Below are 55,369 nucleotides of genomic sequence, written 5' to 3'. Positions count from 1 at the left end.
TCTCTTCTCGTTCGACTTGCATGTGTTAAGCACGCCGCCAGCGTTCGTCCTGAGCCAGGATCAAACTCTCCATGATATATGGAAGAGCGTTTGGCTCTTGTTTATTGATTGGTATTACTCATTGTTTGACGTTCTATAAATAGAACCTCGCACGTTGGCGTTCATTCAGTTCATTGTTCAGTTTTCAAAGGTCATCGTTGCCATCGCTTCATCGCGACGACTTGTATATCTTACCAAACTCCGAGAAGTCTGTCAAGCCCTGATTTGAACTTTTTTCAACTCAATCAGTGCCGGTCCGCTAAGCGAACTCATACAGACACAACAAAACAAACCTATCGTTTCTTTCGTCGCAGTCTCAGTACAGCTGGTTCCTATATAATAGCATTTAGCTTGCAAAATGTCAACACTATTTTTCTAACAGGGAAAAATAACGGTGGATATGGCAGGCCAGGAAGACCGTGAACCGCTGTTCCCAGTCAGCCAGATCATAGGGAATGAGTTTCTCCGCCTTGTGGATGCGATAGGCTACGGTATTGCGATGGGTGTAGAGCTGGGCCGCTGTTCCCTTCAGGCTGCCATCGTGGCAGAGATAGGCTTCCAGCGTTTCGTACAAACTGGACCGGTGGCTTTCATCATAAGCCAGCAAGGCTCCCAGGGCCCGGTCGTGTAGGACGCGCAGCACCCGGTCATCGGGCTGAGAAAAGAAGAGGGCATAGGCGCCGAGGGCTCCGAAATAGCACCAGGACTGCTGATGGAGACGGGCCCATACCAAAGCCTGCTGCCCCTGGCGGCAGCTGTCTGGCAGTGTTTTCAAGTCAGGCGCCGTCAGGCCCTGGCCCGTCACCAGGCGGTCATGGCCTTTGAGCCAGGCGACGAGTGCTGCCGGCAGCGTTCCCTGCAGGAGCAGGACGATCGTGTCCTTATAAGGAAATATAAAGTATGGCTGGTCCAGTCCGTTGAGGAAGGATTTGCTGTCAGCCAAAAAATCGGCATCGCCATCGGCGCCGGCCAGGACCAGTGCCGTATACGGCCCCTCTTCCTGCCAGCCCGTCAGAGCCAGTTCAGTCTGGACCGACGACCCCTGGACGCCGAAGAGGAATTCCTTCCACGCCGTAATGGCCCGGTATTCTTCACGGTTGGTCAAAAAGAGGGCCGACAAAAAGGACTGGGTAATGTCGGCCAGGCGCACTTCCCAAGGCATGGTGAATATCGGGAAGGCCGCTTCCTCACAGCGTTCTTTCAAGGCTTCCGTAATATCCGACGGCAAGAGGTACTTTCCCGTATTGACGACCAGGCCGGCCGCATCGGCTGCCAGCAGGGCATCGACGAAGTTTTCCAGCCAATGCGGGTCGCCGGGGCTGGCCAGGCCCGTCGTGAAGATGAAGGCATGAGGCCGCAAAAAAGTGCCATAGTCTGCATCTTCCATGACCTGCACCCAGGCCACGTCGCGGCTCAGTCCCTGCCGTCCGGCCAGGAGGTCCAGTTTATATTTGTTTTCATCCTGCCTGTAAAGTTGAGCGATGGATAGAGACATGGGACTCCCTCCTTTGTGTCGTCAGCACAACATCATATTTTTAACTTTGGTTTCCCAGCTTCTTGTTGTTTTTAATAGTAAAACGTATAATAAGCGTATCATTTAAGATTATCCATGCAAAGTCTTTCATAGAGCACTCACCAAGGCTTTGTATCTTGCATTGATAAGGGGGAGACATTATGTTAAAAGATGAATTACCGAAAATCGTTACCCAGACCGTTCCCGGTCCGAAAGCCGCTGCCGTCCTGGCCCGCCGCCGTCAGGCCATCCCGGATGCCATCGGCACCATCTATCCGACAGTCATCCAGCGCGGCGAAGGCGCCATGTTTGAAGACATAGACGGCAACTATTTCCTCGACTGGGTCGGCGGCGTCGGCGTCCTGAACATCGGCTATTCCCAGCCGGAAGTCGTCAAAGCCGTCCAGGACCAGGCCGGGAAGTATTTCCACGCCATGGCCAACATCGTCACCCATGAAGGCTACGTCGCCCTGGCGGAAAAACTCAACGCCATCGCGCCGGTCAAGGGCGACAAGAAGCGCTCCTTCTTCATCAACAGCGGCGCTGAAGCCGATGAAAATGCCGTCAAAGTCGCCAAGGCCTATACGAAACGGCCGAACATCATCGTCTTCTCCGGCGCCTTCCACGGCCGCACGCTCATGACCATGGCCATGACGGCCAAGAAAGCCTACGCCCGCGGCATGGGCCCCTTCCCGGACGGCGTCTATCGGGCCGAATTCCCTTATCTCTACCGCAAACCGGCTGGCATGAGCGATGACGAAGCCCTGGAATTCTACCTGAATTCCCTGAAAGAAGTCTTCATGTACGCTTCGCCGGCGGAATACGTCGCCGCCATCGTCGTCGAACCGCTCCAGGGCGAAGGCGGCTTCATCCCGGCTCCTATCCCCTGGATCAAGGCCCTGCGCAAAGTCTGCGACGACAACGGCATCCTGCTCATCGCCGACGAAGTCCAGACCGGCTGGTGCCGCACAGGCCGCATGCTGGCGACGGAATACTGGAAAGAAGCCGGCTGCCCGCCGGATATCATCGCCACGGCTAAATCCATCGGCGGCGGCGTGCCCCTCGGTGCCGTCGTAGCCCGCGAAGAAATCATGGAATCCGTCCCGGCCGGCGTCATCGGCGGTACCTTTGGCGGCAACGCCCTGGCCTGCGCTTCGGCCCTGAAAGTCATCGAAATCATGGAACGGGACCATTTGGCCGACCGGGCCCTGGAAATCGGCCAGAAAGTCTGCGCCCGCTATGAACAGTGGAAACAGAAATACGACGTCATCGGCGACTACCGCGGCTTAGGCGCTATGCTCGGCCTGGAATTCGTCCACGACAAAGCCAGCAAGAAGCCCTATCCGGAACTGGTCACAGCCGTCATCAAAGAAGCGGCCCAACACGGCCTGATCATGGAAAACTGCGGCATTTACGACAACGTCATCCGCTTCCTCTGCCCGCTCGTCGTCACCGACGCCCAGCTCGATGCCGGCCTGGACATCCTGGAACAGGCCATCATTACCTGCACGAAATAATCAGTATTTCTCTCCCATGACATCGAGGGCGACCATGGCCATGGCCTTGGCGCCCGTCAATGCCTGCATCTTGCCCAGGTCGCTGCCAGCGGCTTGGGCAAATTCTTTCGTATGGGCATTGATGTCGTAGCCGATGCAGATTTCCGGCTGGCTGACCCGCGTAATTTGGCTGACATTGCCTACGTCCGTCGAGCCTTCGGCATAGTCGTCGTCGCGGATGCCGAATTCTTCGTAGAGCTGGTTGAAGGCGTCGGCAAAGTAAACGTCCATCCTGGGGTCATTGATCATATTCTTATAGAGCGGTTCATAATGGACCATTTCCACTTTCGCTCCGTGTGCGTCGGCGACGTCACGGGCGATTTTTTTTATGTCCGGCAGCATCTTGTCTTCCAGGTATTCCACTTTCAGGGCCCGGATAGTCGCCTTGAGGACAGCCCGGTCAGGCACGATGTTCGGCGCCGTACCGCCTTCGGTGATGATGGCGCCGATGATATGGCGTTCGGTCAAGGTCTTTTCATAGGCCTTCAGGCGGCCATAGAAATCGACGAGGGCATCGAGGGCATTGACGCCGTGGTAGGTCGCATCGGCGACGTGGGCCGCCTTGCCTAGGAAGGTGAACTGCATGGGGTGCGTCGCATAGGACGTGCCGCCGATATAGGTCTTATCCGTACCGGGATGGACGATGACCACCGCGTCCAGGCCGTCGAAGACGCCGTGTTCGCTCATATAGACTTTGCTGCCCACCGTTTCTTCGGCCGGACAGCCGTAGACGTGGACCGTCGCCTTGTCGCCGGCCGCTTTGGCAAAGGCCAGGGCCGCGCCGACGCTCATGGCGGCGATGAGGTTATGGCCGCAGCCGTGGCCGATTTCCGGCAGGGCATCGTATTCGGCCAAAAAGCCCATCTGAAAAGGACCGTGGCCGCAGACAGCGTGAAAGGCCGTCGGGAAAGCGTCGGCGACGGGATTGTCGATGGCAAAGCCGCGGTCCTGCAGGATTTTTTTCAGCGTCGCCGATGCGAAGACTTCGTTCATGCCCGTTTCCGGGTGGTCGTGAAGGCTTTCGGCAATGCCGTAGATGACCGGTTTCAGTTCATCTACATAGCGGCAGGCCTGGTCTTTCAAATCTTTATATTCCATGAGAATCTCTCCTATCCAAATTACAGCAGCGTAAAGCGTACACCGTCCAGGCGGGCTTCGAGACCGGCCATCTGGCCCAGGGGCAGCCAGGCGTTGTCGGCACCGTGGCCGAAGGGCAGGCCCATGACGGCCGGTTTGCCCCACTTGCGGGCATAAGCCTGGAGGACTTCTTTCACCGTCCATTCATAACGGGCGCCTTCGTCAGGGCCGCAGTGGTGGAATTCGCCGAAGGCGATGGCCCGGACGCGGTCGATGAGGCCCGATTCCTCGAACTGGCAGAGCATGCGGTCCAGGGCATAGGCCTCTTCCCCGACTTCTTCCAGGCAGAGGATGGCGCCGTCTGGCGGATCGATGGCATAAGGCGTGCCCATGAGGACCGACAGGAGCATCATATTGCCCCCGGCCAGCGGGCCCGTGACGGCACCGGGGACGAGGGTTTCCGGCTGGCAGCCCGGCGGCAGCGGCAGTTCCCGCGCTTCATAGGGATGCTGCAGGCCGTAGGCGAACTGCTCTTTCGTATATTCCGAGGCATTGCGGCCCAGGGACATGACCATAGTCCCGTGGATGGGACAGAAGCCGCAGCGCTGGAGGAAGGCCGTATGCAGGGCCGTAATATCGCTGAAGCCGACGAACAATTTGGGATGGGCCGCAATGAGCTCATAGTCCAAGAGCGGCAGGATGCGCGTCGCCCCATAGCCGCCACGCAGGCAGACGATGGCCTTGACGGCGTCGTCGGCAAAGGCTTCGTTGATATCCCTTGCCCGCAGCCGGTCGGGGCCGGCCAGATAGCCGTCAAAGGCAGATACGGATTTCCCGATTTTCACTTCATAGCCGAGGGACCGCAAGAAGGTGAGGCCCTTGATCACGTCGTCACCGGCCAGGGCTGACGACGGGGCGACGACGGCGATGGTGTCGCCAGCTTGCAAAGGTTCTGCATAGGTATACTCCATAAGGCTACTTCCTTTCTGATTCATCGATATAGGCTTTCTTGAAATCGACCAGTCCCAGCGGCGACCAGTGGTAGCCCTTGATATAGGGCTGGGCCACGTAGGGCTGGGTCGTGTAGTACAAGGGGATGATGACGCAGTCGTCGAAGAGTATCTGTTCCGCTTCGTGGAGATAGGCCATGCGCTGTCTTTCGTCGTTGCTGGCCTTGGCTTTGGCAATCAATGCATTATACGCCGGGTTGTGGTACTGGGCGTCATTTTCGTCATCGGCAAAGACGTCGAGGAAGGTCATGGGGTCGATGTAATCGGCGATCCACGACGCCCGGGCCAGCTGGTAGTCGCCTTGGGCGCGGGTGGCCATGAAGACTTTCGATTCCTGGTTGGTAATATTGACGTCGACGCCGAGGTTTTCTTTCCACATGGCCTGCAGGGCTTCGGCTACAGCCTTGTGCATTTCATTGGTATTGAAGAGGAGCGTCACTTCCGGCAGCGGGTGCTGGTCATCGTAACCGGCTTCCTTCAGGAGCTGGCGGGCTTTGGCCGGGTCTTCGGCGATGAGGTTCCCCCCTTCCTTACGGAAATCACGGCCTGTGGCCTTGTCCTTCAGTCCCGGCGGGACCCAGGCGTAGGCCGCTTCCTTTTCACCGCGGACGATGTACTTCATCAGTCCCTGGCGCTGGACGGCCAGGGCAAAGGCCTTGCGGACGCGGACGTCGTCAAAGGGCTTCTTCTGGACGTTGAAGACGTAGTAATAGGCGCCGAGATAAGGAGCAATCTTGTAGAGGCCCATCTGTTCCAGCCGTTCCTGGTCGGCCGGCGGCGGTTCGACGGTCATGTTGGCCTGATTGCTTTCGACCAGGGTCAGGCGCGTCGCCTGGGAATCGCTGATGGGGAAATCGAGGTGGTCCAGGATGACCGAACCGGCATCCCAGTAGCGGTCGTTCTTGACGACTTCGATTTCACTGGAATGGTTCCAGGAAACGATTTTATAGGGGCCGCTGCAGACCATGCCGTCCGCATCGGCAGCCCACGTATCGGGCTTGGCTTCGACGAGCTTCCTGGGGACGGGATAATAGCAGTGGAACGCCGTCAGGTTGAGGAAATACGGTGTCGGTTCCTTCAGGCGGACGACCAGGGTCCGGTCATCGACGGCTTTGACGCCGACGGCATCGGCCGAGGCCTTCTTATTGAAATAGTCTTCGGCCTTGTCGATGCAAAAGAGCATATAGGCATTTTCCGAAGCTACGTCGGGATCGACGACGCGCTTCCAGGAATATTCGATGTCGTCTGCCGTAATCGGCGTGCCGTCGCTCCATTCGATGCCCGGCCGCAGGTGGAAGGTATACGTCTTGCCATCCGGTGAGATATCCCAGCTTTCGGCCAGGGCCGGCTGGGGTACATCGTCATCGTCGAGGCGGGTCAGGCCTTCAAATATCTGCAGTTCCACATTGCTTTCGACGAGGGCCGTCGTCATGGCCGGGTCCAGCCGCGACGGTTCCGCTTCCAGGACGTAGCTGACCGTATCGGGGTGCTGAATGCCGCAGCCGCTGAAGAGGACGGCCGTCAGCAGGCAGCTCAGGAGTAAGAGTAATTTCTTCATCGTCTGCCTCCTCTCGCATGATGGCAGGCGACGAAGCGGTCGTCTGCGACCTGCCGGAAATGAGGCACGTCGATGCGGCAGACTTCATCGGCGTAGGGACAGCGGGGATGGAAGACGCAGCCCTTGGGCAAGTCGAGGGGACTCGGCACTTCGCCGCAGACGATGGTCCGGCGCCGGTAGTGCGGGTCCGGCCGGGGCACGGAGGCGATGAGCATCTGCGTATAGGGGTGGAGCGGGTCGTGGAAGACGGCGTCTCCCGGCCCCAATTCGACGAGGCGGCCTAAATACATGACGCCCATGCGGCGGCTCATGTGATGGACCATGGCCAGGTCATGGGCGATGAACAGATAGGACAGGCCCCGTTCCTGCTGCAGGCGCTGCATCATGTTGACAATCTGGACCTGGACGGACACGTCGAGGGCCGAAATAGGTTCATCGCAGAAGACACATTCCGGGTCGACGGCCAGGGCCCGGGCGATGCCGATGCGCTGGCGCTGGCCGCCGCTGAATTCATGGGGATAGCGCTGGGCCGCTTCAGGCCGCATGTCGACCTGTTCCAATAAGGACGCCACGCGCTGGCGCCGCTGGCTGTCGTCCTGACAGAGATGGTAGTTGCGTAAGGGCTCGCTGATGATGTCTTCGACGGTCATGCGCGGGTCCAGCGAGGCATAAGGGTCCTGGAAAATCATCTGGACGTGGCGGCGATAGTCGCGGCCTACAGCGCGGTCGGCAATGTCCCTGCCCTTATAGGTAATGGACCCGCCGGTCTTGGCATATAAGCCCAGCAGGGTCCGGGCAAAAGTCGATTTGCCGCAGCCCGATTCGCCGACGAGGCCGACCGTCTCGCCCTGGCCGATGGTCAGGGACAAGTCGTCGACGGCGGTCAGGGTCTTCTTGGGCCGTCCCAGCCAGTCCCGCTGGACGACGAATTGTTTACTGATATGTTTGGCTTCGATGAGGTTCATGGCAATGCCTCCTTGGCCGCGGCGGCCTGGGCCAGCCAGCACGTGTAATGATGGCCCGGTCCGGCTTCTTCCCGCGGCGGCGCCGCCGTCATGCAGGCCTTCATGGCCTGGGGGCAGCGCGGATAGAAACGGCAGCCCTCGGGCATGTGGAAGAGGTCCGGCGCCTGGCCGGGGATCCCGGTCAGGGCTTTATCCTTCTGGGCCGGGTCCGGCAGTGAGGCCAGGAGGCCCTGGGTATAGGGATGGGCCGGGCGGTAGAAAATATCATCGGCCGTCCCCTCTTCGACGATGGCGCCGGCATACATGACGTAAATGCGGCGGCACATCTGGGCGATGACGCCGAGATTATGGGAAATGAGGACGACGGCCATGCCCAATTCCGCCTGGAGGCGCTTGAGGACATCCAGGACCTGGGCTTCTGTCGTCACGTCGAGGGCCGTCGTCGGTTCGTCGGCAAAGAGGAGCCGCGGCGAACAGGACAGGGCCATGGCGATGAGACAGCGCTGGCGCATGCCGCCCGATAATTCATGGGGATATTGATGGAGCCGCTTTTCCGGCGACGTCAGTCCGACGGCTCTGAGCAGTTCCAGGGCCTTGGCTTCACAGGCTTTACGGCCCAGGTGCTGGTGCAGGGCGATGCCCTCGCAGAGCTGGTTGCCGATGGTCAGGACGGGATTGAGCGACGTCATGGGGTCCTGGAAAATCATGGCCATGTCGCGGCCGCGCAGGCGGTTCATCTGCGTTTCCGACAAGGGGATGACATCGCGGCCGTCCCAGAGGATCTGGCCGCCAGTATATTCCGTCGCTTCGGCCGGCAGCAGCTTCATGGCCGCCTGGGACGTGACGGATTTACCGCAGCCCGATTCGCCGACGATGCCGACGGTCTCACCTGGATTGACGGTCAGCGACACGTCGTGGACGGCTTCCAGCAGTCCCCGGTAAGTATGGAAAGAAATGGTCAGATGGCGTACATCTAATAAGGCTTGCATCAGCGTCCCTCCTTCTGGTTCTGCGGGTCCAGGGCGTCGCGCAGGCCGTCGCCGAGGAACATGAAGCCCAGCATGGTGATGCACAGGGCCAGGGCCGGGAAGACGAGCTGGAACGGGAAGGAGCGCATACTATTGATACCTTCTGAAGCCAGGACACCCCAGCTGGCCATAGGCGCCGATACGCCGAGGCCGATGAAACTCAGGAAGGCTTCTGTAAAAATCGCGTCGGGAATGGACAAGGTCAGGGTGACGATAATCGGCCCGACGCAGTTGGGAATCATATGGCGGCAGAGGATATGCCACGTCGACGTCCCGCAGGAGCGGGCAGCCATGACGTATTCCTGCTGTTTCAGGCTGAGGATCTGGCCGCGGACGATGCGGGCCATGTTGAGCCAGTAGGCAATGCCCAGGGCCAGGTAGATGTTGAGCAGGCCCGGCTTGAAGACGACCATGAGCAAAATGACGTAGAGCAGCATGGGAATGGAATAGAGGATGTCGACGATATGCATCATGATCTGGTCCGTCCGGCCGCCGACGAGGCCGGCAATGCCGCCGTAGATGACGCCGATGAAGACGTTGATCAGGCTGGCGACGAGGCCGATGGACAGGGAAATGCGGGCGCCGTAGAGGACGCGGACGAAGAGGTCACGGCCCAGGGAATCCGTACCGAACCAGTGCGCAGCCGACGGCCAGGCATTGGCTGCCGTCAAATCCTGGTCGGCATAAGTATAGGGCGCCAGCCAGGGGCCGGCAATGGCCAGGAGGCTCATGACGACGACGATGGCCAGGCCCCATAAGGCCAGGCGGTTCTTCTTCATCTGCCGCCAGCCCCGGTCGCGCAGGGTCTGGGGCGGTACATAGGGTTCCGTCCGGTCAGCAGCCGTAAGCGGTGTAAAATCCATCATCAGCCCTCCTTCTTTCCATCCATGGTGATCCGCGGGTCCAAGAGCGGATAAATGACATCGATGAGTAAATTCATCATCATGATGAGGAAACTGTAAAAAATCGTAATGCCCAAGATGACCGTATAGTCGCGGTTATAAATGCTGGTGACGAAGTGGCGTCCCAGGCCGGGGATGGCAAAAATCGTCTCGACGATGAAGCTCCCCGTCATGAGGGCCGCCGCCAAAGGGCCGATATAACTGACGACAGGCAGCAGGGCGTTGCGAAGGGCATGGTGGCAGATGAGGGACCGCGTGCCGATGCCCCGCGACCGGGCCGTGCGGATATAGTCCTGCCCCAGGGCATCGAGCAGGCTCGACCGGGTCAGGCGCATGATGAAGGCCGTCGGCTGGGCCGCCAGGGCCAGGGCCGGCAGGACAACGTAAGCCGGCCCCTTCCACAGGGCCGCCGGCAGGATGGGCCAGGTAAAGGCGAAGAGCTGGATGAGGACCGCTGCCAGGATGAAACTGGGCACGGAGACGCCCAGGGTGGCGCCGACCATCATGGTGTAGTCGATCCAGGTATTCTTATACCAGGCCGCGGCCATGCCGGCCAGGACGCCGGCACCGATGGCCAAAAAGAGGCTGATGAGCCCCAGCTGGGCCGATACGGGAAAGGTTTCGGCAATGATATCGTTGACGGTCTTGCCGGGATACTTATAAGAAGGCCCCAAGTCGAGGACCGCTGCATGGCGGACGTAATCGACGTACTGGGACCATAAGGGTTCGTCGAGGTGATATCGGGCTTCGACGGTTGCCATGACGGCCGGCGGCAGTTTCTTTTCCTGCGTAAACGGGCCGCCTGGGATGGCATGCATGAGGCCAAAAGTAATGGTGATGATCGCCCATAAGACGACACAAGCGCCGGCCAGGCGCTTTGCAAGGTACATGGCCAATTCAGGTTCCTTCCTTTCCAACATAGATATTATTCATTATAAGGCTGTGTTCCCATCGTGACAAGTTGTAATCCCCGAAAAGGCGGCGTATAATAAGAAGTTAGTACGTTAACAATCCATACGAGAAAGGTGATCGCCGTGAACTGGAAATTCTGTCTGGCCATTCTGACCTGCAACGTCGTCTTCATGTCTTCAAGCTATACCATGCTCATCCCCTTCCTGCCCATGTACCTGACGCGGGAACTGGGCGTCGATGCGGCCTCGGTCAACATCTGGTCCGGTGTCGTCTTTTCGTCGACCTTCCTCATCAGCGCCATCATGGCGCCTATCTGGGGACGCATGGCCGACCGGCGGGGCAAGCGGCTCATGGCCATCCGCGCCAGCCTGCTCTTATCGATCAGCTATTTTCTCGGCGGCATCGTCACGTCGCCGCTGCAGCTGACGTTCATGCGCATGTTCCAGGGCTTCGCATCGGGCCTGTGGCCGATGGAACTGGCCATCATGACCATCTATGCACCGCCGAAGAAACTGGGCATCTGCCTGGGCATCATGCAGGGCGCCCTGACGGCAGGCGGCATCATCGGCCCCCTCTTCGGCGGCATCCTGGCCGAAGCCTTCGGCATGCGCATGTCCTTCTTCCTGGCAGCCGGCGCCCTGTTCCTCAACTTCGTCGTCCTGGTCTTCTTCATCAAAGAACCGCCGACGGATACAGCCGCAGCGGATACGGCCGCAGCCGGGGCAGAAGGCGAAAAGGTCAGCCTCTGGAAGATTCCCGTCATCCGCCTGATGCTGGTCAGTGCCGCCCTGGTCCAGGTCGTCATCCTCATCGTCCAGCCCATATTGACGACATACATCTCCCACCTGGCCGGCGAGCTGGACAACCTGGTCTTCATTTCAGGCCTCATCTTCTCCATGAGCGGCTTTTCCAGCGCCATTACGGCTCCGCTCTGGGGACGCTTCGGCCAGCATCACGGCTTCGTCAAGGCCCTGCGCCTGTCCCTGGTCCTGGCGGGGATTTTCTTCTTCATCCAGGCCATCCCGGACACGCTGTATACCTTTGCGGCCAGTCAGTTCGCCATCGGCCTCTTCTTCTCCGGCATCTATCCGTCGATCAACGCCATCCTGGCTGAAAAGACCAGTGCCAATATCAAAGGCCGTGTCTTCGGCCTGATGTTCTCGGCCCAGCAGGTCGGGGCCATGGGCGGCCCTATCCTGGGCGGCGTCATCGCCACCTTTCTGGGCATGAAATGCGTCTTCCTGGCAGCCGGCGCCCTGCTGCTCGTCATCAGTATCGCCGTCCAGCGCAAAGCCCGCCAGCTCCACGAAGCCTAGCCCCGCGTGCCGCGGTTGTGGGTGTAATTGGGCAGGAGCTTCGGCGACAGGATATCGTCGTCTACGCCATACTGTTCCCGTTCTTCATCGAAACGGCGGACGTGGTCCAGCGTCCCTTTCCCAGGATGGGCCGTCTGGCTGTAGCCAGCCGCTTCCGTCCCGGCAATGCGGCCGAAGACGATGATATCCAGGAGGCTGTTGCCCATGAGGCGGTTCGTCCCGTGGATACCGCCGACGTCTTCACCGGCGGCATAGAGGCCGGGTATCTTCGTTTTACTCTTAGCGCCGATACAGATGCCGCCATTCTGGTAATGCAGGGTCGGATAGACCAGGATGGGCTGCTTGCGGATATTGATGCCAAATTTTTCATACATGTGGATCATGGCCGGCAGGCGCTTTTCCATGGTCCCTTCGCCGTTGATGAGGTCGACCATGGGCGTGTCGAGCCAGACAGCCGGTCCGTGGAGGGCATAGACCCCTTTGTCCCGTTCCTGACATTCGCGGATGATGGCCGCTGCGACGACGTCACGCGTTTCCAGGGGATGGAGGAAGGCTTCGCCGTTCTTATTGACCAGCATGGCCCCGAGAGAGCGGACCTTTTCCGTCACCAGGGCGCCGTAGATCTGCGGCGGATAGGCAGCGCCCGTCGGATGGTACTGGATGGCGTCGGCATAGATGAGGGGCACGCCGGCGCGGTAGGCCATGACCAGGCCGTCGGCCGTCGAGCCGTAGTGATTGGACGTTGGGAAGCCCTGGTAGTGGAGGCGGCCGGCACCGCCTGTGGCGATGATGACGCTCTTGGCCCGGACGACGTGGTATTCCCGGGTATCGAAGTCATAGAGGACGGCACCGGCCGCCTTCCCTTCGCCATCGAGGAGGAGTTCCACAGCCGGTGAATATTCGACGACGTCGACGCCGGCATTGCGCACTTCGTCGCGGAGGACGCGCATGATTTCCGCCCCTGTATAGTCGCCGCAGGCGTGCATACGCTTGCGCGACGTGCCGCCGCCATGGGTCGTGACCATGGAGCCGTCGCTGTTCTTGTCGAAGAGGACGCCCAGCGAGCTGAGCCACTGGATGGCTTCCGGCCCGTGGAGGACGAGTTCGGCCAGCAGTTCAGGCTTGTTCTTATAATGGCCGCCGCCGATGGCGTCGAGATAGTGGGCCTCCGGCGAATCGCTTTCCTTGTCGGCTGCCTGGATGCCGCCTTCGGCCATGCCCGTATTGGCATCGCCTATACGCAGTTTCGTCGCCATGAGGACCTTGGCGCCGTGCCGTGCCGCTTCGATGGCAGCCGCCGCACCGGCGCCGCCACCGCCGATGACCAGGACATCCGTTTCGAACTGGATGTGATCCAAATCGACGTCAGCCGTGTCCATGCGGCTCTTGCCCTGCAGCAGGGCAGCCAGTTCCTTCGGCACTTTATCGCCTTTATTGGGGCCGACGGTCAGGACGGTAAAGCCTTCTTCATGGTAATCCGGATGATACTGGCGCAGGAGTTCCCCCTTCTCTTCAGCCGTGAAGCGCGGCAGTTCTTCAGACAAACGGATATTCCGCGTAGCTTCGACCCGCGCCTGGGAAGCCCGCATTTCTTCTGTATAAATCATGATCGTCCCCCTATTTCTCAATATCCCGCGATTCATATAAGCGGCGTAATTCATCGTCACCGGCTGCCATCAGATGCTGGACGTCGGCCACGAACTGGCCTTCCCGGATGGCCTGGACGCGCTGGTCCAGGTGCCTGCTCTTCTTGGCGATGTACTTGCCCATGAGGCGCCGTGCCAGGAGGCCGACGGCACCGTGACTGATCTTGGCCGGGCAGCTGGCAGCGCAGATGTTGCAGCAGACACAGCGGAAGGATTCCTTGGCACAGCCGGCATAATCACCGCGCTGGGCCAGGGCGATGTACTTCATGACCTGGATGCCCTGGGGACAGTTCCGCGTACAGGCGTTGCAGTGGATGCAGTTGTAGATTTCCGGATAGAGCTGGCCGACGACGTTGCCGGCTACGGGCAGGTCGTCCATATCGTAAGTCTGTTTCTTGATGGGAAATGATTCCAGGCGGCCGACGCACATGCCGTCTTCGACTTTCGTCTGGCAGGCCAGGGCCGAATGGGTCTCCGTCTGGCCCTGCAGGCGGTAGACGACGGCACAGGCCCCGCAGAAACCGCTGCGGCAGCCGCAGCCGCGGACCAAGCGGAAACCGGAATATTCCATGGCCCGCATGATCGTCAAATCTTCAGGGACCGAAAATTTCTTGCCCAGTAAATAGACCGTTACCATTTTCATAATGATAAAAACTCCTTTGTGAATGAATGGCAAAAGAGGCTGTCGTACTAAGACAGCCTCTTTTTAGTTGATAGTTTGTAGTTTTTAGTTTGTAGTGAATGGCTAAAAATTTACCCCTCATCTACTACAAACTACAAACTTTATACTACATAGCGATTACGCCAGTACTTCCAACAGGCAGTCACCGCTGATGATGGCCTGGCCTTTGGTGGCGTAGATTTCACCGACTGTGCCGTCGATAGGCGACGTGATGGTCGTTTCCATCTTCATGGCTTCGGTAACGACTAAGGGTTCGCCTTTCTTGACTTTCTGGCCCTTGGTGACCAGGACTTTGACGACAGACCCGGACAGGGTTGCGCCGATGTCACCGGCTTTGTCGGGGTCAGCCTTGCGGCGGGTGACGGTCTTCATGTCGACGCTCTTATCCTGGACCTGGATTTCGCGTTCCGCACCGTTGAACATGAAGGTAATCGTGCGGACACCACTGTCATCGGGATCGCTGATGTTGATGAGGGTGATGATGAGGTCCTTCCCTTCTTCGATTTCAACGTGGACTTCTTCGTTCTTCTTCATGCCGAAGAAGAAGGTCGGCGTATCGAGGACGCTGACATCGCCGTATTTCTTGACCGTTTCGTTGAAGTCCTTGAAGACTTTCGGATACTGGCAGTACGCGTTGATGTCTTCGTCTTCGTGTTTGTAACCGGCATCGGTCAATTTCTTGCGGATCGCTTCGAAATCGACAGGAGCCAGGCTCTTGCCCGGGCGTTCCGTAAGGGGTTTCTTGCCTTTCAGGACGATCTTCTGGAGTTTTTCCGGGAAGCCCTGATAAGGGATACCGATGCGGCCTTCAAAGAATTCGACGACAGACTGCGGGAAGTCGAGGACGTCGCCTTTATCGTAGACATCCTGTTCCGTCAGGTTGTTCTGGACCATGAACAAGGTCATGTCGCCGACTACTTTCGACGACGGCGTAACTTTGATGATGTCGCCGAACATCATGCTGACCGTGTGGTACATCTTCTTGATTTCGTTCCAGCGGTCGCCGAGGCCGACGGCTTTGGCCTGCTGGCGCAGGTTGGAGAACTGGCCGCCCGGCATTTCATGCTGGTAGACTTCCGTGTTCGGATACGCATCGGCTTTGTCGACGCCCTTATAGTACGGACGGACAGTAGCCCAGTAACGGGACATTTCTTCCATGGCATCGACGTCGAGGTCGGGCTGGCGGTCCTTGCCGCTCAAAGCGTAGTACAAGGTGCTCATGCTCGGCTGGCTCGTGCCGCCGGCAAAGGCGGAATAAGCGACGTCGACGATGTCGACACCGGCGTCGATGGCGCGGTCATACGTGCAGATGGCGTTGCCCGAACCGTCGTGCGTATGGAGATGGATAGGCAGGTCGACGGCATCTTTCAGGGCCGATACCAGGCGGTAAGCGGCTTCCGGTTTCAAGAGGCCGGCCATATCCTTGATGGCGATGATATTGGCGCCGGCATTCTGCAATTCCTTGGCCATGTTGACATAGTATTTCAGATCGTATTTATCGCGGGCCGGGTCGAGGATATCGCCAGTGTAGCAGAGGGCGACTTCGGCGAGCTTATTGTTTTCGCGGACGGCCTGGATCGTGCCATACATGTTGTCCAGGCTGTTGAGGCTGTCGAAGACGCGGAAGACGTCGATGCCGTTCTTGGCCGACAGGTCGATGAAGTTCTTGACGACGTTGTCGGGATAGCTTGTATAGCCGACGGCATTGGCACCGCGGACGAGCATCTGCAAGAGGATGTTCGGCGCTTTCTTGCGCATCTGGTGCAGGCGGACCCACGGGTCTTCATAGAGGAAGCGGTAGGCTACGTCGAAGGTTGCGCCGCCCCAGCATTCATAGGAGAAGAGGTTCGGCAATTTCTTGGAAGCCGCTTCCAGGACGCGGAGCATATCGATGGAGCGGACGCGCGTCGCGAACAGGGACTGATGGGCGTCACGCATGGTCGTATCGGTAAAGAAGACTTTCTTCTGGTCTTTGATCCACTGGGAGAATTTTTCCGGTCCCATGGCATCGAATTTCTGCTTCGTCCCATCCGGATACGGGCCGGCAACAGGCGTCGGCAGTTCCAGGGCTTCAAATTCCGGTTTGTCCTGATGGCCGGCGTCGGCATAACCGTTGATGGTCGTATTGCCAATGTATTTGAGGAGCTTCGTGCCGCGGTCCTGGACGACGGGCAGGTTGAACAGTTCCGGATGGTCGTCGATGAAGTTGACGTTATACGTACCGGCGATGAATTCCGGACTCTTGAGGACGTTGATCAAGAAGCCGATGTTGGTCTTGACGCCGCGGATACGGAATTCCTTGAGGACGCGGAGCATCTTTTCAGCTGCTTCCTTATGGGTCCGGCCATAAGTCGTCGTCTTGACCAGCAGTGAATCGTAGTACGGCGTGATGATGGCGCCGGTGTAGGCATTGCCGCTGTCGAGGCGGACGCCAAAGCCGCCGCCGCTGCGGTATACCATGATCTTGCCCGAATCAGGCATGAAGTTGTTCATCGGGTCTTCCGTCGTGATACGGCACTGGATGGCGTCGCCCAGGCAGCGGACGTCGTCCTGGGACTTGATGCCGATTTCGTCGCTGTCGAGGGCGTAGCCTTCGGCGACTTTGATCTGGGTCTGGACGATGTCAATGCCCGTGATCATTTCCGTAACGGTATGTTCGACCTGTACGCGCGGGTTGACTTCGATGAAGTAGAATTCGCCGTCCGGCGTAACCAGGAATTCGACCGTCCCGGCGTTGACGTAATGGACGTTCTTCATCAATTTCAGGGCAGCGTTGCAGATTTTCTGACGCAGTTCGACAGGCAGGGCCGAAGCCGGAGCCGTTTCGACGACTTTCTGATGACGGCGCTGGATGGAGCAGTCCCGTTCAAAGAGATGGATGACATTGCCGTGTTCGTCGCCCATGATCTGGACTTCGACGTGTTTCGGATTGACAATGCATTTTTCCAAATAAATTTCATCGTTGCCAAAAGCCAGTTTCGCTTCCGATTTCGCGCGGTCGTAGGCATCGCGGAGATCAGCCATGCGGTCGACCATACGCATACCGCGGCCGCCGCCGCCGTTGACAGCTTTCAGCATGATCGGGAAGCCGACCTGTTTAGCGAATTTTTCGACTTCTGCATAATTCATGACCGGGCCGTCGCTGCCAGGGATGTACTGGATACCGGCCTTCTTCGCCTGGATACGGGCATTGATCTTATCGCCGAACATGATGAGGTGTTCAACTTTAGGACCGATGAAGATAATGCCTTCTTCTTCACAGCGTTTGGCCAGGTCCGCATTTTCAGACAAGAAGCCGTAGCCCGGATGGATGGCATCGACGTCATGTTCATGAGCAATGCGGATAATATCTTCAATGTCTAAATATGCATCTACCGGTTTTTTGCCTTCACCGACGAGATACGATTCATCTGCACGGAAACGGTGCAGGGATAACGAATCTTCTTTGGAATAAATAGCTACAGTACGGATTCCCAGTTCATTACAAGCCCGGAAAACACGAATAGCGATTTCCCCGCGGTTGGCAACTAAAACCGAACGAATTTTTTTCATGAAAATACCCTCCTGCTTAGAAAAATTAAGTCAAGACCGGTAAACGCACAGATGTCCACTCCCATACATTCACCGCTTTCTTCATTATAACAAAATAAGAAAACATTACAAGGGACGGCGCACTTTGTCTTTATAAAAATACTGTATACAAGTCATGTTTCTCCGCCCTTTTCCCCGTTTCCCCGGCTTCTGCCGTTTATCGCCCTCATGATGATGATTGTTCCTTCATATAAGACAATCATGGGAACGGCAATACAGGTCTGCGTAAACATATCCGTCGTCGGCGACACGACACCGGCAAAGATGAAGGCCAGGATAACGAAGACGCGGCGCTTGCCCTTCAGCATGGCCACCGTCACCAGGCCCAGGCGGGACAGGACCAGCAGGACCAAAGGCAGTTCAAAGCCCAGGGCAAAGGGCAGGAGGAAAGCGATAAAAAAGGATAAATATGCCGACAAAGAAAACATAGGCTGCAACGACACCGTGGCAAAGTCCATGAAGAACTGGACCGCTGCCGGCAGGACAAAGAAAAAGGCAAAGGCCGATCCGCCATAGAAGAGAAGCAGCGCCGACGGGATGAACCACAAGGCCGTCTTCACTTCCCCGCCGCGCAGGGCAGGCCGCAGGAAGCGCCAGAACTCGAAGCAGTGGATGGGCAGGGTCCCGATGAAACCGGCAAAGGCGGCGATCTCTATATAAGAAAAAAAAGACTTCTGCCGGATTGAGGAAATACAATTTCCCGGCAGGAGCCGAAATGACGGCGATAATATCTTCAGCATATATATAGGAAATAATACTGCCCACCAGCCAGGCCACGAGGCAGACGATGATGCGCCGCCGCAATTCCTCCAGATGGAAAGTAATAGGAGCTCGTTCTTCAGACATGGGATTTTCCTTTCAGGTGTATAAAAGGGCTTGTCGTATGACGACAAGCCCTTTTAAGTTGGTAGTAGTTAGTTGTTAGTGGTTAGCGGATGGCTTTAAATTTAAACCTTTCTCTGCAAACTACAAACTCTGTACTACAAACTAATCATACATAATGTACGCGCGACGGGTCGTAGCGGTCTTCGCGGGGTTTTTCTTCGGCCGTAGCCTGAGGATAGCCCATGGCGACGATGGCGAACGGGGTCAGGCCCTGGGGAACGCCGAGGGACCGGCGGACGAGGACTTCGCGGGCCTTATACGGGGCGACGCCGAGCCATACGGCACCGAGGTCGAGGTGTACTGCTTCGAGCAGGATGTTTTCGACAGCTGCGCTGAGGTCGAGGTTGATGAAAGCCGGAAAACGCATGTTTTCATCGCGGGAACAGACGACGATGGCCAAGGAAGCACCGGCAGCACAGCCGGCATAAGGACTGCAGTGGGACAGGTCCTGGATGACCCGTTTGTCGCGGACGACGTAGAATTCCCAGGGCTGCTGGTTCCCAGCCGAAGGAGCGGCCATAGCGGCACGCAGTAACTGTTCTATCTTTTCATCTTCTACCATGGTCGGTAAAAATTTACGGATACTGCGTCTGGCAAAGATTTCGTTCATGTGAATCGACTCCCTCCTATAATCATATATCTATCTCATTATAACATATATAGATAGAAAGAAAAAGAAGTTGTATAGGCTTCCATCACGAATGATGAAAAAGAGGCTTGCCGCTATGCGACAAGCCTCTTTGCTTGGTGCCGAGGGAGGGACTTGAACCCTCACGGTGTTACCCGCCTGATTTTGAGTCAGGTGCGTCTGCCATTCCGCCACCCCGGCATATCTCTTGTGCCCGGCACATGGTGTTTCAGTGCTTGGCACAAGAAGAATTATACCATAACTAACGGAATCGTCAAGTATTTTTTTTGAAAATTTTTACGACTTAATGGCCAGCCGGTACTTTTTCTTCCGAATCTTTGGCTACGACCATTTCTTCTTCTTTCAAATGAGCGAAGTATTTCTTCGTTTCGGCTACAACGACGCCAGACAGGCCGATGAGGGCGATGAGGTTCGGGATAGCCATGAGGCCGTTGACGATATCAGCCAGGACCCAGATGACGTCGAGTTTGATGAAAGCGCCGCAGGCGACGAGGGCGATGAAGATGATGCGGTACGGCATGATACCTTTGACGCCGACGAGGTATTCGACGCAGCGTTCACCGTAGTAGTTCCAGCCGAGGATGGTCGTGAAGGCGAACAAGGTCAGGCCGACGCAGAGGATGATGCTGCCGTAGGTCGGGAAAGCCATGGTGAAAGCCGCATTGGTCAGGGCTGCGCCGTTGACATCGCCCATCCAGGCACCGCTGACGACCAGGACCAAACCGGTCAAAGTGCAGATGATGATGGTGTCGATGAAGGTACCGGTCATGGAAATGAGGCCCTGTTCAGCCGGCCATTTCGTTTTGGCAGCAGCAGCTACGATAGGTGCACTGCCCAGGCCCGATTCATTGGAGAAGACGCCGCGGGCAACGCCGTTGCGCATAGCAACCAATACCGTGGCACCGAGGAAGCCGCCAGCTGCAGCCGTCGGTGTGAAGGCGCTGACGATGATCTGTTCAACAGCAGCCGGGATCTGGTCGGCAAAGACGACGAGGAAAGCGACCGTAGAAACGACATAGATGACAGCCATGGCCGGGACGATTTTGGAAGCGACGCGGGCGATGGACTGGAGGCCGCCGATGGTGATGGCAGCGACGAGGATAGTCAATACGATGGCCGTGTATTCGACGGGGATGCTCGTCGTCAGGCGCGTGATTTCAACGATGGAATTGACCTGCGCGAAAGTCCCGATGCCGAAGAAGGCGACGAGGACGCCGAAGAAGGCGAACAAGAAAGCCAAGGGCTTATATTTCTTGCCCAGGCCGTTTTCGATGTAGTACATCGGGCCGCCGGCAATATCGCCGTTCTTGTCGACCGTGCGATATTTGACGGCCAGACAGCCTTCGGCGTATTTCGTGGCCATGCCGACGAAAGCGGCCATCCACATCCAGAAGATAGCGCCCGGGCCGCCGGCATGGACGGCCGTAGCGACACCGACGATGTTGCCTGTCCCGACCGTAGCGGCCAGGGCCGTGCACAGGGCCTTGAAGCTGTCTACGTCGCCTTCGCCCTGGTTCTTGGCCGTGAAGATGAGCTTCAGCGCTCTCGGCAGGCGGAAGACCTGGAGCAAATGGAGGCGGACAGTCAGCATCAGGCCGGTGCCGATGAGCAGCACCAGCAAGGGCGGACCCCAGACAAAACTATCAATGGCATTCAACGTTTCTAACATCTTTCATACTCCCCTTTTGTTATGGTAATTATAACGACATGAAAAAAGACCTATCATCATCACTCTGAAGATAGGTCCTAAGGGTCGCAGAAAAAGAAAGGTCGTTCTGCCAGCTCTGTCCTTTTGCCTGAGAGATTAGGAATCGCTTCCTTGCACCTTCGGCGCCCAAACGGGACTCTCCAGAGTTGTGTCCACACACGGTCCCACCCCTTTGCGGGGGCACCTGAGAGTTTGACTCCGTCGGTAGGCATTGCCTTCTCCCGTGTGTTTCGTTCACGCAATATGTATGATGTGATTGTTATTATAAACCGGCTTCTTAAAAAATGCAAGCCCTTTACGGAAATTTGTCCGTATTCAGCGAACTTTCTTTATAAATCTGTGTCAGAAAAGGCGTACGGCAGGAGCTGATCCATCGTGACGACGCACCATTCCCCTTTCAGGTTGGCCATGATGACCTTGGGGATATGGAATTCGGCCATGACCTGCCGGCAGGCGCCGCAGGGCGAACAGGGGCCGGGCGTATCGGCGACGATGGCAATAGCCGTAAAGTCCCGCTCCCCTTCGGATACGGCCTTGAAGATAGCCGTCCGTTCGGCACAGTTGCCCAGGGGATAACTGGAATTCTCGATATTGCAGCCGCCATAGACCTTCCCCGACGCGGCCAGGACGGCGGCGCCGACGGGAAAATGAGAATACGGGCTGTACGAATGAGCGCGGTAGGCTTTCGCTTTTTCTATGAGTTCTTCATCAGTCATAGTGACAGACATCCTTTTAAGTGGTCCATGACCCGGTCGGCCGTCTGCTGCCATTTGAGCGGCGTCAGGGCGATATGACCCTGGCGGATGCAGGCGACATCGCTGTCGTCGGGAGCCGTCGTCATGTCGATATCGCCGACGATACGATAGCAGACGCTGCCGTCGAGGTCGCGTTTCTCAGCGATGACATTGTGGTAAATCTGGACCGTCTGGGGCACGACGCGGACGTTGTCCAGGCTGACAGCCCCTTCTGGCGGCACGTTGATGTTGGCGATGCCCGGGAAGCGGCCTTTGACGACGAGCTTCTGGACCAGGTCCCAGACGAGGTGGGCCGTCTGAGCGCAGCGTTCATCGGTCATGCCCAGCATGGATACGGCAAAGGCCGGCAGGCCGTAATACGGCCCTTCCATGGCCGCCGACACGGTCCCGGAATAGAGGACGTCGCTGCCCAGGTTATAGCCGTCGTTGATGCCGGAAATGATGAGGTCCGGTTTATCTTCTTTGAGGAAATATTCCATAGCCATCTTGACGCAGTCCACAGGCGTACCGGATACGGCGATTTCCCGGATTCCCTGTACCGTCGATTCGTCGCGGCAGTAGAGGGCCTTGTTGATGGTCATGGAATGAGACGCCGCACTGCGCTGGCCATTGGGCGCAACGACAGTCAGGCGGCAGTCATGAGATGCCAGTTCCCGTTTTAGCGTCTGAAGACCCGGCGCTTTCAATCCGTCATCATTGGTCAACAAAATATGCATAGTCTATCTCCTTACTTCTTATTTTCTTTACGCAATAAGGCCGCGCTTTCATAAGACAGGGCCCGCGTGTGCAGGGTGTGGCTCCATTTCATCTTGTGCCGGTCTTTGAAACCGAGGAAGTTGACAGGGATCCAGCTGTACATGAAAATCGGATAAATAATGAGGTATGCCCATGATTTCGGCGGCACCTTGATCTGCAAGAGGACGATGACCGGAATGAGGTACTGGCCGACGCCGATGATGGTCCAAATCTGGACGGGCACGATGGCATTGAGGATATTCGTATAGAAGGGCAGGTACGAATTAATCGAAGCCAGGACGGCGTAAATGGTCGAAGCCATCATGAAAAATGGCTGGGACAAGGTGACGATGCCGTCGAGCATGCGGATGTTGCCGGTCTTGATACCCCGGGCGAAGAGCTTGGGAATGAAGCGTTCGCCGCAGTCACACTGGCCCTGGGCCCAACGCTTGCGCTGGCGGCAGGACTGCATGAAGCCGACGACCTTTTCGTCGTAAATGATGGCATCATGGGCCCAGCAGGTGCGGACGCCTTCGAGGAGGACTTTCATGGAAAATTCCATGTCTTCCGTCAGGCAGTCACAGCCCCAGCCGTACTTGCGGACGATTTCCGTGGCGATGCACATGCCCGTGCCGCCCAGGGCCGTAGACAAGCCGATGTTGTACTTGGCCAGGTGCCACATGTGGTTGATGAGCCAGAAGGCGATGGAAAAGGTGCCGGCAATCCACGAGTCCGTCGGATTCTTGGAATCCATATAGCCCTGGATGACCTTTTCCCCCTTGCAGAGGTGGTTGTTCATTTCCCGCAGGAATTCCGGATGGACCAGGTTGTCCGCATCGAAGACGACGAAGGCGTCATACTGCTTCTCCTGGGCCAGCATCTGCGAGAACATCCAGTCCAGGGCATAGCCCTTGCCGACCTGTTCCTTGTTGGTCCGCACCTTGACGATGGCCCCGTGCTCGCGGCAGATGTCGGCCGTATGGTCCGTGCAGTTGTCGGCGACGACGTAGATGTCGTACATATCCTTCGGATAGTGGAGCTGTTTCAGATTGTCGATGAGCTGCCAGACGACTTTTTCTTCATTATGCGCGCAAATAACGGCAGCGAAGGTATTCTTAGGCGCTACCGTAATGCGTTCCCGCCGCTTCATGAGGCCGAAGCAGGCGAGGATGAAATAATAGAGGGAATAAAAAACGATGATGACCTGTATGGGTATCATGATGATATCCAAGATGTGTTCCATATGCGACTCTCCCTAAAGACTTAGCGAGCAGCTGCGACGTTCATGGCCGTATTGACTAACCCGAAGACGATATACAGTAAGAAAGGCATGGTGATGATCAGATGGAAGTCGACGAAGACCAGGACCAGAACGCCGAAGATGAGGGAAATGGCCAGGGCCGATTTGTGGAGCACGTCCGGGCTGGCCCCTTTGAAATCGGGGTTATGGACCTTGCTGACCAGATGGTAGCCCAGGAGGACGACGAAGATGGCCAGCAGCCATGCCGGCAGGACGGCGCCGGAAATGACGTACGTCGCAATGAGGCAGCCGCCATTAGGAATCGGCATCCCCTGGAAATAGCCGTGGATGACGCCGGTGTTGAGGTTGAACCGGGCCAGGCGGATACCGCCGAGAGCGGCGTAGATGATGGCCGGGATGGCGCCGATCCAGCCCAGGGACTGGAGTGAATAAGAATAGATCAGGAAAGCCGAAGCGGCCCCAAAGGATACGACGTCGGATAAGGAGTCGAGTTCCTTGCCGAAATCACCGGCGACACCAAGGGCGCGGGCCGAGCGGCCGTCGCAGGCGTCGCAGACCATGGCCAGCAGGATGCAGACACCGGCCCAGGTATAGAGCCCGTGGAGGGTCATAATCATACTCAGGACCCCGAAGCTGAGGTTTCCTGACGTAAACAAACATGGTATTACATTTTTCATTAAACTATCCTCCCTATGACGGATTTACCAGCACGGACCTTCTGGCCCTTCTTGACGGTGATTTCCACATTGTCGCGGACATAGATTTCTGCACACGACCCGAATTTGATCATGCCGTAGAGCTGGCCGTGCTGCAGTTCATCGCCCAAGGTGACCCAGGAGACGATGCGCCGCGCCAGGATGCCGGCAATGATGGTGACCAGGATATCCGTATGGGCTGAATGGATGCCGATGGAATAGCGTTCATTTTCATAGCCGACGCCTTCTTTATAAGCCGGACGGAAGCGGCCGCACGTATACTGCTGGAAATCAATGGTCCCCGGCAGCGGTGCCCGGTTGACATGGGCATCGAAGATGGACAGGAAAATGATGATTTTCCGGCACTTCTGGTTGAGATAGGCATCTTCTTCCACTTCTTCGACGCCGACGACAGTCCCGTCAGCCGGCGACACCAGGAGATGGTCGTCTGTCGGCATGGTCCGGCTGGGGTTGCGGAAGAAATAGGTGAAATACGCAGCCAGCAGCAGCAGCGGAACCACGGCGTAGGCATTGATGAAATAGCCTGCTGCCACAGCCAGTAACAGAGGCACGATAATGAAGGGGTATCCGTCTTCTACGATATAAGGTTTGTTCAAGACATCACTTTTCAACTCATCACCTCATCACTTAGGCCGGCCGCCCAGCTTGACAGCCGCGACGAATTTCGGCAGCGCCAGCATGCGTTTGAACCGCGTCGGCTCCTTCAACAGGCGATAGAGCCATTCCAGGCGGTTGTCCTGCATCCATTTCGGAGCCCGGCCGGCTTTGCCAGCCAGGACGTCGAAGGTCCCGCCGACGCCCATACAGACGCAGGGGCCGAGTTCGTAGAGATGCTCAGATATCCATTTTTCCTGTTTCGGCACGCCGAGGGCGACCAAGAGGATGCGCGTCCCCTTGCTGCGGATATCTTCAATGATACCCTGTTCTTCGTCAGCCGAAAAGAATCCCGAATGAGTCCCGACGATGTTCAGGGACCCCAGTTGCTGCTGCACATTGGCCGCAGCCTGTTCGGCAATGCCCGGGGCACCGCCAAAGAGGTAGACAGCCGTTTGGCGTGCGGCTGCTTCTTGGAGCAGACTGCACGCCAAATCGACACCTGTCACGCGTTCTTTAAATTTCTTGCCCTGCTGTTCTGCAGCCCACAGGACGCCGGCCCCATCGGGAACTACCAGGTCGGCATGCTGGAGGATATGGGCCAGTTCGCGGTCCGTCTGGGCCCGCATGACCATTTCTGCATTGGCCGTCGCAATGGAAGCGGCCCGGCCTTCGTCGATGCACTTAAAGGCCAGGTTCCGGGCTTCTTCCATAGTGACGTTCCATATGGGGATGGACAAGATATCGATTGTACTAATCAACGTATCCCTCCGCCCTGCTTAGTTTACGCTGTAGTTCGGAGCTTCTTTCGTGATGTTGACATCGTGAGGATGGCTTTCACGAAGACCGGCTGCGGTGATCTGGATGAACTGCGTATTTTCAATCATTTCTTTAATGTTGTGGCAGCCACAGTAGCCCATGGATGCGCGGAGACCGCCGACCATCTGGTAAATCGTGTCAGCTGCCGGTCCTTTGTACGGTACACGGCCTTCGATGCCTTCGGGGACGAGCTTCTTGGCATCTTCCTGGAAGTAACGGTCCTTACTGCCACATTCCATAGCGGCCAGGGAACCCATGCCGCGGTATTCTTTGTAGCTGCGGCCCTGATAGATGACCGTTTCGCCCGGGCTTTCTTCCGTGCCGGCCAGGAGGTTGCCCATCATGACGACGTTGCCGCCGGCAGCGATGGCTTTGGCCATATCACCGGAATATTTGATGCCGCCGTCGGCGATGATGGGGATACCATAGCGCTGAGCGACTTTAGCACATTCATAGACGGCCGTGATCTGCGGTACGCCGATACCAGCGACGATACGGGTCGTGCAGATGGAGCCAGGGCCGATGCCGACTTTGACGGCGTCGACGCCGCATTCGATGAGGGCTTCCGTAGCGGCACCCGTAGCGACGTTGCCGGCGATGACCGGGAGATGCGGGTACATCTTCTTGATTTCTTTCAGCGTATTGAGGACGCCCAGGGAATGGCCGTGAGCCGTATCGATGACGACGACGTCGACTTTGGCAGCGACGAGAGCGTCGAGACGGTCGGTCATGTCATGGGTTACGCCGACAGCAGCAGCGACCAGGAGACGGCCGTTGCCATCTTTGGCAGAATTCGGGTATTTTGTAGCCTTTTCGATATCCTTGATGGTGATGAGGCCCTGGAGGTTGCCTTCTTTATCGACAAGGGGTAATTTTTCAATGCGGTGCTTGCGGAGAATTTCTTTGGCTTCTGCCAGGGACGTGCCGACAGGAGCAGTGATCAGGTTTTCTTTGGTCATGATGTCACCGATGCGGCGGCTCATGTCTTCTTCAAAGCGTATATCGCGGTTGGTGATGATGCCGACGAGTTTGCCGTCGACCGTGATAGGTACGCCGGAGATGCGGTATTTGCCCATTAATTCATTGGCATCGGCCAGGAGATTATCGGGATGAAGGAAAATCGGGTCGATGATGATGCCGTGTTCCGACCGCTTTACTTTGTCGACTTCCCGCGCCTGGGCGGCAATGGACATGTTCTTATGAATAACGCCGATGCCGCCTTCGCGGGCTACGGCAATAGCCATAGGAGCTTCTGTAACGGTATCCATACCAGAGCTCATAATAGGAATATTCAGTTTGATATCGCGCGTCAGGTTCGTCGAAATGTCGACTTCCTTCGGGAGTACGTCCGATTTTGCCGGAACCAGGAGAACGTCATCAAATGTCAAACCTCTCATACCAAATTTATCAGATCTCATATTTGCACCTCTGTTTTGAAAAATATAAGAAACTAAGGGGAAATACCCCTAAATAGCTTATCCCCTATTATAACTGAAATCAGCTCTTATGTACATATATTACAGCAAATTTCTATCAGTTATTTAAAAGGCCGGCAAAAGTATGGCCAAAGCGTCTCTTTAATGCCGCTTCTGCTTTCCCCAGGTCTTCGTGGCCCAGCCACCATTGCCGGGCCGCATCGCGGGCCGCCGCCAGGAGAGGTACGTCGTTTATAATATCGGCAGCTTTCAAATCGGGCAGGCCATGCTGCATATAGCCGAAGAGCTGTCCCGAACCGCGCAGGAGCAGGTCTTTTTCAGCCAGCGTGAAGCCGTCGTGTATCTGTTCCATCCATTTCAGGCGCTGCCGCGTCTCATCGCTGCCGCCTTTGGCCATGAGGATGCAATAGGCCTGCAGATCGCCGCGGCCGACGCGGCCCCGCAGCTGGTGGAGCTGGGCCAGGCCGAAGCGTTCGGCGCCGTCGATGAATATGACCGTCGCATTGGGGACGTTGACGCCGACTTCGATGACGCTCGTCGCGACCAGGAGCTGGATATCCCCTTTCTGAAAGGCCTCCATGACGGCTTCTTTCTCTTTGCCGGCCATACGGCCGTGGACGAGGCCGCACGTGCGCTTTTTGAAGACGCGGGACCGCAGTTCTTCGTAGAGGTCCGTCGCCGCCTGTAAATCGACGCTTTCCGAGGCCTCGACGAGGGGACAGACGACGTAGCACTGCTGGCCCTGGGCCATGAGCTTGTCCATGAAGATATAGACCCGCCGGCGCAGGGCTTCGCCGACGGCATAGGTCTTGACCCGTTTCCGCCCTGGCGGCAGCTCGCGGATGGACGACACGTCGAGGTCGCCGTAGAGGGACAAGGTCAGCGTCCGGGGAATGGGCGTGGCCGTCATGAACAGGGCATGTGGCTCCTTCCCCTTTTGTTCCAGCGCCGACCGCTGGCGGACGCCGAAGCGGTGCTGTTCGTCCGTGACGACCAGGCCCAGGCAGCGGAAGGCCACGTCGTCCTGTATCAGGGCGTGAGTCCCGATGAGGATGTCGATGCGCCCCTGGGCCAGTTCTTCCAGGAGCTGCTGCCGTTCCTTAGCCGTCGTCCTGCCCGTCAGCAAGGCGATGCGGACGTCCAGGCCCTGAAAGAGGCGGCAGAATTCTTCATAGTGCTGAGCCGCCAGGATGCCCGTCGGCGCCATGAGGGCCCCTTGATAGCCGTTCTCTACGATCTTGGCCAGGGCCAGGGCGGCGACGACGGTCTTGCCGGAGCCGACATCGCCCTGGACCAGACGCTGCATGGGCACTTCGCTCTCCATATCGGCCTGGATATCGAGGAAGGCCTGGGTCTGGCCTTTCGTCAGGGTAAAGGGCAGGTGGTCATAGAAGGCCTTGAGCAGATGGCCGTTAGGGCCGCATTTGATGCCCTGGCGCTTGCCTTCATGGCGCCGGCGCAGGAGCAGGCCGAGCTGCATGTCGAAGAGCTCTTCAAAGGCCAGCTGGCGCCGGGCCTGTTCCCGTTTCTCCATAGAATCAGGGAAATGTATCTGCTCATAGGCTTCGAGCGTCGACATGGCGGCAAAAGGCGACTGACGGCAGCCGTCCCAGCCGGGCAGGATGTCCGGATGTTCCCTGGCCAGGTCCAGGGCCTGGCGCACGGCCTTGCGGATATCCTGCTGGCGCAGGCCGTCGGTCAGGCCGTAGACGGGGACGAAGCCATCGCCGCCAGCCCGCCCTTCTTCCGTATCGGGCGTATTCATCTGGCGGCGGCCGTAAGCCCATTCCATCTTGCCGAAAGCCGTCAGGGTCAGGCCGACATGGAACTGGCGTTTCTTGAAGGCCTGATTGAACCAGACCAGTTCGGCCGCCCCCGTGCCGTCGCTGACCATGACCTTCAAGATGGAGAGGCCCCGGCGGGGCCGCATTTCCTGGACAGAGGCCACGGTCCCGCAGACCAGGACGGCTTTCCCCGTCCCGCACGGCGCCTGGCCGATGGGCCAGATGTGGCTGCGGTCTTCATAATCGCGGGGCATATATTGTAATAAATCGGACACCGTCGTCAGATGGAGCCGGGCAAACAGGGCTTCTTTGCGCGGTCCGATGCCTTTTAAATCGCGAATGGAAAAATTCATACCAAAAACTCCTTGTCAAATATTCGTTTTTATTGTATCATATTTCGTAGGCTTTTTTAAAAAATAAAACTTGCTTTGCCTAATAATCTGTGATAAGATTTATATGTTGTACTGTGATGGTGCAGGGAGGTGTAACCAATGGCAAACTTTTGCGAAATCTGTGGTAAAGGAACAATGAGCGGCATGAATGTCAGCCATTCCCACTTGAAAACGAAAAAAACCTGGAAACCGAATATCCAGCGTGTCCGCGCTGTCGTCGACGGCGAAGTAAAACGAGTTAATGTTTGCACTCGTTGCCTTCGTTCCGGTAAAGTCCAGCGTGATGTTTAAGGATGATAAAAAAGAGGCTGTCACATTAAGACAGCCTCTTTTTTAGTTTAAAGTTTGTAGTTTTTAGTTTGCAGTGAATGTTTAAAAATTTAAAGCTGTCATCTGCAAACTACAAACTCCGTACTACAAACTACAAAGAGAAAGGGACCTCGCATGATAGAATAAACCTTCATGCGACAGTCCCTTTTTTCGTGGTTCGTAGCTCGTAGGGGGCGCCACGTGGGCGACCCGTTGGGAATTTGTGTGATTTCCCCAACGAAATGAACGGGGAATCGCACATATCCTGGAGCGGGCTCGCCACGTGCGAGCCCCTACATGCATATGTATTTTGCCAGGCGGGCCGCCCGGTCTTCGATGCCGGCGTTCCGGAGGATGCTCTTGGGGTCGTTGGCCGTTTCGATGAGGGCGAAGTACGGCGGCAGGATGAAGTTCTTGTTGCAGTTCATGGCGTCCAGTATCTGTTCGGCCACGATGTCGCCGCCGCTGTAGCCGGAGACGACCAGGGCGTAAACTTCCTTATTGGCAAAGGCCGCCTCTTCCTTGCGGAACAGGGCCGTCAGCCTGTTGAAGAAGGCCGTGATGTTGGCGCTGACGGCGTCGTTGTAGTTCGGGCAGACCAGGACGATGACGTCGCCCTGGCGCACAGCGGGATAGACTTTTTCGACCATGACGCCGCCGTAGAAGCAGTCCCCTTTTTCGCCGAAGTGGAGGCACGTTTCGTAGCTGCAGCCCCGGCAGTCGACGACGCTGCCGTTGCGCAGGGAAATCTCCGTGACCTTCGCCTTCCCCTGCAGATGGCAGCGGACCATCTCCCAGAGGAGGAGCGTATTCGACGTGCGGCGGCTGCTGGCGTGGATGACGACGATATCTTTGACCTTCCCTGACCCGGACGGGCGAACGAAGGACAGCAGCTTGTTGACCAGGTGGCCGGCACTGACGGCATAGGCCTCTTCATTAGAGAGGCCCTGGATCTTGGCCTGGGTATTAAAATTATAGAGAGAGCCCGTAGCCTCGACGAGAGGCTTCCCGGGAAAGATACAGCCGGCCTGATTGGCAAAAAAAAATCAGCTCCCGGCCTATTTTTTTTTGTAAAAAATTCCCCCTGCCCGTCGACGAGGACGGCACCGCGGCAGCCGGCCAGGCAGTGACGGTGGCGGACCAGGCAGGATACGAGGTGGACATAGGACAGGCTGACGCCGGCCCTGGGCAGGGCGACGGCAAAGAGGACGGCTGTCCCCTCTTTTTCCGCCGGCGTGCGGACGCACCAGCGCAAAAAGGCCTTTTCCCGTTTGATGACGGTATACGTCCACCCGGCCAGGGCCCGGTCGAGGACGCGCCGGATTCGTTCCGTGTGGCCCGCTTCCTCCCAGCCGACCTTGACGACCAACAACATGGCAAGGCCCCCTTCCTATACGAGGCGGCTCAGTGCCGTATAAGCCGTTTCCAGCGCGCATAGAAGGCCGGGCAGGCACAGACGTCTTCATAGGTCACGCAGCCGCCGGCGACGCGGTTCTTGACGCCGAAGAAAGCGCCTTTCGATGTATCGCCGAGGTAGACCGACCCGTAATGCCACTGGCCGCGCAGGGTCAGGATGATCGACAAGGCCGCCGACGACAGGGCCGGGGCGATGTAGGGCTTGTAGCCCAGGTCGCGGACGGCGACGTTGGCATGGACGACGAGGTCCGTCAGTTCCCTGGACAGCGCGTCGTCATAGCCGTCGAGGCGGTCGGCGATGACCAGGTCTACCCCGTGGGGTCCAAAGGCGCGGCCTTCTTGCAGATAATGGGCGAAGCGCGGATCCTTTTTCGCATAGTAGCAGGCCCGGGCATGCATGACGCCCAGGCCGTAGCCCTGGATCTGCGACGGATGGAGACCGGAAGCGGTCAAAAAGGCGCGGCACAAGGGGTCGACCGGATCCGATACGATGCAGACCTGGCCGCCGAAGCCGGCCTGGCGGGCCAGGGCCGCATAATGGGCGACGAGACTGCGGTTGGCTTCGAGCTGGGCCATGCGCACGTCGCCGCCGGCGCCGACAGGCGGTACGCCCTTGCTGGCACAGAAAATGAAGACATCGCAGTCGAAGACGTCTTTTTCCGGGACGATGGTCACGGCCGGCAGGACCGGGTCGTCACAGCCATCCAGTCCGGCAAAGGGGTAGCGTATCTGGTTCATCTCCATTTCCAGGCGGGCCAGGTTCTTCTCGTTGATATCGCACATGCCGACAGAACCGATGACGTCCTGGCCGGCCAGGAGCAGGCCGATGAGCATGGTCGTGCCCACATCGCCCAAGGCGACGATATGGACGCGGGCCTTCCCGGCCAGCTGCGGTGCCCTGTCGAGGGGCATGGCAGAGGCTCCGATTTCTCCGGGCAGATCATGTATCCATTTATTCAAGTTCTCCATCTCCTTCCCCCCAGCGCAGGCGGATGAGCCGTTCGATATCGTTCTTGATGAAGCGCGTCGGGTCCATGTTCTCATCGAACTTGACGCCGACGTCGATATCGGGGATGCGCGGGTAGGTAATGACTTCGCCGAGCCGCTTCAGGGTCAGGCGTTTTTCAAAGGTTTCCTGGTAGACGTCCTGCAATGTCTCCATGATAGATGCGGCATTTTGCAGACACGTCAGGGAGTATAAGTAGTCGGCGTCGCTGTTGCCCTTGCCGATGAAAGCCGGCTTGACATAGGGCAGGACCAGGTTGATCGACGGATTGCGGCCGTAGCCGCTGTAGTTATGGGCATTGTCCAGGCTGTCGCCGCCGATGAAGGGATAGCAGTCCCTTTCGTTGAGCCAGACTTCCAGGCTGGGCAGGAAATAAGCGCTCTCGGCGCGGATGTCCTTTTCTTCCATCATGTCCATGGCCTGACCGGTCATGACGCCGACCAGGACTTCCTTGATTTCGACGCCGTTCTGTTCCAGGTAGGGCGTCAGCATGCGCATGCGGTGGCCTTTGTGCAGGAGGTCGTCGATGAGGATGACCGGCCTGTCGAAGGACTTGATGGTCTTGACCTGATTGTCGACGGACGAATAGTGCTGACATTCGGCGATGGTAAAAGACTTGACCGTGCGGTCGAAATACTTGTCGATGTGCAGGCCCTTGGTCACCGTGTTGGGTACGAGGACATCGCTCAGGGCCTTGCCAAAGGGAACGGTCATGTACGGGCCGCGGCGCTTCTTCTTGTCTTCGACGATGGAAACGCCGTTGATTTCAGCGACTTTCTTGATGATCTTATTATAAAAGGCACTCATGTTGAAAGACAGGATGAGCTGGCCCGGATAAATGTGGTTCATGACCGACAACAGATTGTTGTGGGCCTCGTAGATGGCCCGGCGGACGCGGGGATTCTTGTTGAAGGGGTTCTTGATGGTCGTTTCGACGTCGCGGAAAATGACGATGGGCGATTTCATGTTGACTGCATAAATCGGCGTCTCTTCCGGCGGCGCAATGTTGACGAACCCCTGGCGGCGCAATGCGTCGATGACGGGCTGCTCGCAGCCGGCCGGATCGACGGGATGGTAGACGGCGTAGGCGTAGTCGCGGGCAATGAGCTCTGTCAGGATTTCCGTAATGATGATCTGGCTGACATTGGCAATGCCGGCCATGTCGTCGGCATAGAGAAAGCCGATGCAGGCAATGCCTCCGTCAGCGGCATCGCGGATGTGCGAGGCAATGGCCGAGTCGTGGAACTCGCGCAGCAAATCGCGGGAGCCCACGCGGTGGACGGCGGCGTAAGCGATCATCTTGCGCTCCTGGCTGGCGTCGTCGATGTACAGCGTCCAGACATAGTCCTTTTCGACGTAGCTGTCGACGGTCTCCGTATGGTAGCCTTTATCCCAGAGGGCGCTGCAGATGGGCCACAGGCTTTCGGCGCCGCGCGGCTTGAAAGAGCCGATGCCGATTTCCCGAGCTTCCAGGACGTGCTTGTACGCCGGTTCGCGCAGGTAAAGGTTGTTATCGTAAATGAAGTTCTGTGCCACGGCGTCGATGAGGTTGGAAATATCCCGGTTAAGGTCGATGTTCTCGCGTATCTTCGTCGAGCTGATGTCTTCGTAGAACTTGTCCAGCGTCAGGCGGATGACCTTGGCCTGGATGCCGTAGGTCTTTTCATGCTGGTCCGGTTCGGCATTTTCCCGCGTCTCCCTGGCGAAGGCGATATGGTTGACCGTATGGATCGAATCCGGCGTCGGTACGGCCCGGTAAGCCGACGCATTTTCGATGACGTCCGTGCCGACGGCGATGTACAGGTCCCGGCCGGCAAAGATGTCCTTGAGCTTCTTGATGTCCGCCGGATTGGCGATGTTGATGGGGATATCGTCCGGGAAGGGATACATGTTCTCTTCATCGGCGACGGATATGTTCATGATCTTGCGGCGCATGAGCCGCGGCTGGGTGTGCTTGGACCAGGAAAATTCATCGAGGGCCAGGTAAATGTCGAAGCCCAGGTCGCGTATCTTGCAGGCCACGGCCTTGTGGCCCAGGCTGAAGGGGTCGAAGGTCCCCGGATAGAAGCAGGGCTTGCGGCCTGTTTCAAAGGTAAAGGGCCCTCTGGCGAATTCGTGCTGGCTGATGTAGCGGTAAATATGGTTGAGCACGGCCGAATTACTGTAGAAATCCAGGTTTTCTTCGCTGTTCTCATCGAGGAGGACCAGGAGTTTCTTATAGCAGTGGCTGAAGAGGAAATCTTTCCGTTCGTCCGGCATGAGCGGGCTGTGGAAGATGAATTTCCCTAAATCGCGAAAGGCGTCGCGGCTCAGTTCCTTATTGTAATGGGCATAGGCCTTGATCATGATGTACAGCAGGCGGCGCTGGCGCTTTTCGTTGACCGCCGGGTCTTCTGAGAACTCTTTGGCAAATTCGTCGAATTGTTCCAAAATGATGCCCACTGTCTGGACCATGGACGCTGCCAAGGGGATGTTGACCGTCAGCAGCTGGCCTTCGATGGTCTTGACGAATTCGTCGAACTCCCGCGGCGGCAGCTTGAGGATCATCTTGCCCAAAAATTCCGGCACGTATTTAGAAATCTGCGGGTCGCCGATTTCCAGGCCGTTGAACAGTTCGACCGTCAGTTCGTTGCGCTGGGCATAAGTCATGTTCGAGGCAATCTTGAGCAGGCTGTTGCCGGCGGCGCGGCGGACGAAGATGGATTCGCTGACCTTGAGCAGATTGGTCAGATGGGTCCCGAGATGCATGACGCTGCCGGCATCGCTCTGGCCGTCGATGTAGCGCAGCATGAGTTCCAGGTTGGCCACTTTGACGACCCAATGGGTCCCCATCTTGAGGTCGGCCAGGAAGAGGTTGCCTTCCCGTTCAAAGAAGGCGTCCCGCCCTTCAGGCAGGTTCATGACCTTGAGCAGGTCCTTATAGTACAAGTCATCCGTATAGTCGGCAAAGACGTGGCGGGCGCAGTTCAGGGCGGCCACGCGCAGGTTGAAGGATTCACTCTGCTTGGCCCTTTCTATGAAGGGGCCGGCGGCGGCCATAAAGGCTTCGTCCAGATAGTCCCGGTCCATGTCGGCCAGGACCTTCAAGAGGATGATATACTCTTCTTCACTGTAATTGCGCCGTTCATAATACGGCCCCATGACGGCCGTATAGCGGGGACGCTGGGACCGGGCACAGCGGTGCAGGACGGCCGATACAAAGGTGCTCAGGCAGTAGCCGATCCACAGCTTGTGCTGCTCGGTGAAGCGGATATCCGGGCAGATGATGCGGTCCAGGTAGGTCGTGAACAGGGACAGGTTGGTCACGGCCTTGGCCGGCAGGGAGACGCCTTCGGGCAGTTCCTTGGTATACGTATCGTTGAAATTGGCGATGATGCGTCCCATGAGGGCTGCCGCCTGCAGGCGGATGTCGCCTTCGCGGTGGGACAAGAGCTCGTAGAGGAACTTCAGGGTCATGAGCTTCTGATGCTCCGTCATGTACGTCGAATATTCCTCGAAGATGCCGATATACGTGCGGACATTCTTCCACTGCCGCTCGCTGCGGGCCGCTTCGATGAGGTTGCCAAAATCGCTTTCATCACGGAAGATGCTCATGAGGCGGATGTTGTGGTCGATGGCGGCATATTTGAGCTGGGCAATGACGTCATTGCCTTCGAGGAGGACTTTTTCCCGATGGATGGGCTGCGGCGGGTCGGCCGGTTCCCAGGCGAAGTCGGCAGGCAGTTCGGTGACGGCGCCGTGTTCTTTCATGAAATCTTCAAAGTCCGCCAATTTAGCATAGACTTTCTGATAGCGCTGGCGCTTGGCGTCGTCGACATTATCCAGCTTCCCCAGGATGACGTCGAAGGCCTGGGCCAGGGAATAGAAATGGACGATTTCCCTTCCCTGGGCATCGCGGCTGCTCTTGACGCGGAAATCGGCATAAATGAGCAACAGCGATTCGACGGACAGGTTTTCCAGTTCCAGGTCCCAGACGGAATGGTTAGCCGCGATGTGGCCGATACCCGGCAGGCCCAGGCGGCGGCAGCACATGCCCGTATAATAATAATGTAAATAAGGGACCCGCTTCTCTTCATTCTTCTTGCAGCCGTACTTGCCGATATCATGGCAGGCAGCGGCGCCGGAAATGAGGGCGACGTCGACGGGGATGCCGTTCCGCGCCAGCTGGCGAGCTGCGTAAACGGCGACGTAGTGGACGCCGCCGACGTGGCCCAGCGTATTGAAAGGCGTAATGTCGACGCCGATGCGCATGAATTCATAAATATAATCGTCGGCAGCCAGTGTACGCAGGCGCAGGTATTCCTTGGTGTAGCCGTGGGCCATGATTTCCTGGACCGATACCAGGGGCATGTCCCGCTTGGGGTCGAAGGGCAGGACCTGGCGTTCATAGCGGTAGAGGCCGCACAGGACCTGCATGAGGATCAGGCAGCCCCGCCGGTAGATGTCGCCATGACTGCCGCGCCCTGTCAGGGCCATGGCCTCCGGGCCCTGGCAGGAACCGGGAAAGAGGCGGGCCAGGACGCGCTGATGGCAGCAGCGCAGCCAGCCGCCGGCCGGTTCGTCCCGGAGGCAGTCCAGATAGGGTTTGGCCGCCGCGACGACAGCAGGCGAAGAAAAGCGCCCTTCCCCGTCGCGGCAGTGCTGTAATTCATCGGCCAGGGACCGCAGGCGGCTGCGGCGTATCCAGGCCGTCATTTCATCTTTTTCCATTCCCAGCGTCGCCAAAAAATGCCGGCTCTCCAGGGCCGCCGACAGGGACGTGAAAATGGCTGTCGTCGAATCTTTCATAGTGCTCCTTCCGAAGTTTGATGTCGTAATGTCAAACCTCACGCAGTGACGCAAAAAGGGCCCTTGCATAATGGTAAGAACCATGATGCAACAAGCCCCCCTCGCCGCCATTGGCTGATTTTATTCTGGATACAGTTCTTTATTGCGTTTGACGATTTCCATGACCAGGTTCGCCGTTTCTTCGATAGCCTTGGACGACACATCGATGATGGGACAATGGAGGCGGCGCATGACACCGCGGGCATATTCCAGTTCTTCATTGATGCGTTCGATATTGGCGTAGCTGGCGTTGGCATCGAGCCCCATGCTGCGCAGCCGTTCCGAACGGATGAAATTCAGCTTGAACGGGTCGATGATGAGGCCGACGATCTTGCGGGCCGGGATCTGGAACAGTTCCGGCGGCAGGCTGACTTCCGGCACCAGCGGCAGGTTGGCCGCTTTGATGCGCTTATGGGCCAGGTACATGGAAAGGGGCGTCTTCGACGTGCGCGAGACGCCGACGATGACGATATCGGCCTTCAAGAAGCCCATGGGGTTCTTGCCGTCGTCGTATTTGACGGCGAATTCGATAGCTTCGACGCGTTTGAAATATTCTTCGTCGAGCTGATGGATCATGCCGGCCTTCAAAGTCGGTTCCGTATCCGTCAGGGTGCCGACGCCGGCCAGCATGGGGCCGATGATATCGACGACGGTGACGTTGGCCGACTTAGTCAGTTCCCACAGTTTCCGGCGCAGGGTCGGCGAAATGATGGTGTAGCAGATCATGGCATTGTGAGCTTCGGCCTTGCAGACCAGCTCCTCGATTTGCTGTTCCGACCGGATGTACGGTACGCGGATGATGTTGAATTCTTGCTTGTCGTACTGGCTGGCTGCTGCCCGGGCGACGCGTTCAGCCGTTTCACCAAGCGAGTCTGAGCAGGCATAAATAATCGGTTTTTCCACAGTTATCTCCTCCCTAACCCACATTCTACAAAGAGACGGGTTATGTTCGTTTTTGATATCCTGCCAAGGATCTTCAATTCCTTCTTGTCGTCTTCATCGGTACTTTCGACCTCGACGACAGGCAGGCAGTCGATTTCATATTCGATCAGGCGCTGAGCGGCGACGATAGCCTTTTCCTCAGGCTGGGCATAGATCACTTTGCTCACTGGCGTCATGACCATGCGCACCGGCAGGGCCCGCAGGTCATTGCTGCCCATAGCCGTTTTCAATAAATCCTTTCGCGATACGACGCCGGCCAGGATATTGTCCGTCCCGACAAAGACGGTCCCCGCATCTTCCGTAAACATGGCGATGATCGCATCGTAAGCACTCGTATGCTCACCGACGATCACAGGCTGCGACAGGCAGGAATCAATGGTGATATCCGTGATGGCCCGCGAGAGCAGGTCTTTTTCTTTATTGCCCGTAAAAAAGTAGCCTAATTTCGGCCGCGCATCGATGAGCCCTAACATGGTCAGGATGGCCAGGTCCGAGCGCAGGGCTGCCCGCGTCACGTGGAGCCGGTTAGCAATATGCTGGCCCGTAATCGGACTGTTTTCCTTTACAATCTGTAAAATCGTTTCCTGACGTTCCGATAACATAGCGTCTTTTCACCCCCTACATAGCAAGCGTTCTCTTATTCACTTATTATCATAACATATATAAAAACATCCCGCGATATAAGATGTATAATATGCAAATAGTGTATAATACAAGGTCCTAGTATGAGAAAAAGGCGGCCCAAAAGTCTGTTTTTCTTTTGGGACCGCCTTTCTATTACTCATAAATCGGATATGCTATTACCACGTATAATCTTCTGTATCAGCACGGCCCTTGCCTGTCAGCGAATCGAGGAGGATACGCTGTTCGACTTGTGCCACGTGTTTCCGTGTCGATACGACGGCATCGGGGTTGACCGAGATGGAATCGATGCCGCTCTTGACCAGGAATTCAGCGAAGTCCGGATAGACGCTCGGTGCCTGGCCGCAGATGGAAACGGTCTTGCCGTCCTTATGGGCTACGGCAATGAGATGGCGGATAGCCCGTTTGACTGCCAGGTTGCGTTCATCGAAGAGCGGTGCTACCGTATCGTTGTCGCGGTCGCAGCCCATGATGAGCATGGTCAGGTCGTTGGAGCCGATGGAATAGCCATCGACGAACTGGTTGAACTGGTCGGCCAGGATGATATTGGACGGGATTTCAGCCATGAGCCAGACCTTGAAGTCCGGACCGCGGTGGAGGCCTTCCTGAGCCATGAGGTCGACGACTTTCTGCATTTCATCGACGCGGCGGCAGAAGGGGATCATGACGTTGAGGTTCTTGTAGCCGTATTCTTCGCGGACTTTGCGGACAGCTTTCAGTTCCAGTTTGAAGGCTTCGACGTATTTCGGATCATAGTAACGGGAAGCACCGCGCCAGCCGAGGAGGGCGCTGCTTTCCTGGGGTTCGTATTTGTCACCGCCTGTCAGGTTGCGGTATTCACTCGATTTGAAGTCGCTCAGGCGCAGCGTGACCGGACGCGGAGCCAGTGCCTGGCAGACTTTGCGGATACCTTCGGACAACTGATCGACGACGCGGTCAGCCCGGCCCGTTTCGATGAGGTATAACGGGTGTTCATGAATGAATGTCGTCCAGATGAATTCTTCGCGCATGAGGCCGATGCCGTCGCAAGGCAGTTTGCCGTATTTTTCAGCCAAATCCGGGTTGCCCAGGTTCATGTAAATCTTCGTGCCCGTAATCGGAGCGGCTTCGGCAGCGACGACGGTCGTTGCAGTCTGGCCGGCCGGGGCTTCAGCAGCTTCCGGTTTGACGATGTCGGCGACGATGCCTTCATAGACGATGCCGTTCGTCGCATCGACTGTGATTTCTGCGCCATCCTGGATGGTTGTCGTCGCTTCGACGCTGCGGCTCTTCGTGCCGACGATGCAGGGGATGCCCAATTCACGGCTGACGATGGAAGCGTGGCAGGTCATGCCGCCGGCATCGGTGACGATGGCCTTGGCCTTCTTCATGGCCGGTACCCAGTCCGGAGCGGTCATGGTCGTAACCAGGATTTCACCGTCTTTGAATTCAGCGATCTTCGACGGGTCGAGGATGACATGGGCTTTGCCAGCAGCGCTGCCCGGGCTGGCCGGCAGGCCTTTGACGACGACTTTGCGGTCCGTCGTGACAGCGGCCTTTTCGGCAGCGGCTTCTTTCTTTTCTTTATTCTTCTTGGACCATACCGTTTCCGGACGGGCCTGGAGGAGCCATACCTTATTGGTCCGTTCGTCGACGCCCCATTCCATATCCATGTAGCAGCCGTAATGCTTTTCAATAGCTTTGGCGTACGTAGCCAGTTCCTTTACCTGTTCGTCCGTAATGACCTGCTGTTTCTGCAGTTCCGGCGGAACGAGTTTTTCTTCGCAATCGCCGCCCGGTTTGCGGACCAGTTCGATCGGTTTGGTATTGATCATCTTGGAGAGGATGGTCAGGTCGTCTTTGCGGACTTTGAAGTTATCCGGCGTAACCGTGCCCTGTACGACGTATTCGCCGAGGCCCCAGGCCCCTTCGATGGTAATCGTCGAATCATCGCCCGTGACCAGGTCGACGGTGAACATGACGCCGGCAGCTTTGGAGAAGACCATCATCTGGATAGCGGCGCTCAAAGCGACGGAGAGATGATCGAAGCCCTGTTTCGTGCGGTAGTACGTAGCGCGGTCGGTAAAGGTCGATGCGTAACATTCCTTGACCTTCTGGATGACCATGTCAGCCCCCTGGACGTTGAGGTACGTATCCTGCTGACCGGCAAAGCTGGCGTCCGGCAAGTCTTCAGCGGTTGCACTGGAGCGGACGGCGACGAAAGGATTGGCTTCGCCGACTTTCTTACCCAATTCTTCGTAACTCTTGCGGATATCGGCTGCCAAGTCGGCCGGCATTTCTGCATCACAGATGGCCTTGCGGATCTTTGCCGTCACATCGCGGAGCTGGACAGCGTCTTCGACGTCGGTCAGGCCTTTCAGTAATTCCGGGATCTTGACGTCCATGCCCGTTTCATGCATGAAATGGCGATAGCCTTCGGCTGTCGTCGCGAACCCATAGGGAACGGGAACATCCGTCTGAGACGTCAATTCACCGAGGGAAGACGATTTACCGCCTACGAGAGCTACATCGGCTCTGCGCAGTTCATCGAACCACAATACAAATGCTTTTTCTCTGTCCTTTGCCATAATCCTTACCTCCTGCTATTATAACCAAGCGTGTACGCTAAATTGTCTGCTTGTTACGTTTATAGTACGCTATTTCTCTGCGATTGTCAATGGAATTTCTAAAAAAGCTACATGATACTCTTTTAAAGAGTATACTACATATGAAATATTTTCGGATTCCGTGTAGCGTAAAACGATTTAATCGCCAAAAAGACTTTAAATTTTTTCAACCTGTCCCGCCTATGTCCCGCCTATATAGGATAATGATGTATGATGTGATATAATAAGAAATTAGTAATGTCTCATTACCTGCTCATCTTGAACGATTACGTCGTCACGTAGGAGGAAAAAATGTATACACCCAGACGCAGAGCAAAAAAAGCCAAAAAAGCCGGTCCCCTTCGCCGCATCCGCCTTTTCATCGCCTTATGCCTTGTCGTTTTCGCAGGCTTAGGGTTTGGCTATATTTTTGCTGCCTATCAAAGTTTGCCTGCTGTAGGCAATAACATGCGGCCTGCCGTTTCATCACAGGTCTTCGATTCCCACGGCCGGCTGATCACGACCCTTCATTCCGATCAGAACCGCTTGCCCATCGACATCAACAAAGTGCCGCAGAATCTGCAGAATGCCTTCATCGCTGCCGAAGACAACCGCTTCTATGAACACATCGGCATCGACCCTATCGGCATCTTCCGCGCCATCTTTGCCAACCTGACCAACCGCGGCATCGCCCAGGGCGGCAGTACCATCACCCAGCAGCTGGCCAAGAACGCCTTCCTGTCCCAGGAACAGACATTGAAGCGTAAGATACAGGAAGCCATGCTGGCCCTGGAAATCGAACACAAATACAGTAAAAAAGAAATCCTGGAAATGTACATGAACCAGATTTACTTCGGCCAGGGTGCCTATGGCATCCAGACAGCGGCCAAGACGTATTTCAACAAAGACGTCAACGAACTGACCCTGACGCAGTGCGCCATGCTGGCCGGCCTGCCTAAGAGCCCGAACTACTACTCGCCCTTCAACAACTTGAACGAAGCCAAGAAGCGCAAGAACGTCGTCCTCGACCAGATGGTCAAATACGGCTACGTATCGGCTGCCGAAGCGGAAGACGCCAAGAACCAGGACCTGGGCCTCTCCAAGAGCCATCAGTCCAAAGAAGCCGACGAATATGCATCCTTCATCGACTACGTCTCCCAGCAGGTCGCCAAGAAATACGGCGACGATGCCCTCTATAAGGAAGGCCTCAAGATCTACACGACCATGGACGTCGACAAGCAGCACGCCGCCGTCCGGGCCATGCGCAACCTGCCCAACAACTACACTGACGAAAACGGCCTGACTCAGCCGCAGGCAGCCATCGTCTCCATCGACCCCAAGACGGGCCACATCCTGGCCATGGTCGGCGGCCGCGGACAGGATAGCTTCAACCGCGCCAGCATGGCTGTCCGCCAGCCTGGTTCGGCCTTCAAGCCTTTCGTCTACCTGACGGCGCTGCAGCACGACATGACGCCGGATACGACCATGGACGACCAGCCCGTCACCTACGGCAGCTGGAGCCCGAAGAACGCCGGCGGCTCCTACAGCGGTACCATGACCCTCAGCGATGCCCTGGCCCACTCGGTCAACACCATCGCCGTCCAGCTGGCTGACAAAGTCGGCACGAAGAACATCATCGCCAATGCCAAGAAGATGGGCATTACCACCCTCGACGCCAAAGACGACAACCTGGCCATGGCCCTGGGCGGCCTGACCAAAGGCGTCACGCCGCTGGAAATGGCCAGTGCTTATGGCACCTTTGCCAATAAGGGCGTCCACGTCAAACCGACGGCTATCGTCAAAATCCTCGACCGCGACGGTAACGTCCTGGAAGACGCATCGACGTTAGAAAAAGAAGAAACGAAGACCCGCGTCATGTCCGAACGGGAAGCCTATGAAATGACGACTATGCTCGAAGGCGTCATCGACCACGGCACAGGGACAGCCGCCGCCATCGGCCGTCCGGCCGCCGGCAAGACCGGTACGACAGACGACAACAAAGACGCCTGGTTCGTCGGCTACACGCCGGACATCGTCACAGCCGTATGGATTGGCGACGATACGGGTTCGCACAGCTTAGGCGAAATCTACGGCGGCACGATCCCGGCAGAAATCTGGAAGGATTACATGTCGTCGGCTACGTCCGATGAATCGGGTGGCGACTTCTCCGCCCCGTCAGGCATGGAACGCCGTAAAGAAACGACGTCGTCTTCATCTTCCAGTAACAGCGTCCGCAGCGACGACCGGGAAGAACCGAAGAAAAAATCGGCGACGACCGAAAAAACGACGACCAAAGAAAAATCCAAACAACAGACCCAGCAGCCGGCCAGACAACAAGCCGACCGCAATAATAAGGAATAGTGAAAAAGAGGCTGTCGCATGTGCGACAGCCTCTTTTTGAGTATTGAGTTTGCAGTATTCGTAGGGGCCGTCCCAAAGGGCGGCCCGCCTGAAATAATGATGCCCACATTATACATGACGGGTGATGTATAAAAACATCCCCTACAAGGTTAAACCTCTCCGACCCATTTGGGCCACCTCTCCTAGTAGGAGAGGCTTACGAAGCCTTCGTGCGACCTCCCCTCATCCGCCCATGACGGCGATGGTTTCGGGGACGATGAAGTCTGCTTCCGTGCAGGCCCGGATATCTTCTACGGTATAGCCCGGTGCCAGTTCCCGCAGGACCAGGCCCTGCGGTGTGACTTCAAAGTAGCCGCGTTCGGTTACGATATCGGTGACGCAATGGGCTCCCGTCAGGGGCAGCGTACATTTCTTCAGTATCTTGGAATGGCCGCTCTTTTCGCAATGGTCCGTGGCGACGATGATTTTCTTGACACCGGCACAGAGGTCCATGGCCCCGCCCATACCGGGAGCGAATTTCCCAGGAATGGTCCAGTTGGCGATATTCCCTTCCTGGTCGACTTGCAGCGTTCCCAGGACAGTCGCGTCGATATGACCGCCGCGGATGAAGGCAAAGGACGTTTCGTGGTCATAGACGCTGCCGCCGGTAATGACTGAGGCCGGCTGGCCGCCGGCGTCGATGACGTCGATGTCGACATGGTCCCAATCCGGCGACGGGCCGCTGCCGACCGTGCCTATTTCCGCTTCCAGCCAGAGGTCTACGCCTTCAGGCAGGTAGTTGACGCACATCAGGGGCAGGCCGATTCCTAAATTGACGAAATCCCCATTTTTGAAGAATTGGGCACACCGCCAGGCAATCAAAGCTCTTCCTTTCCGTTCGACCATGACCTCATCCCCTTTCCTGCCGTTCCCGCGCTTTAGCTTCGGCACGGGCCCTGGCCTTTTTCCACATCGGGCAGACATAGCGTTTTTCGCCCTGCCGTTCATAGACCATATCGACGACGGGCGCCGGAATGGCGATTTCTTCCGGCGAAAGCTGGCCGACAGGGACGATTTCTTCGACTTCGGCAGCGACGAAATCAGCAGCATAGGCAATGGTGCTGTTCGTCGCCCGTGAATTCATGCGGAAATAGAGATTGCCTGCCGTATCGGCTTTGGTCGCTTTGACCAGGGCCACGTCGGCATGGAGCGGCAATTCCAGGAGGTATTCTTTCCCGTCGATGACCAGCTTCTGTTTCCCTTCTTCGACACTCGTCCCGACGCCCGTCGGCGTGAGGACGCCGCCCAATCCGGCACCGCCGCAGCGCACCCGTTCGGCCCAGGTCCCTTGGGGAACAAATTCGACGGCCAGTTCACCTGCCAGCATCTGTTTCAGTGCTTCCGGGTTGAGGCCGATATGGGTCGTAATGATGGACGATACGCGATGGGCCACGATGAGTTTGCCTACGCCCTGGCCGGGATAGCCCGCCGATACGGCGATAGCTTTGATATCCTTGACGCCTTTTTCCAGCATGCCGTCGATGATCTCATCGGCTGCAAACTGGCCGTGCCAGTCGCCGAACATGATGGTCTGGCCATCGTGGATATGTTCCAGGATATCTTGGAGAGAAAATACTTTCGATAACACCGTACTCACTCCCTTCACAAAGCAGCCTTACTGGCCGGTAAAATGGGGACGCCGTTTTTCCATGAACGCGCAGACGCCTTCGGCGAAATCCTTGGTCCGGGCACATTCGCGCTGGCACGGGACTTCGATATTTTCCAGGTAGTGCTGGTATTCGGCAAAGGCGGCTGCATAGATCTGGCGCTTGATATTCTTGTAGGAAATGATCGGCCCTGACGCCAATTTCTTGGCAAACTTCATCGTTTCACCGTCGAGGTCCTCGTTGGGCACGATGCGGTAGACGATGCCCAGGTCCTTGGCTTCCTGAGCGCTCACCGGCCGGCCGGTCGCACAGATATCCATGGCCCGTTTCGGCCCCAGCTGTTTGACCAGCAGATACGAACCACCCGTATCGGGGACCAGGCCCAGGTTGACGAAGGCCATGATGAACTTGGCGTTTTCACTGCAAATGATAAAATCTGCCGTCAGTGCCAGGCTGGCACCGGCACCGGCTGCGGCACCGCTGACCGAGGCGATGACCATCTTGCTCATCTTCTTCAGGCCGTCCGTGACCTTGCCTACCTTGCCGATGAGGCCGTCCATATTGACGTCACCGCCGGCCTTGATGAGCTGGTAGAAGTAGCCGATGTCGCCACCAGCCGAAAAAGCACGGGGAGAACCTTTGAAGACGACGACTTTCACCGATTCATCGGCTTCAGCCGCCTGGACGACGTAGAGCAGTTCATCGGCCATTTCTTCATCGATGGCATTGAGATTCTTGGGATAATCGAGCTGAACGACAGCAATACCGTCCTCGACAGTATAGTGCAATTTTTTGAGCTTCATATGAATTCCTCCTCGCAACTATAACAAAACGGAAAGTTAAGCTTTCCTTATATTCATATTATAACATATATTTTAGTAAAAAACCTATACTTGAAAGGCATGAAAAAGGCGCTGTCTCGCGACAGCGCCTTTTTAGTGGCTCGTGGCTCGTGGCTCGTGGGGCTCGTGGTTCGTGGTTCGTAGCTCGTAGGGGCGACCACGTGGGGCGCCCGCTTCAGATAAATGGGTCACGGGATTCCTGCATATCCCCGCACGCGCGAGCCCCTACGAGGTTAAACCTCTCCGGCCCATTCGGGCCACCTCTCCTAGCAGGAGAGGCTAAATCCTTTCCATCCGCTAGCCCCTAACCGCTAGCTGCTAACAACGTAAAAGAGGCTGTCGCATGAAGACAGCCTCTTTTTGAGTTTTAAGTTTATAGTTTTTAGTTTGCAGCAAATCCCCTTAAATTTAAAACCATCCGCTAACAACTAGCCACTAGCCACTAGCCACTAACCACTAGCTTTTTATTAATCGATGCAATACTGGCAGAAGATGCCGCGGAGGTCGAATCCGCGGTTTTCTTTTTCCTGATGGGCCGTTTCTTTCGGCTGGTCCATGGAAGCGACGAGTTCCTGACCGCGGCAGTAGATGCCTTCGCCGTTGGCGTTGCCGCTGATGGGCAGGGGCATCATGGTATTGATCATATCATCGAAAGTAAAGTGTTTATTCATCTGAAAAGCCTCCTCTTAAGACTTCAATCATTATTATCTTGCTTGAGCATAAGTTTACGCTTTTCAATGCCTTTTTGTCAATGCTAATTACGAATCATTTTTGCATTTCATCAATTCAATATTAGAATCTCTTTATGCTTTATTCAATACCTTATGGACCAAAGCACTGATGACCATGAGGATGACGACGACAGGGACCGTAATGCCCACTGGCGTATCGACGTTGAGCAGAAAGCGGTACAAGATGACGCCCAGGACCCAGAGGACCAGGTTGAGCCAGTTGACGCTGTCTGCCGTGTGGTCCTGCTTGAGGATGAAGAAATCCGACAAGAGGATGGCCGTCATCGGCGCAAAGACCGAACCGATGAGGTAGAGGAAGTCCTGGAACTGGTCCGGCGCGGCGAAGATGGCCAGGATGACGCCCAGGACGGTGGCGATGAGAGCCAGGACCTTATCCGAAACCTTGGGAACCAGGCTCTGGCAGCTGACGCCGGCTGAAAAGGCATCGAGGAAGGTCGTCGTCACTGTCGACAAGAGGACGACGAGGATCCCGGCCACGCCCATGCCGGCCTGGACCATGATGGCCGCAATATCGTCCTGCCCGGTGAACAGGGCGGCGCCCATGCCGATGAGGAACATCCACGAGCTGGCGATGAAATAGGCACTACAGCTGGCCGCCGTAGCCAGGCCCGGCTTTTCAGCCGTCCGCGTGTAGTCCGAAATGATCGGCAGCCACGACAGCGGCATGGCGACGGCCAGTTCGACAGCGCCGCCAAAGGTCAGGTCGCCAGCCGGTACCTGGGGCGTACCGCCTTTGAAGACGACCAGGCTGAGGACGATGGTCAAGATGAACAGCGCCGCCATGACGACGACGTTGACCTTGCTCAGGTTCTTCAGGCCCATGACGATCCACAAGGCAATGAAGGCGCCGATGATGAGGCTCCACCAGGACACGCCAATGGCGGCGATGGTATTGGCTGCCAAGGCGGCACTGGCGACCATGACGGCCGTCCAGCCGACGAGCTGGATGACATTCAGCCCGGCAAAGAGCTTGGCACCCTGAGTGCCGAAAGAAATGCGCACCGTTTCCATGGCGCTGCCGCCGGTCCGCCCGCCGATAAGGCCGGCCAGATACATGACTGTCCCGCCGATGAGGTGGCCCAGGATGATGGCCGCAAAGGCCTTGGCAAAGCCCAGCGGTGCCAGAAGCATGCCCGTCAGGATTTCAGCGATGGAAATGCCGGCGCCGAACCATAACAGGCCGTTAGAAAAGACAGATGTCTTACGTTCATTCACAATATGATACCAACCTTTCTGCATATAAATCATTAGCTCTATTAGTATAGCACATCTGCCGGGAAAACCCTATGCAGGACAGTCACTTTGTCACAATTTCAACTCACTTTACTAAGAAAAAGGGTATTTAGCTTTATTCCTTTTTAGGCTCATGCTATACTTAGCTAACAACAATAATAACTATAATAATCTTATAATCTTTTTTTATTTATACGTTTGGAGTGATACCATGAAAATTGACAAGCGCCTGAAAATCGTCATTGCCGCTGTCATCCTGGCTGCCTGTGCCTTTGGCGGCTATACATATTACCAGTCCCAACAAACGGCGAAGCAGGCCAAGGCCATCGAAACGGCCGACGTCGTCCGCAAAGACCTGCGCTCGACGGTTTCGGCGACGGGGACCATCAGCCCTGTCGATTCCGTAGAAGTCTCACCGAAAATCACGGCCCGCATCAGCCAGGTCCTGGTCAAAGAAAATGACCGGGTCACAGCCGGCCAGACCGTGGCTATCCTCGACGGCAAGGACTATGAAGCCAAGCGCGACCAGGCTCAATATAAAGTCACGAATGCCAAAGTCGAATACGACCGGGCCCAGCAGCTTTATGATCTCGGTGCCGGCACGAAACAGGCTTTGGATACAGCCAAGTTCAATTATGATACGGCCGTCAGCACCTTGACAGAAGCCGAATCAGATGTCGCTGAAACGGTCATCACAGCACCTATGGACGGCGTCGTCGTCGGCGAACCGAAGACGGTCGGCACCATGGCCGTCCAGGGCAACAGCAACCCGACAGTCATCATGCGCATTGCCGACACGTCGACCAAGCAGATTCTGGCCAAAGTCGATGAAACGGATATCGGCAAGATTCAAGTCGGTCAGGATGCTACCTTCACGGTCGACGCCTTTACGGACCGGACTTTCACGGCCCACGTCTCGAAAATCGCCAAGACCGATACGAGCAACACGTGGGACACGAATGGCACGAGTTCGACATCGAGCTCCTCTTCAAGCTCCTCGGCCAGCGTCATCTACTATTACGTCACCCTCGACGTCGATGACCCGGACGACGTCCTGAAACTAGGCATGACAGCCCGCGTCGACATTACGACATCGCAAAAAGACGATGCCCTCGTCGTCCCCATCGCCGCCTTGAAGACCAACGATTCCGGTTCCTATGTCATCCGCGTCGATGCCAACGGCCAGACCGAACAGGTCCCGGTCACGACGGGCATCTACAGCGATGAATACGTGGAAATCCTTTCAGGCCTGACCCAGGGCGACAAGGTTTCCATCACCTATACGGCCTCCAGCAAATCTTCGTCATCGAACAACAACCGGCGCCAGGGACCGCCGCCCATGTAAAGGAAGCATCGCCATGAAGCATGTCATCGAATTGAAAGATATCAAAAAGATATACCACATCGGCGGTGAAGATTTCGCCGCCCTGGCCGGCATTACCTTGAACATAGAAGAAGGCGAATTCGCCGCCCTCATGGGGCCGTCGGGCTCCGGGAAATCGACGCTCATGAACATCCTGGGCTGCCTGGACCGGCCCACGTCGGGCTCGTACAAGCTCGGCGGCAAGGAAGTCGCCCACCTCAGCGACGATGAACTGGCCGTCGTCCGCAACCAGCACATCGGCTTCGTCTTCCAGAACTTCAACCTCTTATCCCGCATTTCCGCCCTGGACAACGTCGCCCTGCCCTTGGTCTACGCCGGCGTCGGCCGCAAGGAACGGGCAGAACGGGCCATGGAAAACCTGAAATCCGTCGGTCTGGAAACGTGGGCCCACCACAAGCCCAACGAACTGTCCGGCGGTCAGCGCCAGCGCGTCGCCATCGCCCGGGCTCTGGTCAACAACCCGCATATCATCATGGCCGACGAACCGACAGGCAACTTGGACACGAAATCGACGAAAGATATCATGCGCCTCTTCGAGGCACTCCACGAAGAGCACAAGACGATCATCCTGGTCACGCACGAACCGGAAATCGCCGCCTGTGCCAACCGCCAGCTCCTGCTCTCGGACGGCAGGATTACCAAAGACGCCGGAAAGGGGGTCGTCATGGATGTTATTTAGTGAAAGCGTACAGATTGCCGTCACGGCCCTGTTGTCCAACAAACTGCGCTCTATCCTGACCATGCTGGGCATCATCATCGGCGTCGGTGCCGTCATCGCCATGATTTCCATCGGCATGGGCGTCAAGCAGAACGTCACCAACTCCATCGCCAGCCTGGGCAGCAACATGCTCATCGTCATGCCCGGCTCGACCAATCAGGGCGGTGTCCGCTCGGCAGCCGGGTCGAACCAGAAATTAAAATACGACGACGCGACGGCCATCAAGAACAAGATAAAGAACATCGACTACGTATCGCCGACAGTCAACAGTTCCTATCAGATCGTCAACGGCAACCAGAACTGGAATACATCGGTCTACGGCGTCACGCCGGAATACCTGCACATCCGCTCCCTCGTCGTCCAGTCGGGCTCCTTCATCACACAGAGCGACCTCAACTCGCGCAACCGCGTCGCCGTCATCGGACCGACGGTCGCGTCCAACCTCTTCGACGAAGCCAACCCGGTCGGCAAGAACATCCGCATCAACAACCAGCCGTACAAGATCATCGGCGTCCTGGAAAGCAAGGGCCAGTCCTCCATGGGCCAGGACCAGGACGATATCGTCATCGTCCCCTTGACGACGGCCCAGGAACGCCTCATGGGCATTACCTACGTCCGCTCCATCAACATCCAGGTCTCCAGCGCCGATAAAATCGAACAGGTCCAGTCCGAAGTCGAAACGCTGCTGCGCCAGCGCCATCACATCATGAACGGCAAGGAAGACGACTTCAACGTCCGCAACCTGACGAGCCTCATGGAAACCATGACCAGCACGACGACCATGCTGACCCTCTTCCTGGGCAGTATCGCCGCCATTTCGCTCATCGTCGGCGGCATCGGCATCATGAACATCATGATGGTCTCCGTCACTGAACGGACGCGGGAAATCGGCATCCGTAAAGCCCTGGGCGCGACCTTCCAGAACATCATGATGCAGTTCCTCATCGAATCCGTCGTCATCGGCGTCATCGGCGGCCTCCTGGGCATCGCCTGCGGCGTCGGCATCGCCCTGCTATCGCCAAGTCGGGCCTCTTCCAGACAGTCATCACGGCAGCACCGATCATCATCTCCTTCAGCTTCTCCGTCGGCATCGGCCTCTTCTTCGGCATCTACCCGGCCCGGAAAGCAGCCAAACTCGACCCCATCGAAGCCTTGCGGTATGAATAAAAAAAATGCGCTGTCGCATGAAGACAGCGCATTTTGAGTATTAAGTTTGCAGTTTTTAGTTTGCAGCAAATGGTAAAAAATTTAAACCCACTTCTACAAACTCCGTACTACAAACTATAAAGTAAAAGGTGCCTTGCACGATGGCAAAAATCTTCGTGCGACAGCCCCTTTTTAGTTGTTCGTGATTCGTGGTTCGCAGGGGATGTGCCCAAAGCTTTTTTGGCCCGTCAGGTGCCGACCCTCGGAAGGCACAGGACGGTTGCCAGAACGGACAGCTGTAGCGGGCGTCCCGGCTCTCCTGCCAGGAGAGCTGTCAGCGCAGCTGACTGAGAGGTTGCTTTTGAATCGTCGTACGGTTCATGGGATTCTTATAGGAGAGTCTGGAAATTCAACCTCTCCGGCCCGTTGGGCCACCTCCCCTATCATGGGAGGCTTGGCGCCCTGCAATCGGCGGGCCGCCCCTACGAACCCCTAGCCACGAGCCACGAACCACGAGCCACTAGCCACTAACCACGAACCCCTAATCTCTCAGCCAGCGGCGGATGTCGTCTTCGGCATCTTCGATGGTCGTACCCAGGAGGGCCAGGCTCTTGCCGAGTTTGGCATCCGGGCAGAGGGCGTGGATGTCTTCCAGGCTGTGGCCGACGCCGCTGCCTTCGTGGGTGCAGAAGGGATAAATCGTCTTGCCGGAAAAGTCATGGTTTTCCAGGAACGTCCACAAGGCCATGGGCATGGTGCCGCACCAGTTGGGGTAGCCCAAAAAGATGACGTCGTAGTCGTCGATGCTGGGGATATCCTTTTCCAGGGCCGGCCGGGCATTGTCGGCCTTTTCTTTCCTGGCGATCTTGACGACTTCCTGATAGTCATTGGGATAGACCGAAGCCGTGCGGATATGGAAGAGGTCGCCGCCCGTGAACAGGCGCAGCATCTGGGCTGCCCGTTCCGTATTGCCCACGGGCAGGTCGACGATCTTGCCGCTGACATAGTTCATGCCGGCGTGAGAAAAATATGCAATGAGGCATTTCTTACCTTGATAATCCATAAGTCAATCAAACCTCCCTGATATGTTTGACCTAAAAAGTCCCGATACAGTTTTCATTATACGGCAAAAATCGCCGCCATTCAATCACTATCATGAATGACGGCGATTTTATTTTATCATGCCTGCCAGCTGCCCTGTATCTTTCCAAGGCCCATATAATGTAGTAAAATAGAGTTTGTCAAAAGATTACTATGCTAAGTAATACAAGGAGGTCCCTTTATGGCTCATGTAAATGAAAACTACTTAAAACTCCCCGGCAACTATCTTTTTGCAACGATTGCAAAAAAAGTTGATGCTTATTCCAAAGCACATCCGGAAGCCAATATCATCCGCCTCGGCATCGGCGACGTCACCCGTCCCCTGGCCCCGGCTATCATCAACGCCATGCACAAAGCCGTCGACGAAATGGGCAAAGCTGAAACCTTCCGCGGCTACGGTCCGGAACAGGGCTATGATTTCCTTCGCCAGGCCATCATCGATGGCGACTACAAGACGCGCGGCATCGACCTCGAATTAGACGAAGTCTTCGTCGGTGACGGCGCCAAGACCGATGTCGCCTGCATCCAGGAAATCTTCGGCGACGACCTCAAATTCGCCGTAGCCGATCCGGTCTACCCGGTCTACCTCGACTCGAACGTCATGTTCGGCCACACAGGCGACTGGAATGCCGAAAAAGGCATCTACGACGGCGTCGTCTATCTCCCGTGCACCCCGGAAAACGGCTTCAAAGCCGAACCGCCGAAGGAAAAAGTCGACATCGTCTACCTCTGCAACCCGTCCAACCCGACTGGCACGGCCATGAGCAAAGAAGAATTGACCAACTGGGTCAAAGCTGCCAAAGAAAACAACTTCATCATCATCTATGATTCGGCTTATGAAACGTACATCACCGAACCGGACGTTCCCCACAGCATCTTTGAAATCGAAGGCGCTAAAGAAGTAGCCATCGAACTCCGCTCCTACTCCAAGTGCGCCGGCTTCACGGGTACGCGCTGCTCCTATGTCGTCGTCCCCCATGCCTGCGTCGCTTACAAGAAAGACGGCACGGCTGTCGAACTCAATCCCTTGTGGAACCGCCGTCAGTGCACCTTCTTCAACGGCACGCCGTACATCGTCCAGCGCGCAGCTGAAGCTTACTACAGCCCGGAAGGCCAGAAACAGTGCCTGGCTGACGTCGAATACTACATGGAAAACGCCCACATCATCCGCGACGGCCTGACCGAAGCCGGCTTCACCGTCTACGGCGCTACCAACTCGCCGTACGCCTGGGTACAGACGCCGAACGGCATGAAGAGCTGGGATTTCTTCGACCTGCTCCTGGAAAAAGCCCACGTCGTCACGACACCGGGTTCGGGCTTTGGCCCCCACGGCGAAGGCTACCTCCGCCTGACCGCTTTCGGCACCAAAGAAAACACGGTCGAAGCCGTCAAACGCATTGCTGATTTAAAATTATTCAAATAAAGGTGGTTTAACCATTGAGTACCAATCTGGAAGTAGGCATCGTCGGCCTGCCGAATGTCGGTAAGAGCACACTGTTCAACGCGATTACCAAGGCCGGCGCAGAAGCGGCAAACTACCCCTTCTGCACGATCGAACCGAATGTCGGCGTCGTAGAAGTCCCGGATAAACGCATCCAGGTCCTGACCGACATGTACAAACCGAAAAAAACAATTCCCGCTGTCATGCGCTTCGTCGATATCGCCGGCCTCGTCGCCGGTGCCTCCAAGGGCGAAGGCCTGGGCAACAAGTTCCTCAGCCACATCCGTGAAACCGATGCCATCGCTGAAGTCGTCCGCTGCTTTGAAGACTCGAACATCACCCACGTCGACGGCTCCATCGACCCGATCCGCGACATCGAAACGATCAATACGGAACTGTGCCTGGCCGACCTGGAATCGGCCCAGAAACGGGCGGACCGCATCGCCAAAGTCGCTCAGTGTGGCGACAAGGACGCCAAAGTCGAATACGCCGTCCTGAAAAAAGTCCTGGCCTGCCTGGAAAACGGCGACCCGGCCCGCAAAGCCGGCCTGACAAAAGATGAACTGCCGCAGGTCAAAGAACTCAACCTCCTGACCTTGAAGCCGATCATCTACATCGCCAACGTCGCAGAAGACGAAGCAGGCAATCCCGATGCCAACCCCAACGTCAAACGCGTCGAAGAATACGCCGCCAAGGAAGGCGCTCAGGTCGTCGCCGTCTCGGCCAAGATTGAAGCCGAAATCGCCGAACTGCCGGACGACGAAGCCGAAGTCTTCCTGGAAGAACTGGGCCTGCCCGAATCGGGCCTGGACAAGCTGATCAAAGCCAGCTATTCCCTGTTGGGTCTGATCAACTTCTTCACGGCCGGATCTGACGAAGTCCGCGCCTGGACCATCGTCAACGGCACGAAAGCCCAGAAAGCAGCCGGTAAGATCCACACCGACATCGAACGCGGCTTCATCCGCGCCGAAATCGTTTCCTACGACGACCTCATCGCCTGCGGCAGCGAACAAGCTGCCAAAGAAAAAGGCCTTGTTCGTCTGGAAGGGAAAGATTACGTCATGCAAGACGGAGATGTCACATACTTCCGCTTTAATGTATAGGAAAAAAGGGCCTGTCGCACGTAATCGTGCACAGGCTCTTTTTATGTATGCAAAAACATCATAGCTTTATGGTCGTTCTTCGTGGACGGTTTGCTCGGACTCAGAAGCGGCTTTGCCGCAATAGACTCTGGAAATCAGGCGCAGGAGCGCCAAAAGGCTCCCCTGTGAAGGGGAGCTGGCCGCCAACGGCGGTCTGAGGGATTCTTCTGAAGAGGTTGGCATCGGCCACCTGGCCCCTAGCTGGTTCGCGTGCTCCACTCCTCTTGCCGAGAGTGCCATTTGCTGGCGTGCTGAAACTCGCTGCGCTCAAACAAAGCAGCACGCCGGACGCAAATAGCACGCACGGCATCCGGCACGGCCTACCCGGACCGCGCCGGACCGAGCTG

42 protein-coding genes, 1 tRNA gene, 1 rRNA gene, 2 pseudogenes and 1 riboswitch are annotated in these 55,369 nt (G+C 56.8%); of the genes and pseudogenes, 9 read left to right on the top strand and 37 right to left on the bottom strand.

Annotation, left to right across the window (positions count from 1 at the left end; all coding sequences use genetic code 11):
• Both NM10_RS05970 and NM10_RS05965 read right to left on the bottom strand, forming a co-directional pair.
• A 16S ribosomal RNA gene (locus NM10_RS05970) occupies positions 1 to 76 on the bottom strand; the annotation flags it as partial.
• Between the two features lie 330 nt (positions 77 to 406).
• The gene (locus NM10_RS05965) at positions 407 to 1,534 is read right to left on the bottom strand and encodes a PucR family transcriptional regulator (RefSeq protein ID WP_020310697.1); all 1,128 of its coding nucleotides are present in this window, start codon (positions 1,532 to 1,534) and stop codon (positions 407 to 409) included.
• A gap of 179 nt (positions 1,535 to 1,713) precedes the next feature.
• Here NM10_RS05965 and NM10_RS05960 point away from each other — a divergent pair, with 179 nt between their 5' ends.
• Complete coding sequence (locus NM10_RS05960; protein ID WP_020310696.1) at positions 1,714 to 3,069, top strand: aspartate aminotransferase family protein; 1,356 nt, start codon at positions 1,714 to 1,716, stop codon at positions 3,067 to 3,069.
• On the opposite strand, the gene NM10_RS05955 is transcribed toward NM10_RS05960, so the two are convergent.
• The 7 genes from NM10_RS05955 to NM10_RS05925 are packed head-to-tail and all read right to left on the bottom strand — an operon-like array spanning position 3,070 to position 10,544.
• On the bottom strand, positions 3,070 to 4,206 hold the full coding sequence (locus tag NM10_RS05955; protein ID WP_020310695.1) for an amidohydrolase: 1,137 nt from the start codon (positions 4,204 to 4,206) through the stop codon (positions 3,070 to 3,072).
• Positions 4,207 to 4,226: 20 nt separating this feature from the next.
• Positions 4,227 to 5,156 carry a S66 peptidase family protein gene (locus NM10_RS05950; protein WP_020310694.1) on the bottom strand — a complete coding sequence of 310 codons (930 nt, stop codon included), beginning with the start codon at positions 5,154 to 5,156 and terminating at the stop codon, positions 4,227 to 4,229.
• 4 nt (positions 5,157 to 5,160) lie between these two features.
• Positions 5,161 to 6,753, bottom strand: coding sequence for a peptide ABC transporter substrate-binding protein (locus tag NM10_RS05945; protein WP_020310693.1), 1,593 nt, complete (start codon positions 6,751 to 6,753; stop codon positions 5,161 to 5,163).
• Positions 6,750 to 7,718, bottom strand: a complete 969-nt coding sequence (locus tag NM10_RS05940) for an ABC transporter ATP-binding protein (RefSeq protein WP_020310692.1) — start codon at positions 7,716 to 7,718, stop codon at positions 6,750 to 6,752. Before NM10_RS05940 ends, NM10_RS05945 begins: the two co-directional genes overlap by 4 nt.
• On the bottom strand, positions 7,715 to 8,707 hold the full coding sequence (locus NM10_RS05935) for an ABC transporter ATP-binding protein (RefSeq protein ID WP_020310691.1): 993 nt from the start codon (positions 8,705 to 8,707) through the stop codon (positions 7,715 to 7,717). The genes NM10_RS05940 and NM10_RS05935 overlap by 4 nt, the downstream gene beginning before the upstream one ends.
• Positions 8,707 to 9,609, bottom strand: coding sequence for an ABC transporter permease (locus tag NM10_RS05930; protein WP_036200954.1), 903 nt, complete (start codon positions 9,607 to 9,609; stop codon positions 8,707 to 8,709). The genes NM10_RS05935 and NM10_RS05930 overlap by 1 nt, the downstream gene beginning before the upstream one ends.
• Positions 9,610 to 9,611: 2 nt before the next feature.
• Entirely contained in the window at positions 9,612 to 10,544 is a 933-nt protein-coding gene (locus NM10_RS05925) for an ABC transporter permease (protein WP_020310689.1), read from the bottom strand.
• Positions 10,545 to 10,682: 138 nt separating this feature from the next.
• Between NM10_RS05925 and NM10_RS05920 the strand changes: the two genes are divergently transcribed.
• Positions 10,683 to 11,876: an MFS transporter gene (locus NM10_RS05920; RefSeq protein WP_020310688.1), complete on the top strand. Its 1,194-nt coding sequence runs from the start codon at positions 10,683 to 10,685 to the stop codon at positions 11,874 to 11,876.
• On the opposite strand, the gene NM10_RS05915 is transcribed toward NM10_RS05920, so the two are convergent.
• From NM10_RS05915 to recG, 16 genes and pseudogenes are all read right to left on the bottom strand, one after another.
• Entirely contained in the window at positions 11,873 to 13,483 is a 1,611-nt protein-coding gene (locus NM10_RS05915; RefSeq protein ID WP_020310687.1) for an FAD-dependent oxidoreductase, read from the bottom strand. The two genes, NM10_RS05920 and NM10_RS05915, sit on opposite strands and share 4 nt — an antisense overlap.
• Positions 13,484 to 13,493: 10 nt before the next feature.
• Positions 13,494 to 14,165 (bottom strand): 2Fe-2S iron-sulfur cluster-binding protein, encoded by a 672-nt coding sequence (locus tag NM10_RS05910; RefSeq protein WP_020310686.1) that lies wholly within the window; start codon positions 14,163 to 14,165, stop codon positions 13,494 to 13,496.
• A 156-nt stretch (positions 14,166 to 14,321) separates the two neighbouring features.
• Positions 14,322 to 17,756 (bottom strand): pyruvate carboxylase, encoded by a 3,435-nt coding sequence (locus NM10_RS05905; RefSeq protein ID WP_020310685.1) that lies wholly within the window; start codon positions 17,754 to 17,756, stop codon positions 14,322 to 14,324.
• Positions 17,757 to 17,908: 152 nt separating this feature from the next.
• Complete coding sequence (tatC, locus tag NM10_RS05900; RefSeq protein ID WP_020310684.1) at positions 17,909 to 18,535, bottom strand: twin-arginine translocase subunit TatC; 627 nt, start codon at positions 18,533 to 18,535, stop codon at positions 17,909 to 17,911.
• Positions 18,534 to 18,641, bottom strand: a pseudogene (locus NM10_RS14995) (twin-arginine translocase subunit TatC); the annotation flags it as partial. The pseudogene NM10_RS14995 and the gene tatC, both read right to left, overlap by 2 nt.
• Before the next feature lie 145 nt (positions 18,642 to 18,786).
• Complete coding sequence (locus NM10_RS05895) at positions 18,787 to 19,290, bottom strand: nitroreductase family protein (protein WP_020310683.1); 504 nt, start codon at positions 19,288 to 19,290, stop codon at positions 18,787 to 18,789.
• A 135-nt stretch (positions 19,291 to 19,425) separates the two neighbouring features.
• Positions 19,426 to 19,509 (bottom strand) — tRNA-Leu (locus NM10_RS05890).
• Positions 19,510 to 19,612: 103 nt separating this feature from the next.
• Positions 19,613 to 20,998, bottom strand: a complete 1,386-nt coding sequence (locus tag NM10_RS05885) for an alanine/glycine:cation symporter family protein (RefSeq protein WP_020310682.1) — start codon at positions 20,996 to 20,998, stop codon at positions 19,613 to 19,615.
• Between the two features lie 105 nt (positions 20,999 to 21,103).
• Positions 21,104 to 21,191, bottom strand: a riboswitch (glycine riboswitch).
• A 175-nt stretch (positions 21,192 to 21,366) separates the two neighbouring features.
• Complete coding sequence (locus NM10_RS05880) at positions 21,367 to 21,753, bottom strand: cytidine deaminase (RefSeq protein WP_020310681.1); 387 nt, start codon at positions 21,751 to 21,753, stop codon at positions 21,367 to 21,369.
• A complete protein-coding gene (gene surE, locus NM10_RS05875; protein WP_020310680.1) occupies positions 21,750 to 22,508 on the bottom strand; it encodes a 5'/3'-nucleotidase SurE in 759 nt (252 codons plus the stop codon). Before surE ends, NM10_RS05880 begins: the two co-directional genes overlap by 4 nt.
• An 11-nt stretch (positions 22,509 to 22,519) precedes the next feature.
• Positions 22,520 to 23,770, bottom strand: coding sequence for a glycosyltransferase family 2 protein (locus NM10_RS05870; RefSeq protein WP_020310679.1), 1,251 nt, complete (start codon positions 23,768 to 23,770; stop codon positions 22,520 to 22,522).
• 20 nt (positions 23,771 to 23,790) lie between these two features.
• Positions 23,791 to 24,465, bottom strand: a complete 675-nt coding sequence (locus tag NM10_RS05865; protein WP_020310678.1) for a CDP-alcohol phosphatidyltransferase family protein — start codon at positions 24,463 to 24,465, stop codon at positions 23,791 to 23,793.
• Positions 24,465 to 25,115 (bottom strand): phosphatidylserine decarboxylase, encoded by a 651-nt coding sequence (locus tag NM10_RS05860; protein ID WP_020310677.1) that lies wholly within the window; start codon positions 25,113 to 25,115, stop codon positions 24,465 to 24,467. Before NM10_RS05860 ends, NM10_RS05865 begins: the two co-directional genes overlap by 1 nt.
• A gap of 12 nt (positions 25,116 to 25,127) precedes the next feature.
• Positions 25,128 to 25,859, bottom strand: a complete 732-nt coding sequence (locus NM10_RS05855; protein ID WP_036200951.1) for a WecB/TagA/CpsF family glycosyltransferase — start codon at positions 25,857 to 25,859, stop codon at positions 25,128 to 25,130.
• 18 nt (positions 25,860 to 25,877) lie between these two features.
• Entirely contained in the window at positions 25,878 to 27,335 is a 1,458-nt protein-coding gene (gene guaB / locus NM10_RS05850) for an IMP dehydrogenase (RefSeq protein WP_020310675.1), read from the bottom strand.
• Positions 27,336 to 27,450: 115 nt separating this feature from the next.
• Positions 27,451 to 29,490, bottom strand: coding sequence for an ATP-dependent DNA helicase RecG (recG, locus tag NM10_RS05845; protein ID WP_020310674.1), 2,040 nt, complete (start codon positions 29,488 to 29,490; stop codon positions 27,451 to 27,453).
• A 138-nt stretch (positions 29,491 to 29,628) separates the two neighbouring features.
• Here recG and rpmB point away from each other — a divergent pair, with 138 nt between their 5' ends.
• Complete coding sequence (gene rpmB / locus NM10_RS13285; protein WP_014014995.1) at positions 29,629 to 29,820, top strand: 50S ribosomal protein L28; 192 nt, start codon at positions 29,629 to 29,631, stop codon at positions 29,818 to 29,820.
• A 311-nt stretch (positions 29,821 to 30,131) separates the two neighbouring features.
• On the opposite strand, the gene NM10_RS14520 is transcribed toward rpmB, so the two are convergent.
• The 6 genes from NM10_RS14520 to ppsA form a co-directional block, all read right to left on the bottom strand.
• Positions 30,132 to 30,629 carry a flavodoxin family protein gene (locus NM10_RS14520; protein WP_020310673.1) on the bottom strand — a complete coding sequence of 166 codons (498 nt, stop codon included), beginning with the start codon at positions 30,627 to 30,629 and terminating at the stop codon, positions 30,132 to 30,134.
• A gap of 613 nt (positions 30,630 to 31,242) precedes the next feature.
• A complete protein-coding gene (locus tag NM10_RS05835; RefSeq protein WP_036243808.1) occupies positions 31,243 to 32,223 on the bottom strand; it encodes a lactate dehydrogenase in 981 nt (326 codons plus the stop codon).
• On the bottom strand, positions 32,207 to 37,048 hold the full coding sequence (locus NM10_RS05830) for a cytidylyltransferase (protein WP_020310669.1): 4,842 nt from the start codon (positions 37,046 to 37,048) through the stop codon (positions 32,207 to 32,209). The genes NM10_RS05835 and NM10_RS05830 overlap by 17 nt, the downstream gene beginning before the upstream one ends.
• Positions 37,049 to 37,168: 120 nt before the next feature.
• A complete protein-coding gene (locus NM10_RS05825; protein ID WP_020310668.1) occupies positions 37,169 to 37,990 on the bottom strand; it encodes a pyruvate, water dikinase regulatory protein in 822 nt (273 codons plus the stop codon).
• Between the two features lie 2 nt (positions 37,991 to 37,992).
• Entirely contained in the window at positions 37,993 to 38,631 is a 639-nt protein-coding gene (locus NM10_RS05820) for a helix-turn-helix transcriptional regulator (protein ID WP_020310667.1), read from the bottom strand.
• A gap of 198 nt (positions 38,632 to 38,829) precedes the next feature.
• Positions 38,830 to 41,238 (bottom strand): phosphoenolpyruvate synthase, encoded by a 2,409-nt coding sequence (ppsA, locus tag NM10_RS05815; RefSeq protein WP_020310666.1) that lies wholly within the window; start codon positions 41,236 to 41,238, stop codon positions 38,830 to 38,832.
• Positions 41,239 to 41,568: 330 nt separating this feature from the next.
• Between ppsA and NM10_RS05810 the strand changes: the two genes are divergently transcribed.
• On the top strand, positions 41,569 to 43,617 hold the full coding sequence (locus NM10_RS05810; protein ID WP_020310665.1) for a transglycosylase domain-containing protein: 2,049 nt from the start codon (positions 41,569 to 41,571) through the stop codon (positions 43,615 to 43,617).
• Positions 43,618 to 43,839: 222 nt separating this feature from the next.
• On the opposite strand, the gene NM10_RS05805 is transcribed toward NM10_RS05810, so the two are convergent.
• The 5 genes from NM10_RS05805 to cytX form a co-directional block, all read right to left on the bottom strand.
• Positions 43,840 to 44,502 carry a 3-oxoacid CoA-transferase subunit B gene (locus NM10_RS05805; RefSeq protein WP_020310664.1) on the bottom strand — a complete coding sequence of 221 codons (663 nt, stop codon included), beginning with the start codon at positions 44,500 to 44,502 and terminating at the stop codon, positions 43,840 to 43,842.
• Between the two features lie 4 nt (positions 44,503 to 44,506).
• Positions 44,507 to 45,244, bottom strand: coding sequence for a CoA transferase subunit A (locus NM10_RS05800; RefSeq protein WP_020310663.1), 738 nt, complete (start codon positions 45,242 to 45,244; stop codon positions 44,507 to 44,509).
• 27 nt (positions 45,245 to 45,271) lie between these two features.
• On the bottom strand, positions 45,272 to 46,066 hold the full coding sequence (locus NM10_RS05795) for an enoyl-CoA hydratase/isomerase family protein (protein WP_020310662.1): 795 nt from the start codon (positions 46,064 to 46,066) through the stop codon (positions 45,272 to 45,274).
• Positions 46,067 to 46,572: 506 nt separating this feature from the next.
• Positions 46,573 to 46,776: a hypothetical protein gene (locus tag NM10_RS05790; RefSeq protein WP_020310661.1), complete on the bottom strand. Its 204-nt coding sequence runs from the start codon at positions 46,774 to 46,776 to the stop codon at positions 46,573 to 46,575.
• 132 nt (positions 46,777 to 46,908) lie between these two features.
• A complete protein-coding gene (cytX, locus tag NM10_RS05785) occupies positions 46,909 to 48,105 on the bottom strand; it encodes a putative hydroxymethylpyrimidine transporter CytX (RefSeq protein WP_020310660.1) in 1,197 nt (398 codons plus the stop codon).
• Positions 48,106 to 48,301: 196 nt separating this feature from the next.
• On the opposite strand from cytX, the gene NM10_RS05780 reads away from it, so the two are divergent.
• The 3 genes and pseudogenes from NM10_RS05780 to NM10_RS05770 all read left to right on the top strand — a co-directional run bounded on the left by NM10_RS05780 (position 48,302) and on the right by NM10_RS05770 (position 51,359).
• Positions 48,302 to 49,435: an efflux RND transporter periplasmic adaptor subunit gene (locus tag NM10_RS05780; RefSeq protein ID WP_020310659.1), complete on the top strand. Its 1,134-nt coding sequence runs from the start codon at positions 48,302 to 48,304 to the stop codon at positions 49,433 to 49,435.
• 13 nt (positions 49,436 to 49,448) lie between these two features.
• The gene (locus tag NM10_RS05775; RefSeq protein WP_020310658.1) at positions 49,449 to 50,153 is read left to right on the top strand and encodes an ABC transporter ATP-binding protein; all 705 of its coding nucleotides are present in this window, start codon (positions 49,449 to 49,451) and stop codon (positions 50,151 to 50,153) included.
• Positions 50,143 to 51,359: pseudogene (locus NM10_RS05770) on the top strand (ABC transporter permease). Before NM10_RS05775 ends, NM10_RS05770 begins: the two are co-directional and overlap by 11 nt.
• A gap of 520 nt (positions 51,360 to 51,879) precedes the next feature.
• Here NM10_RS05770 and NM10_RS05765 read toward each other — a convergent pair.
• A complete protein-coding gene (locus tag NM10_RS05765; protein WP_020310656.1) occupies positions 51,880 to 52,401 on the bottom strand; it encodes a flavodoxin in 522 nt (173 codons plus the stop codon).
• A gap of 219 nt (positions 52,402 to 52,620) precedes the next feature.
• Between NM10_RS05765 and NM10_RS05760 the strand changes: the two genes are divergently transcribed.
• Together NM10_RS05760 and ychF are read left to right on the top strand one after the other, a co-directional pair.
• Complete coding sequence (locus NM10_RS05760) at positions 52,621 to 53,862, top strand: LL-diaminopimelate aminotransferase (RefSeq protein WP_020310655.1); 1,242 nt, start codon at positions 52,621 to 52,623, stop codon at positions 53,860 to 53,862.
• 14 nt (positions 53,863 to 53,876) lie between these two features.
• The gene (gene ychF, locus NM10_RS05755; protein ID WP_020310654.1) at positions 53,877 to 54,983 is read left to right on the top strand and encodes a redox-regulated ATPase YchF; all 1,107 of its coding nucleotides are present in this window, start codon (positions 53,877 to 53,879) and stop codon (positions 54,981 to 54,983) included.
• Positions 54,984 to 55,369 lie beyond the last annotated feature (386 nt).

This window comes from Megasphaera sp. NM10 (genome assembly GCF_000417505.1).
Classification (GTDB): Bacteria; Bacillota; Negativicutes; order Veillonellales; family Megasphaeraceae; genus Megasphaera; species Megasphaera intestinihominis.
This window is presented reverse-complemented; position numbering and strand designations above follow the sequence as displayed.

Bases quoted from the DNA above. Each gene is read 5' to 3' on its own strand.
- NM10_RS05790 (WP_020310661.1), bottom strand. From the start codon at position 46,776: ATGAATAAACACTTTACTTTCGATGATATGATCAATACCATGATGCCC.
- tatC (WP_020310684.1), bottom strand. From the start codon at position 18,535: ATGCTGAAGATATTATCGCCGTCATTTCGGCTCCTGCCGGGAAATTGT.
- NM10_RS05955 (WP_020310695.1), bottom strand. From the start codon at position 4,206: ATGGAATATAAAGATTTGAAAGACCAGGCCTGCCGCTATGTAGATGAA.
- NM10_RS05935 (WP_020310691.1), bottom strand. From the start codon at position 8,707: ATGCAAGCCTTATTAGATGTACGCCATCTGACCATTTCTTTCCATACT.
- cytX (WP_020310660.1), bottom strand. From the start codon at position 48,105: ATGATTTATATGCAGAAAGGTTGGTATCATATTGTGAATGAACGTAAG.
- NM10_RS14520 (WP_020310673.1), bottom strand. From the start codon at position 30,629: ATGGTCCGCTGCCATCTGCAGGGGAAGGCGAAGGTCACGGAGATTTCC.
- NM10_RS05950 (WP_020310694.1), bottom strand. From the start codon at position 5,156: ATGGAGTATACCTATGCAGAACCTTTGCAAGCTGGCGACACCATCGCC.
- NM10_RS05905 (WP_020310685.1), bottom strand. From the start codon at position 17,756: ATGAAAAAAATTCGTTCGGTTTTAGTTGCCAACCGCGGGGAAATCGCT.
- surE (WP_020310680.1), bottom strand. From the start codon at position 22,508: ATGCATATTTTGTTGACCAATGATGACGGATTGAAAGCGCCGGGTCTT.
- NM10_RS05885 (WP_020310682.1), bottom strand. From the start codon at position 20,998: ATGTTAGAAACGTTGAATGCCATTGATAGTTTTGTCTGGGGTCCGCCC.
- NM10_RS05805 (WP_020310664.1), bottom strand. From the start codon at position 44,502: ATGGTCGAACGGAAAGGAAGAGCTTTGATTGCCTGGCGGTGTGCCCAA.
- NM10_RS05760 (WP_020310655.1), top strand. From the start codon at position 52,621: ATGGCTCATGTAAATGAAAACTACTTAAAACTCCCCGGCAACTATCTT.
- recG (WP_020310674.1), bottom strand. From the start codon at position 29,490: ATGAATTTTTCCATTCGCGATTTAAAAGGCATCGGACCGCGCAAAGAA.
- NM10_RS05930 (WP_036200954.1), bottom strand. From the start codon at position 9,609: ATGGATTTTACACCGCTTACGGCTGCTGACCGGACGGAACCCTATGTA.
- NM10_RS05945 (WP_020310693.1), bottom strand. From the start codon at position 6,753: ATGAAGAAATTACTCTTACTCCTGAGCTGCCTGCTGACGGCCGTCCTC.
- NM10_RS05765 (WP_020310656.1), bottom strand. From the start codon at position 52,401: ATGGATTATCAAGGTAAGAAATGCCTCATTGCATATTTTTCTCACGCC.
- rpmB (WP_014014995.1), top strand. From the start codon at position 29,629: ATGGCAAACTTTTGCGAAATCTGTGGTAAAGGAACAATGAGCGGCATG.
- NM10_RS05775 (WP_020310658.1), top strand. From the start codon at position 49,449: ATGAAGCATGTCATCGAATTGAAAGATATCAAAAAGATATACCACATC.
- NM10_RS05870 (WP_020310679.1), bottom strand. From the start codon at position 23,770: ATGGAACACATCTTGGATATCATCATGATACCCATACAGGTCATCATC.
- NM10_RS05940 (WP_020310692.1), bottom strand. From the start codon at position 7,718: ATGAACCTCATCGAAGCCAAACATATCAGTAAACAATTCGTCGTCCAG.
- NM10_RS05835 (WP_036243808.1), bottom strand. From the start codon at position 32,223: ATGGAGAACTTGAATAAATGGATACATGATCTGCCCGGAGAAATCGGA.
- NM10_RS05865 (WP_020310678.1), bottom strand. From the start codon at position 24,465: ATGAAAAATGTAATACCATGTTTGTTTACGTCAGGAAACCTCAGCTTC.
- NM10_RS05910 (WP_020310686.1), bottom strand. From the start codon at position 14,165: ATGAAAATGGTAACGGTCTATTTACTGGGCAAGAAATTTTCGGTCCCT.
- NM10_RS05915 (WP_020310687.1), bottom strand. From the start codon at position 13,483: ATGATTTATACAGAAGAAATGCGGGCTTCCCAGGCGCGGGTCGAAGCT.
- NM10_RS05895 (WP_020310683.1), bottom strand. From the start codon at position 19,290: ATGAACGAAATCTTTGCCAGACGCAGTATCCGTAAATTTTTACCGACC.
- NM10_RS05810 (WP_020310665.1), top strand. From the start codon at position 41,569: ATGTATACACCCAGACGCAGAGCAAAAAAAGCCAAAAAAGCCGGTCCC.
- NM10_RS05820 (WP_020310667.1), bottom strand. From the start codon at position 38,631: ATGTTATCGGAACGTCAGGAAACGATTTTACAGATTGTAAAGGAAAAC.
- NM10_RS05830 (WP_020310669.1), bottom strand. From the start codon at position 37,048: ATGAAAGATTCGACGACAGCCATTTTCACGTCCCTGTCGGCGGCCCTG.
- NM10_RS05960 (WP_020310696.1), top strand. From the start codon at position 1,714: ATGTTAAAAGATGAATTACCGAAAATCGTTACCCAGACCGTTCCCGGT.
- NM10_RS05795 (WP_020310662.1), bottom strand. From the start codon at position 46,066: ATGAAGCTCAAAAAATTGCACTATACTGTCGAGGACGGTATTGCTGTC.
- NM10_RS05880 (WP_020310681.1), bottom strand. From the start codon at position 21,753: ATGACTGATGAAGAACTCATAGAAAAAGCGAAAGCCTACCGCGCTCAT.
- ppsA (WP_020310666.1), bottom strand. From the start codon at position 41,238: ATGGCAAAGGACAGAGAAAAAGCATTTGTATTGTGGTTCGATGAACTG.
- NM10_RS05780 (WP_020310659.1), top strand. From the start codon at position 48,302: ATGAAAATTGACAAGCGCCTGAAAATCGTCATTGCCGCTGTCATCCTG.
- NM10_RS05965 (WP_020310697.1), bottom strand. From the start codon at position 1,534: ATGTCTCTATCCATCGCTCAACTTTACAGGCAGGATGAAAACAAATAT.
- guaB (WP_020310675.1), bottom strand. From the start codon at position 27,335: ATGAGATCTGATAAATTTGGTATGAGAGGTTTGACATTTGATGACGTT.